Raw genomic sequence first — 57,140 nt, 5'->3', positions numbered from 1 at the left:
CATGATGGCGGGCAGGATCACCGCGATGTAGATGATGCCGAAGATGATCGACGCGATGCTGATGATGACGCCGGCGAGGGCGAGGCCGCGTCCGCGCTCGCCGGTCTTCTTGATCTTGGACAGGGCGATCAGGCTGACGACCAGGCCGGCGATGTTGAAGACGAAGGCGAGGATGAACCCGACGATCGCGAGGACGTTGTAGCCGGCGGCGGTGCCGGCGGACTGGGGCATGGCGGTGTTGTTGGACATGAGACTCCTAGGTGGTGTGACGTCCGGGGACGTGCAAGACGAGATTGACCGCTTCGAGACGAGAATGCCTCAAACAGACCGGTCGTGCACGAAAGTCTGGCAGAAAGTTGTGATCACGTGTGGCCGACATAACGGCCGGCCTTGTGGTTCATCGCGAGCACCAGGTTCAGCACGACGGCGCCGAGTGCCGAGAGCAGCACGATCCACGGCGAGACGACGGTCAGCGAGGTCAGCACGATGACCACGTCGAAGCCCATCTGGACGTAGCCGGCGCGCAGGCCGGCGCGTTCCTGCAGCACGAGGGCGAGGATGTTGATCCCGCCGAGGCTCGCCCCGTGGCGGAAGAGGATCAGCAGGCCGACGCCGACGAGCAGGTTGCCGGCGAGGGTGCCGTAGATCGGGTTGATGCCGTCGATGTCGAACATCAGGGGGTGCAGGTACGAGAACGCGGACAGCATGACGACGGTCAACACCGTGCGCAGGGTGAACGGCCAGCCCTTCTTCCACACCGCGAGTGCGAAGAACGGCACGTTGACCAGGACGAACAGCACGCCGAAGGTCCAGCCCGTGGCGTAGCTGGTCAGCAGGGCGAGGCCCGCCGTGCCGCCTGAGACGGCCCCGCTGGTCTTCAGCAGGAACAGCCCGAACGACGCCAGGAAGACGCCGGTCACGACGCCCATCACGTTCTCGGCGAGGGTGTGTTTGTTCACGTCGACGGTCTCGATCGAGCCGGTCAGGGCCGGGTCGTCGATGCCGTGACGGGCCGGTGCGGCCGCGTCGGGGGTCGCGGCGTCGGGCAGGCCGGCCGGCGAGGACTCGGGGGCGGGCCCGTCGTCGCTGTCGACGGCGTTCCGCTCCGCGCTCGCGGTGCGGGACGTGCTCGCGGTCGGGGTGGCGGAGGAGGTGCGGGTGACGTCGTCGGCGCGGGCGGCGGGGGTGGTGCCGGGGCGCGACTCGTCGAGGGGTTCGTGGGTCACCGGCACATCCTGCCAGCCCCCTGTTTCGCGCACGTGACGCGCCGCGCCCTGCTACTCAGCCTGCCGCACCGTCGAGTGGATGAGACGCCGCCGCATGTCGCGGTGTCTCGTCCACTCGACGGTGTCCTCCCCTCAGCGATCAGACTGCACCGGCCATCACCATGGCGAACGGCACGATGACGGCGATCAGGCCGGCGAGCGCCACGAGGGCGCAGAGCACCGGACGTCGGGTCGTCAGTGGGACGACGCCGGGCACGATGGCGGCGGCGTTCTTGCCCGAGAAGACCTGATCGGCCGGCATGATCGTGAGTCCTGCGTGCTGGGCGATCTCGAGCAGCTGTTCTCCGGGCCAGTTGGCCTCGGTGAGGACGAGTCGGCGGCCTGTTCCGTTCCGGACAGCGAGGTATGCGAGGTTCTGCACCCCCATGTTGAGAGTGCAGAGGATGCCGCGCTGTGAGCCGTCGAACTCGACGATCGTGGTGCGCCCCCACCCACGTCTGGTCACCGCGGTGTCGGACACGGTGATGCTCGTCGTCCGGAGGTAGATCCACAGACCGGCCGCCAGAACGACCAGCAGGACGAGGAGGTACGGGACGACGGTCATGCCCATTCGATTCCAGCCGATCAGGAAGGCGAGGGGTATCAGGACGAGCCGGCCTTTGGCCTTCGCCCAGAAGTGCGACCAGGTCGGTCGGTAGGTGGCTCCGGTGATGAGGGGTGTGGCGGTCATGGTCCTTCTTTCTGCAGGGTGGGTGGCGTCGGTTCCGGGCCGGTGTCGTCGAGCGTCAGGCCGAGGGCCAGCTCGTCGACCAACGGAACGACCGCGTCGGCCGGATGAGGCGACGGGGACTCGCTCGACAGTGCGACGGTCCAGGGGGGCGTGGTGTCGCCGTCTTCGGGGCGTGTGACCGACCAGGTCCAGAGGACGTGTGTCATCACGACGGTTCGGGGGACTCGCGTCGTGTCCGAGGGCATGTCGACGGCTCGTTCGTGGCTCTGCCTCCGGGCCGGCCCGAGCGGTGTGTGCTGGGTCCGTGCCGTCGTCGACGACACTGCGGCCGGGTGGGAGTCGAACGAACTCCTCAGATCGACGGCCGTGACGGCTTCGGGCGCGAGCACGAACACCGAGGCCCAGCCCACGACGAGGGCCGGGTCGTCGTCGGACATCAGCGCCATGCCCGCGGTGACTTCCTGGGCTTCCATCAGGTCGTGGATGTCCTGCAGGGCACCCGGGAGGGGGCCGTCATGGGCCTCGAAGCCGATCAGCGTCCGCCATGCCGTGCGGTGTCTCAGGGTGACCCTCATCGCTCACCCTTGCGGAGTCCTCGGGGAAGGCGCATCCACAGGCGGAGCACCCACCAGGTCGGCAATCCGATCACCAGCCCGGTGGTGAGAGCCCAGAGGACGATCGACGACAGCTGGATCGCGGCCGCGGTCTTTCCGCCATCGGAGAGGGTGATGATGAAGGGCACCAGCAGCACGCCGGACGCGATGCAGGAGCGCAGGGCCGACAAAGGCGAGGGTGTTCTCCACGGGCCGCCGCCGAGGAGCGCCTGCCGTGCACGAGCTCGGGCGAGCTCCACGCCGATGGGTGGAGGCAACGGCGCGTCGCCCAGACGGTTCGCGCTGACGCCGATGCCCTGATCGTGCAGCCACTCCTCCAGCCGCAGTTCGTCCCGAGCGGTCGGCGCCCAGTCGGCCAGGGGCAGGCAAGCGCGAGGCAGGCCCCGCTCATCCATCAGCACGAGATCGCGCCCGCCATCTCTCTCGGTGTACTGGAAACGCATCGTGCCCGGTCGGGAGGTGTCGTCGACGGTGCGGATGACCGCTGACGTACCTGAGGCGTCCGACGTGGTCAACCCGTGGATGCCCGGTGTCAACGAGAGGGGGTCCGCAAGCGGCGCTCTCGAGGACTTCGGTGCCACATAGCTTCGTGGGCCGAACGGAATGCGGACGGGCCTGAGCCACGGCGAGATCGACCACAGGTTGGCGACGGACGTCACGAGGACGACCGCTGCTGCCCCCGTCGGGATGAGCGCCGGCGGGACTTCGCCGGGCGCCAGCAGGAACGACGTCACGGCCAGGGCGAGGATGGCGACGTAGCTCACCGCTGCGCCCAGGGAGAGTGCGAGTTGGGTGGTGGCGAGTCGGCGATGTGCATCGATGTCGACCGAACGGATGATCCGGGCGTCACCGGCACGTTCCGCGAAACGGCCACCGGGTTGGACGTCGAACAGGGGGCGCACGCCACGAGTCTCGAGAAGGTCGAGGAAGCCAGAACTCCGTACGGCCTCGTGAGGTGCGCACTCGACGCCGTCCGCCCACCAGTCGGCCAGAGGGAAGACGAAGAGGTCGTCCTTCGTCAGGAACCATACGATCCCGAGGGGGTGGGGCTCCCCCCACGCGAGCGGTCCCTCGTAGGGGTGGGCCCAACCGCCTGACGTCACATCGGCAAGGGGGAAGAGGTCGCCTGGGGCGGCGTTCCGCCGATGGAGGCGCAGTCGGCCTTCGTGGACGGACAGATGCGACGGGTCGCGGCGCCCTGCCCGGAAGGCGCTCGTGTGCGCTGCGGGCACGACCCACGAGACCGTCACGTCCACGTCAACGTCCTCGCGATGGAATCGCCGTGGTCGATCTGGGCACCGACGAACGGGCCACCCATCGTCGAGAACGACAGCATGAGCTGCGATCCCCGGTGCCCGGGGATGTCGATGGCGTAGCCCACGTCGGCAGTCGAGATGACTCGCCGGACGTCCTCCGAGCTGAGGGAGACGTCGTCGCGACCTGGTTCGAGATCGGCCAGGTGCCCGGCCAGGGTCCTCCACCACGTTCCGACGTCGGTCGACGCGCGAGCGAGAACCCTGAGGCAGGGGCCCCCGGCTGTCTCGAGGATCGTCATCGATCCCGCCGCTCCGACGGCCGGGGGGCTCTCGAGAGATCCGGCGATGCATGCGCCGAGGTGGACGACGCTCGTGACGAGGGACATCGGCCCCAGGCCGGTCCGGCTCGGTCCGACGAAGGCGAAGAGGTCCAGCGCGCCGGCCTGCCGAGCCGTCTCACGAACGTGCCCCATGGCCGTGCCGAATCGCCGCCTCGACAGAACCGCTGCTGCCGCGTCCCGGTCAGTCGCCGTGAGCTGGCGGCCCAGCCGGTGGACCTGCTCGTCGAAGTCGCCCTCGGGAGAGAATCGATGCCAGCCCCGGGGCAGGGTCAACGAGTACGAGACCGTCACAGGCTTCCCACCCGGATCTGCATCTTCTGGGTCCAGTAGGCGTCGGTCAACAGGGCACCGACGTCCAGCGCGGTCTCCACGCCGGACTTGACGTCGACCACCAGCGACGGGATGCCCGTCCCGACTCCCACGATGACGCCGGGCCGCCACGACGCCTGAGCCAGCGGCCCCCCTCCGTTCTCGGCGAGACGCCGCAGGAGCTGCATCTCTCGAGCGCCGCCGCCGACGAGACCGTCGATGATCCGTGTGCCCAGATCGCCTCCGATCGAGGAGGCGCGCTGCGTGAGCGCTGCTTCGGATTCCCTCCTGACCCGGTCGTAGACGGCGTCCACCTTGCGGGTAGGAGCCTGGGCGGCAGCTCGCTGGGCGTTTCGCATGGACTGGCTCGAGATCACCGAGGTCCTCGTGCCGGCGACGAGCCCCGCCATGGCCCGAGCTCCACCGAAGCCGATGCAGGCGAGTCCCACGCCGGCCAGGTCGGCCATCACGTCGGACAACGATGCATCGCCGGCACTCGCTTGCGCCAGGGTGATCGCGAGGGTCAGAGCGGCCATGGCGATGCCGGCGATCAGGAGGCCGAGGGCGGCGGCAGGGAAGATGATGGCGAGGATGGTCAGCAGCGGCGCGAGCGCGGTCAGCAGGTCTTTGATCGCCCCCAGCACCCCGCGGGCGTCGTGCACCACCTGCTTCACATGGTCCCACCAGGTGTCGCGCAGCTCGTCGTCGCCGGCCAGGCGGATGGCCGCGATCGCCTGGTCGTTGAGGGCGCCGTACTCGCCGTCCGTATCGCCCCCGGTGCCGACCAGTCGGGTGATGACCGCCTTCGCGTCCGCGAGGTCGGTGTCGGCGAGGTCGACTGCCCGCGTCCGGGTGGCCTCTTGCCGGTCGATCTCGAACGGGTCGGTCTCGCCGGGGACGACGAACTTGTCGGCCGTACGCCGCGCCTCCTTGGCCTCGTCGGCGTCGAGGCGCGCGGCGTCCGCCTGGCGCTGCAGCTCTTCGAGGCCGTCCGCATAGGTGTCGAGCGCCGTGGCGAGGTCGAGGTAGCGCTGCTTCGCCTCGTCGATCGCGTCGGCGAGCGGTTCTGCCGACGTCGTGAAGGTGCGGCCCGACTCGGAGTCCCACCCCTCGGCCTTCGCCAACCGACGCAGCCGCCTCGACTGTGTCTCGATCGACGTGCCCGTGGCCCGAGCCGCGACCGCCGACGACCGGATGTCGGTCGGGTCACCGGGCACGGGGTCGGACGCCAGGTCGAGCGGACTCCAGTCCCAGGGGCGGCTCATGCCACACCCGCCGTGTCGGTCGGGGCCAGCGCGGCAGCCAGCTCGTCCTCGGCTTGCGTGAAGGTCTTCGCCGCGCCCTCGGCCATGGCGCCGACCGCCGCGATCGACTCGAGCATGCGGCCCCGGGCGATCGCCCAGTCGTCGATGAACGCGGTGACGGCCTGCTGCAGGCGGGGTGAAGCGACGCCGTCACCGGAGGCGCCGGCGCTGCCCGAGGACAGGTCGGTGTGCAGGGTCTGGAGGTCGCGGGCCAACGCGGCCAGCGCCTCCAGATCGATGTCCATGTACGGCGCCACGGCGGTTTTCCCCTCGTCGATATGAGCAATGTCACACACCATACCGACTGTTCGGCCCGCCACGACCTGCCTGTGGACAACGGGTCGCCCCACGGGTCGCGCGACCGGAAGCGCGAGAGGGCACACGCCGACAACCGGCACCGACGACCCGCACCTAACGCCCCGCCGCCCCCGGCCGATAGTCACCCGTAGCCGCTCAGGACGAGCAGCGACACCTGCCCCACGGATGGCGGCAGGAGACACAGACCTAGGACGGGCCGATGATCGTCGTCACGCGACTCAACGACAGCAGATTCGCTGTCAACCCTGACCTCATCGAGCGCATCCACGAGACGCCCGACACGGTCCTGATCATGGTCGACGGCGCCAAGTACGTCGTGACCGAGCCGATGGCCGAGGTCATCGAGATGATCGCCCGCTACCGGGCCCGCATCGTCTCGCTCGCCTACGACGAGCCGTCGGCCACCGCCCCGGCCAGCCAGGCCCTCGGCAACCGCACCTCGACCGGCCCTCAGCTCGGGATCGTCCGCGGCTCGTCCGGTTCAGGAGGCGCGGGTCGCGTCACCGAGTTCCGTCCCGCCGTGCAGGCTCCCGCCGTCCACGCGCCGACCGCGCCGACCGCGCCGGCTGCGCCGGCCGCCTCGGCCGACACCACGCAGGGACGCTGACCGTGGATCCCGCAACGATCATCGGCATCGTCCTCGCCCTGGGCGCCCTCTTCGGCATGATCCAGCTCGAGGGCGTCAGCATCGCCGGGCTGCTGCTGCCCGCCCCGATCATCCTCGTCTTCGGCGCCACGATCGGCGTCGGCATCGCCGGCACGACGATCAAGGACGCGATCCTCAGCTTCAAGAAGATCACCCGCGCCTTCACGGGCAAGGTCGTCCCCCCGCAGTCGGTCATCGACGGTGTCGTCTCGCTCGCCGAGAAGGCCCGCAGCGAGGGCCTGCTCTCGCTCGAGCAGGAGGCCGAGAAGCTCGACGACCCCTTCATGAAGGGCGCGCTGCAGAACATCGCCGACGGCACCGACGGCGAGGAGCTGCGCATCCTGCTCGAGGACGAGATGGAGTCCCGCCTCGCCGCCGACCGCACCGCCAGCAAGTTCTTCATGAGCCTCGGCGGGTACGCCCCGACGGTCGGCATCGTGGGCACGGTCGTCAGCCTCACCCACGTGCTCGAGAACCTCGCCGAACCCGACGAGCTCGGCCACATGATCGCCGCGGCCTTCGTCGCGACCCTGTGGGGCCTGCTGACCGCCAACTTCCTCTGGCTGCCGCTCGGCGCGCGCCTCAAGAAGCTGGCCGACCTCGACGAGCTGCGCATGACGCTGCTGATGGAGGGGGTCCTGGCGGTCCAGGCCGGAAGCCAGCCGCGCCTCCTCGGCGAACGCCTCAAGGCCATGGTGCCGACCCACGCGCTCGAGGGTGGCGACGGCAAGGGCGGCAAGGGCGGCAAGGCCAAGGCCGGCGCGAAGAAGGGCGGCGACGACCAGGGGCTGGCCGCATGAGCGGGGCACGCGGCGGACGCAAGAAGAAGGGGCACGCCGAGGACGAGCACCCCGACGAGCGCTGGATGGCCTCGTACATGGACATGATCACCGTGCTGATGTGCATGTTCATCGTGCTGTTCGCGATGTCGAACGTCGACCAGGACAAGTACATCGCCCTGCGCAACTCGCTCGCGACCGGCTTCGGCCAGACCGACGTCGGCAAGGTCGACACGGCCTCGGGCACCGTTGTGAACGCCGCCGACGTGACGGCCGAGGGCAAGGGCTACTCGTCGGGCGACGAGACCGACATGAGCAAGGCCGCCGCCTCGGGTGACGCCCAGACCGCCGAGCAGGCCGCCGCCGCCACGGTCGCGGCCCAGGGCGAGCTCGACGACCTCACCGCCATCAAGGCCGCGATCGCCGCGAACCTCGAGGGCTCGGGGCTCAGCGCCGACGTCCAGTTCGCCGTCGACGACCGGGGGCTGACGGTCCGCCTGATCGGCTCCGAGACCTTCTTCGGCACGAACAGCGCCGACCTCAGCGGCACGGCCGTCAACGTCATGAACGCCATCGGGCCGGTGCTGAAGACCTCGGGTCACGACGTCTCGGTCGAGGGCCACGCCGACCAGCGAAGCTCGACCGCGCCCTTCGCGACCAACTGGGAGCTCTCGTCCGCCCGCGCCACCCAGGTGCTGCGCGACCTGGTCGAACGCGGCGGCGTGGGCGCCGACCACATCCAGTCGGTCGGCTTCGGCTCGTCGCGTCCCCTCAGCACCGGCACGACGGACGCCGACCTCGCGTCGAACCGTCGGGTCGACATCGTCGTCCTGTCGAACCAGTCCGACGCGGTGAGCGCGCTGCTGCCGCAGCTCGAGCAGGCGGCGGCGGCCGCAGGAGGCGCGGTGACCGACGGTCGCAATCCCACCGTCCAGCAGGCGGCCGACACCTCGACCACGGCCGAGTCGGGTGACACGTCGAAGGCGGGCACCGCGACCGAGACGAAGACCGAGAAGAAGACGGAGAAGAAGGAGGAGTCCTCGGGCCACTGACCTCCGCCGGGCCCCGCCCGGCGCCTCCGGCCCGGTAGCGCGACCCCGGTCCAGAGCTCGCGGACGGCAACCCAGTCCGGGGGGTACACGCCGTCCTGGGCTAACGCTCAGGTGGGGCGGGCCGATAGCTCCGTCCGTGACACTCCTCGACGCCCCGACGGGCAGCAGCGCACCGACCGCGACGGTCGGCTCGTCGACGCGCCCGCAGAAGACCGTCGAGGTCTACGACTTCCGCCGTCCGACGACCCTCGCCCGCGAGCACTCGCGCGTCCTCGAGCTGGCCTTCGACACCTTCGCGCGGCAGTGGGGAACTCAGCTCACCGCCAAGGTCCGGGTGCTCTCGCAGGTCACCTGTGACCAGGTGCAGATGCTCACCTACGACGAGTACGCCTCGTCGCTGCCGGCGACCACCGCGATGGTGCTCTGCACCCTCGAGGGCGTCTCGGCGAAGGCCGTCATCCAGTTCCCGTCGTCGGCCGCGCTCACCTGGGTCAGCCACATGCTGGGGGCCGTCAAGCCGGCGAGCCTGCCCGAGCGCACCTTCACGCCCATCGAGCAGGCCCTCGTGCGCCGCCTGATGGACGACGCCCTCGACGACCTGCGCTACTCGTTCGGCACCATGCTGGCCGACCCGATCAGCGTCGGCGGGTTCCAGTACAACTCGCAGTTCGCCCAGGCCGCGCAGAAGTCCGACCTGATGATCGTGGCCTCGTTCGAGATCCGCGTCGGCGAGCGCGTGGCACCCGGCACGGTCGCGATCCCGGCCGACGTGCTGCTGTCGCAACTCGGCGAGTCCAACCCGACGATCGACGCGGCCGACGCGCGTGAGCTGCTCGGCGCCCAGCTGGCCTCGGTGCCGGTCGGCGTCTCGTTGACCTTCGCCCCCGCCGCGGTGCTGCCGAGCGTCGTGCTCGGGCTGGCCGTCGGCGACCTGCTGCCGCTGCCCCACCCGCAGCACCGCCCGCTCGAGATCAGTGTCGACGGCCAGCCCGTCGGCCGCGCCGCCGTCGGGGCCGCCGGCTCGCGTCTGGCCGGCATCGTCGTCTCCACCTCCCTGACCGGCACCGAAGAAGGAACCTCATGACCGGCACGACCATCACCCTGCACACCGCGGCGGTCGAGGCGCTGGTCGCCCAGCTGCCGACGCCCACGCCCCTGCGTGCCGTGGCCGTCGACCCGGCCTCCGCGCACGGCCTCCGCGTCGCGGGCTCGTCCGTCGTGGTCACGTCGTTCGTCGGGTCGGTCTCGGCCGACACCGCGGTCGTGCTGGCCGACATGGACCAGCTCGCCGCCGCCGCCGGCACCGACAACCCGATGGTCTCGGTCTCGGACGTCCTGCGTCCCGCGCTCGAGTCCGCGACGGGCGTGCTCGGCACGGGCGTGCTCGGCGAGAGCCGCCGCGAGTCGGCGGACGCCCTGCTGGCCGACCCCGAGACCGTCGTCTTCGAGCTGACGGCCGCGGGCCAGCCCGCCGGCTGGTTCGCCCTGCGCCTGCGCGAGACCGGCACGATCGGTGGATCGTCGCCGGTGGTGCCGACCCCGGGCGCGGTCTCGACCGGCAACCTCGGTCGCATCAACAACGTCGAGATGGCGCTGACGGTCGAGATCGGCCGCACCCGCATGTCGGTCCGCGACGTCCTGGGCCTCGAGCCCGGCGCGGTCATCGAGCTCGACCGTTCGGCCGGTGCCCCCGCCGACGTGCTGCTCAACGGCCGCCTGATCGCGCACGGCGAGGTCGTCGTCGTCGACCAGGACTACGCCGTCCGCATCACCAAGATCCTCGACGTCGCCGACGGCATCGCCTGATCGTGGACACCGTCGTCGTCGGCCTGCGGGTCGTCCTCTCGTTGGGCGTCGTCCTCGCCCTGCTCTGGGTGCTGCAGAAGCGCCTGGTGAAGGGCGGCCGCGCGGGCACCCGCGCCACGTCGCAGGTCTCGGTTGTCGCCCGCCAGGGCGTCGGCGCGAAGGCGAGCGTCGTCGTGGTCGACGTCGAGGGCGAGCGCCTCGTGCTCGGCGTGACCGAGTCGTCGGTGACCGTCCTGGCCGCCGCCGACCGTCCCGTCGAGGCCGCCCCTCTCACGCTCGTCCCGTCGGGTGCGCCCGACGACGAGCCGACCCCGGTGCAGGAGGCGCGGGTCACCCCGATCGCGCCCGTCGCGACCCCGCGCCCTCGGCCTCGTTCGCCGCCGTGCTGTCGGCCGAGACCTCGGCGGTCCCGGCCCTCGCCACGACCCCGTCCCTCGCGTCGGCCTCGGCCACCCCCGCCGAGCTGCTCCGCCCCCGCGGTGCCGCCCGCCGTGCCGCGACGGCCGGTCTCCGCGGCCGCGCGCCTCGTGACCCGGCCGACCGCCGCACCGGGCGGGCCGCGAAGTCGCTCGAGGGCTCGATCCTCGCCCCCGACACGTGGCGTCAGGCCGCAGCCGTGCTGCGCAGCGGACGAGCCGGATGACCGGCCGCCGGTCGTCCGCGTCCCCGACCCGCCCCTCCTTCGCGTCCGCCCTGCGCCGGCTCGCCCGTCCGACGCTGCGTGACGGCCTGCACGGAGCCCCCCTGGGCCGCTCGGTGGTGGCCGTGCCCGTGCGCTTCGCCGACACGCGCTTCGCCCGTGCGGTCGTCGTCACGCTGCTCGCCCTCGTCGTGGCGTCCGCCCTCGTCATGCTGATCGGTCAGCAGGCGAACGCGGCCCCCGTCTCGCCGACGGCCCCCACCGCCCCGGCCACGGACGGCACCGGCTCCGAGGGCACCACGGGCACGACCCCGACCGACTTCACCGACACCGATCAGACGACGTCCGACGGTACCGGCTCGGGCGGGCTGAACATCGACATCAACGGCCCCGACGGTGCGCCCAGCCAGGCCGTCGTCACCCTGATCGGCATCACGCTGCTGAGCGTCGCGCCCGCGCTGCTGCTGATGATGACGTCGTTCACGAAGATCTTCGTGGTGCTCGCGATGACGCGCAACGCGCTCGCGCTGCCGTCCATCCCGCCGAACCAGGTGCTCGCGGGGCTGGCCCTGTTCCTGAGCCTGTTCATCATGGCTCCGATCCTGACCCACATCAACACGGACGCCGTGCAGCCCTACCTCGACGGCCGCCTCGACCTGCAGGGGGCGATCGACGCCGGCATCGCGCCGCTGCGCGAGTTCATGCTCGCCCACACCCGCGAAGAGGACCTCGCGCTGATGACCCGCTCGGCGAACCAGCCGAACCCGGCCAGCCAGGCCGACGTGCCCATGCTCACGCTCATCCCGTCGTTCATGATCAGCGAGCTGCGCGCCGCGTTCATCATCGGCTTCGTCATCTTCATCCCCTTCCTCGTCATCGACCTCGTCGTCAGCGCCGCGCTGATGTCGATGGGCATGATGATGCTGCCGCCGGTGATGATCTCGCTGCCGTTCAAGATCCTGTTGTTCGTCCTCGTCGACGGCTGGGGCCTCATCATCAAGAGCCTCATCGAGAGTTACCAGGTGGGTGCCTGATGGATTCCAACGCCGTCCTCGACCTGTCCATGCAGGCCCTCATCATCACGGGCAAGCTCGCCGCGCCCGTGCTGATCACCTCGCTCGTCGTCGGTTTCGCGATCTCGCTGCTGCAGTCGATCACCCAGATCCAGGAGGTCACCCTCTCGTTCGTGCCGAAGGCCGTCGCCGTCGGCATCGCGCTCATCGTCACCGGCCACTGGATGATCAGCGAGATGGTGTCGTTCACGACCATGGTGTTCGACCGCATCCCCCAGCTGCTCAGCGGCGGGTAGGGGCCGACCGTGTCGTTCGACCTGAGCTGGCTCGAGGCCACCCTCCTCGCCGCCGTGCGCATGACCGCGTTCCTCGTGATCGCGCCTCCGTTCTCGTACCGCGCGTTCCCGGCGCGGGTGAAGGCCATGCTCGGCATCGGGCTCGCGCTCGCCGTCGCGCCGCGCGTCACCCCCGGCTACGTGTCGCTCGAGACGGGGCCGTTCGTCATGGCGCTCGTGCTCGAGCTCGTCGTCGGCGCCGTGCTGGGGTTCCTGGTGTTCGTCGCCTTCGCCGCGGTGCAGGCGGCCGGCAGCCTGATCGACCTCTTCGGCGGCTTCACGCTCGCGCAGGCGTTCGACCCGCAGTCGATGGTCAACGGCGCGCAGTTCACCCGGCTGTTCCAGATGACCGCACTCGCGCTGATGTTCGCGACCGGGGGTTACCAGCTGATCATCGGGGGACTCACCCGCTCGTTCGACGCCGTCCCGCTCGGTCTCGGCATGGACCTCTCCCGTCCGGTCGAGCTGCTGACGACCGGCGTCAGCCAGCTCTTCCTCTCGACCATCCAGATCGCCGGGCCGCTCTGCGTCGTGCTCTTCCTCGCCGACGTCGGCCTCGGACTGCTCTCGCGCGTCGCGCCGGCCCTCAACGCCTACGCGATGGGCTTCCCGCTCAAGATCCTCATGACGGTCATGTTGGCCGGCGGCGTCTTCCTCGCGCTGCCCGGCGTCGTGGCCTCGTTGACCGGTGACGCCGCCGACATGCTGCTGGGGGTGGGCTGACATGGCGGACGACTCCGGCGAGCGCTCCGAGGCCGCGACCGACAAGCGGATGAAAGAGGTCCACTCGAAGGGCCAGCTGTCCCGGTCGCAGGACCTCAGCGCCTGGGTGGGCGTCGGCGCCGCCGCCGTGATGATCCCCTCGACCATCGAGCGGGCGTCCTCGGCGGGCGTCGACCAGATGTTCTCGATCCGCCAGGCCATCACGCACCCCGACTCGTCCACCGTCGTCACCGAGCTGATGCAGGGCGCGGGATCGATGGGGGCGACGATCGGGCCGATGCTCGCGGTCGTCGGCGTGGCCGTGCTCGCGACCGCGATCGTGCAGGGCGGCGTGCACATCAAGCGCATGACCGGCAACTACGAGCAGTTCAACCTGCTCAACGGCCTGAAGAACACCTTCGGCACGCAGGCGCTCTGGAACGGCGCGAAGGCGCTGATCAAGACGACCGTCGTCGGCCTGGTGCTCTGGTTCGCCATCCAGGGCCTGATGCCCGTGCTCATGAGCGGCGGCGGCCTCAGCGTCTCGGCCGTGCTCGCGGAGGCGAAGGTCGGCACCGGCATCCTCATCAAGGCCGCGATCGCGGCCGGCCTGCTGCTCGCCTTCGCCGACGTCTTCGTCGTCATGCGTCGCAACCGCAAGAAGACGCGCATGACCAAGAAAGAGGTCAAGGACGAGAACAAGTCGAGCGACGGCGACCCCCTGGTCAAGTCGCAGCGGCGTTCCCGTCAGCTCGCGATGAGCCGCAACCGCATGATCGGGGCCATCGCCGACGCCGACGTCGTCATGGTCAACCCGACCGACTACGCCGTCGCGGTGAAGTACGAACCCGGCAAGTCGGCGCCGCGCGTCGTCGCGAAGGGCGCCGGCACGGTCGCCGCCCGCATCCGCGAGCAGGCCACCGCCGACGGCGTCCCGCTCGTCGTCGACGTCCCCCTGACCCGAGCCCTCCATGCCGCCTGCGGCCTGGGCGAGGAGATCCCCGTCGACCTCTACACGCCGGTCGCCCGCGTGCTCACCTTCGTCATGGCGCTCAAGGCCCGCGGCACGCTGAAGGGCACGCACACGCCGCCCCGCGTCACCACGGCCGACGAGGTGGCCGGCGTCCTCGCGCCCGAGTCGCTCGAGGCCGACGCCGTGCCCCGCCGCCTCCGCATCGCCCGCGAGGCCGCGACCGGCGCGACCGCCGCGACCGGCACCGCGACCGGCGCGGCCTCCGCGGCCACCCGCCCCGCGCCTCCTGCGCTCTCCCGCTCCGTCCGCCCCGCCACCTCTGGAGGCACCCGATGAAGTCCACCCTGCCCAAGCTCGCCGTCCCGGTCGGCATCGTCGGCATCGTGCTGCTGCTCGTCGTGCCGGTGCCCGCGCCGCTGCTCGACGTGCTGATCATCCTCAACATCCTGTTGGCGCTGGTGATCCTGCTGACGACGCTGTTCGTCAAGAAGCCGCTCGACTTCTCGGTGTTCCCGTCGCTGCTGCTCGTGGCGACGCTGTTCCGCCTCGGGCTCAACGTGGCCTCGACGCGCCTCGTGCTCGGCGACGGCTACGCGGGCGACGTCATCGCGGCGTTCGGGCACGTGGCGGTGAGCGGCTCGATCATCATCGGCTCGGTGATCTTCCTGATCCTCGTCGTGATCCAGTTCGTGGTCGTGACCAAGGGTGCCGAGCGCGTCGCCGAGGTGGGCGCGCGCTTCACCCTCGACGCCATGCCGGGCAAGCAGATGGCCATCGACGCCGACCTCAACGCCGGTCTCATCACCGACGAGGTCGCCAAGCAGCGTCGTGCCGACGTCAGCGCCGAGGCCGACTTCTACGGCGCCATGGACGGTGCGTCGAAGTTCGTCAAGGGCGACGCGATCGCCGGCATCATCATCATCATCATCAACCTGGTCGGCGGCATCGCGATCGGCGCCCTGCAGAACGGCATGGCCATCGGCGACGCCCTCTCGCACTACGGGCTGCTCACCATCGGCGACGGCCTGACCACGCAGATCCCCGCGCTGCTGATGGCCGTCTCGACCGGCATGATCGTCACCCGCTCGGGCGCCGACACCGAGATGGGCGCGCAGGCCGCGTCGCAGCTCGGGCAGTCGCGCATCGCGCTCGCCGTGGCCGGGACCGCCGCCATCGGCATGGGCTTCATCCCCGGCATGCCGATCGTCGCCTTCCTGCTGATCGGCGGGGCGCTGCTGGTCGTCGCCTACCGGCTCGGCGTGGCCGCCAAGGCCGAGGAGGCGCGCGCGGCCCTCGCAGAGCAGCAGGCGGCGGTCGTCGCCCCCACCGACACGACCGACGACCTGCTCGAGCAGATGCGGGTGCACGCGCTCGAGATCCTGCTCGCGCCCGATCTCGTCGACATGGTCGGGGGAGCGTCGGACGACCTGCTCGGCCGGGTCAAGGCCCTGCGCCGCAAGATCGCGGTCGACCTCGGCATCGTGGTGCCGCCCGTCCGCACCCGGGACAGCGTCGACCTGCCGCCGGCCACCTACTCGATCCGCATCGCGGGCGTCGAGGCCGGCCGCGGTCAGGCCCCGGCCCGCTCGGTGCTCGCCCTCGGCGACGCGCTCGACGGCCTGCCCGGCACGGCGACGGTCGAGCCGGTCTTCGGCCTCGCCGGCAAGTGGGTGCCCGCCGAGATGCGCCACAGTGCCGAGATGACCGGCGCCACGGTGATCGACCGCGTCTCGGTCCTGGTGACGCACCTGTCGTCGATCATCGCCGACAACGCCGCCCGACTGCTCACCCGCGAGGACGTCCGCGTGCTGACCGAGGGCGTCAAGCAGGTCAACGCCCCGGCCGTCGACGACCTCGTGCCGACCATGCTGTCTCTCGCCGAACTCCAGCGCGTCCTCCAGGGCCTGCTGTCGGAGCGCATCCCGATCAACGACCTCGCGCGGATCTGCGAGGGACTGACGCTGCGGGCGAAGGTGTCGACCGACCCGGAGGGACTCGTCGAGGCGGCCCGCGCCTCCTTGGGGCCCGCGCTCACGGCGCAGTACCTCGACGGCCGCGTGCTGCGGGTCATCATGATCGACCCGACCCTCGAGCAGTCGATGCTCGAGGGGCTGCGGCCGAGCGACCAGGGCACGCAGATCCTGCTCGACGGGCACCGGGTCGAGCAGGTGCTCGGGTCGCTGCGCGAGGCCGTGCAGTCGGTCGAGGCCCAGGGTCTCAGCGCGGTGCTGGTCTGCGCTCCGGCGTTGCGGCCGGCCATCCACCGACTCGTGTCGGCGCAGCAGAACGGCCTGCCGGTGCTGTCGTACCAGGAGGCCACCGCCGCCGGATCGACCATCGAGACCGTCGGCGTCGTCCGCGCGACCGACTCGATCGTGGCCTGAGATGGCGACCACGATCGTCATGACCGGTGAGACGCTCGACGGGCTGCGCCGTGAGGTGCGGGCGACCCACGGTGCCTCGGCCCGCATCGTCGCGGCCCAGAAGGTCACCGTCGGGGGAGTCGCCGGCTTCTTCGCCCGCAAGCACTACGAGGTCACGGTCGAGGTGCCCGACCCGGCCGTCGACCTGCCCGTCGCGCGGGTGCGCATCACGACGCCGGTGCCGGCCGAGCGCGCGGGCATCGCGGCGCTGCTGGCGTCGGCGGACGAGGCCGAGGACGCGTTGCAGGCGGGGGCTCCGGCACCCCGGGCCGCGTGGTCGGCCTCGATTGCCCCCGGCGGCGCCGTCGCGTCGAGCACGCCCGTCCGGGACGGTTTCGACGACGTGCTGACCGGCTCGGCCGTGCCCGTGAGCCCGCGTCGGGCGGCGCGCGCCGCTGCCGCCGCGGCGGGTGCGGGCGGAGCCTCGGTGTCTGCATCCGCGGCGGCCTCGGCCTCGGCCTCGCCGTCGGGCGCAGGAGGCGCGGTGCCGGTAGCGCCCCCGGCCGACGTGTCGACGCGCACCGACGCGTTCGCCTCGATCATGGACGACCTCACCTTCAACGGCATCGCGCCCTCCGCCGGTGCCGGTGTGGGTGCCGGCGTCGGTACCGTGGGTGCGGGTCCCACGGCCTTCGCCGACGGTGACGCAGCCGACCCCGACGCGCCGCACGGGGCCGCCCCCCGCCGCACGGCCGCCTCGCTCGCGGCCGCCGCCGACGCCCTCGCCGCGCAGGCCCGGGCCGTGGCCTCCCCGGGTGTGCCGCCCGCCCCCGACGTGTCGCGCGGGGCGGGCGACCTCGTCGTGGTCGTCGGCCGCCCGGGCGACGCCTTCCGCGTGGCCGCCCAGATGGCGTCGACCTTCGGGCTGCGCTCGGTCGACGTGTCGGATCGACGCAGCGGCATCCTGGCCCGGGCCACCGGCGTGCACGAGAACTCGGCCGTCGTGACGGCCCTCGCCTGGGACGCCGCCGCCCCCGCCACCCTCGAGGCGATCGCCGCCGACCAGGTCTGGGTCGCGGTCGACGTCGGCCGCAAGCACGACGACACGGCCCGCTGGGTCGAGGCCGTCCGGGCGGTCGCGCCCGTGGTCGCGGCCGCGGTGGTCGGTGAGGACGACACGGCGACCCCGGGCACGGTGCACCTGCTCGGCGTGCCGGTGGGCTGGCGCGAAGGAGGCGCGGGCCGCTGAGCCGCGCCTCCCGCGGTGGTCGTCCTCCCGCGGTCGTGCCTCGTGGCCGCCGCCGTCCCGGGGCCGCCGAGCCGCGCCTCCTGCCTGTCGTCGCGACCGGAGCGCCCCGCGCTCAGTAAGCTGGCCCGATGCTGGTGCTGACACGCAAGGTCGGAGAACGCATCGTGATCGGCGACGACATCGTCATCACGGTGCTCGACTCCCGTGGCGACGGCGTGCGCATCGGCATCGACGCACCGCGCGGGGTCAAGATCCAGCGCGAAGAGGTCATCAAGGCCGTGACCGAGGCCAACGTCGAGGCGGCGAAGGCCCCCGACGACGCCGAGGCCCGCCTCCGCGCCGCCCTCGGCGCCCCCGCCCCTCGCGCCGACCAGTAGTCGCGCCGCCCGGCCCCACGGTTCCCGGCCCGGGTCGCTGTGCGTTCGTGCCGTCGCGCGCTCATGCCGTCACGCCGCCGCACCCTCACGCCGCCACGAAATGGACACACCGCCACCTTTTCGCGTGGCGTCGTGTCCACATCGTGGCGGGGTGCCCGAGAGGACGCCGATCTCGGGCCGATCTGACATTGTGGATAAGAATTTTGCTACATTCGTCGCATGCACGACAGTCGCGTCCGATGCCTCTCGCCAGCTGCCTCCGACCGCGTCGTCGGCGAGTCGGCGAGGTCGACGAGGTCGACGATCCTCGATGCCCTGCCCGACCACCTGTTCCTCCGCGGAGGCACCAGATGACGGCCGTGTCGCTGTGGGGGGTCGGCCTCGACGTGGTGGACACGAAGGGGGCGCGGCGCCCCGTCCTCGAGCAGATCTCGTTCACCGTGGCGAGGGGTGAGACCGTGGCGCTCATGGGGCCCTCCGGGTCCGGCAAGTCGTCGATCCTCGGGTGCGTGGCCGGGCTGCAGGACTGTTCGACGGGTCGCGTCGACGTCCTCGGTGGCGACATCCAGGCGCTCGACGCCGCAGGCCGTGCGTGGGTCCGGGCTCATCACATCGCCCTCCTCCTCCTCCAGGGTGACGACCTCCTGCCCGCTCTGACGGTCCGGGAGAACGTCGAACTCCTCCATCGCATCCGCGGCGAGAGGCCCCCGGCTGACGTGATCGACGACGCCCTTCGTCGCGTCGGACTCGCCGACAGGTCCGACGAACTGCCCGAGGGTCTGTCGGGTGGCGAGAAGCGCCGGGTCGCACTGGCCCGGGTCGCCGTCCAGCAGCCTCACGTCACATTGCTCGACGAACCGACCGACGGGCTCGACCCGAGATCGGTCGACGCCGTGGTCGAGATGATCCGCATCCGCGCCCGTGCCGGCGCGGCGGTCCTCGTCGTGACACACGATCCGAGGGTGGCGTCCGCTGCCGATCGCGTCGTCTTCGTCGACCGGGGCCGGGTGCGCCATGACGTGACCGGTCCGACTCCGGAGGGGCTCGAGACCCTCTTCCGTTCGGCTGGCACGGCATGACGGTCTGGCTGGTCTGGAGGTCGATCCGTGCAGACCCCCGGGCGGCCCTCGCCGCCACGATCGTCGCCTTCGTCTCGGCCTCGGCCCTGACGTTCGTGCTGGGACTCGCGGTGTCCTCCGAGATCACGAGGTGGATCGAGCCCGATCCGGTGGACGCCGACGTGAGCCCTGTCGTCGTCGCCACGGCGATGGCGACGGTCGTCGTCCTGATCCGCGTGCACGCACTCGCCGTGCGCGGCGACGAGGTACAGAGCGCCCTCCTGTCGACCGCAGGGCTGGGTCCGAGGCACGTCGTTCGTCTCGCACTCGCCCGGGCAGGTGGCTGTGCCGTCCTCGGGGCGGTGCTCGCCGCGCCACTCGCCCACGTCCTCGTCCTGGCGCTGGTCCGTCCCTCCCTCGACGTCGTCGTCCCCTCGCCCGTGCTGCTGGTCGGCGGCAGCCTGTCGTGGACGTGCAGCGCCGCGTCCGTCGTGGCGCTGTCCCTGCTGTCGGCGCGCTCGGCAGCCTCGAGGGCTTCGGTGCGCCTCCCGGCTCGGGTCCTCCGCGGCGACGGGGCGGACAGCACGGCGGCCGCCGCCCCGTCCGCAGGTCGGATCGTCGTCGTCGCCGCCCTGTGGCTCGTGTTCGTCCTGCCCGTCGTGGCCCTCGTCCTCGTCTGGGACGGATTGACGGCGGCCGTCACGTCCGGCGCGGGGTTCTTCGACCAGGCCGACGTCGCCGCGTTCTCCGAGCTCGCGTTCTTCACGCCGTCACTCCGGTTGCTCGCGCTGCACTCGACGGTCGGCGTCGTGTCGGTCGTCTCCCTCGTCCTCCTGTACCCGTGCTTCACGCCGTGGTTCGTTCGGCGCTGGACACGACTGGTTCCCGACGGCAGAGGAGTCGTCTGGCGGATCACGAGGGCCCGGGCGGTTGTCGGGACCGTAGCCGGCGTGTCCACGACGGTGACCGTCGGCCTCTTCGTCGGTCTCGTCATGGCGACCGGGTCAGCGCTCGACCTGGGTGTGATGCTCGGAGCCGCACCCGCCGGGGCCTCGGCGTCCCAATGGGGTCAGACGGCTCTGGCCCTCGGGCCGGCGTCGGCCGTGGCGCTCGCGGGCGCGGCCGCCTCCACCCTGCTCCGCGGCCCTCGCCGCGACCCCGACCGACTCCACTTGTCCGCCCACGGGGCACGACCGTCCGTCGCGCGACGGACCGCCCTGGCCGAGGGGTTGGTCGTCGTGCTCACGGCCACGCTGCCCGTCGGTCTCGTCGTGGCGACGTCGACGGGCCTCTCGCTCGCGCTCGCCGTGGTCACCAGGGTGCCGGTGACGCCCACCCTGCCGAACGTCGTCCCCGTCGTCGTCGCGACGGTCCTCGCCACGGTCGCCGTCGTGGGCGCCACGGGGGCGGCCCGGTGGTTCGACCGGAGCGTGATCACCGTGCCCCGAACACGCTCCGCGACGGCTCGGGCGACGGCACGGCCGTCGCGTCGGTGACGACGGGCGCCCCGGCGACGAAGTCACGCAGCTCGCGGCCGTGGACGACCTTGGCCGGCAGCGGGTCCGACGAGTAGAGCCGCGGCATGCGGTCGGTCGGCAGCGGCGACGGCGAACCGATCAGCACGACGTTGCCGAAGCGACGCCCCTTGAGTGTCGCGGGGTCGGCGACCGCGACCACGTGCTCGAACACGGTCGCGAGCGTCGACGCCTGGCCCCGGGCGAAGGCCAGCCCCGCGCCGTCGGCCGAGTTGACGATCAGCATGCCGGTCGGCGACAGGAACTCTGCAGCCGCTGTGTAGAACTCGAGCGAGGTCACGTGTGCGGGGATCTGCGAGCCGCCGAACACGTCGACGATCAGCAGGTCGACCGTGCCGCGCAGCCCGGCGGGCAGCTTCACCATGACCTCGCGGGCGTCGCCGTAGCGCACCCGGATCGAGGCCCCGCGGGGCAGCGGCAGCGTCTCGCGCACCAGGGCCACGAGGTCGGCCTCGAGCTCGATCACCTGCTGGCGCGAGCCCGGTCGGGTCGCCTCGACGTAGCGCGGCAGGGTCAGGGCGCCGGCGCCGAGGTGCAGCGCGGTGACCGGCCCCTCGGGCAGCAGGTCGACGGCGTGCCCGATCCGCCGGACGTACTCGAAGGCCAGGTGCGTCGGGTCGTCGAGGTCGACGTGCGACTGGGGCGTGCCGTCGACGACGAGCGTGTACGAACCGGGGCGGTGCCGGTCCTCGTCCACGCGGGCGAGACCCGCCCCGATCGAGATCTCGACGGGCGGTTCGTCGTGCTGTGCGGCCATGCCCCAAGCCTCCCATCCCGGGGACGAGGAGGCGCGCGCGGGCCCCGATCCCGTGGAATGCCTGTGCATGCGCCCGGGTTATACCGAAGCTCGGGCGAAAGGTCAACGACAGGGCTTGCCAGGCGTGTCCGGGGCGACCTAGTATGGACCTTTGCGCTCCCCGTGCGTCCTGTCGTCATATTGCGGTCGACAACGTCTCGAGACACCCACCCCCGAATATGACGGCGGGGTGGATGGTGTCCGCCGGGTAGGGCCGTTCACTCACTCACCACATACTGTCCGACAGTGATGACCCGACGGGGTCCACGGAGGTTACTTCCTTGGCTGCTGCGAACAACGCATCCACCAACTCGCCCAAGAACGGTCGCAACGCATCGCGGCTCTCGTTCGCCAAGATCACCGACACGCTGACGGTCCCCGACCTGCTGGCGCTCCAGACCGAGAGCTTCGACTGGCTCGTCGGCAACGACATCTGGAAGGACCGCCTCGCCGAGGCGACCGAGCAGGGTCGCACCGACCTGGCCCTCCACTCGGGCCTGGAAGAGATCTTCGAAGAGATCTCGCCGATCGAAGACCTCGGCGAGACCATGCAGCTCTCGTTCACGGCCCCCGAGCTCGAAGAGCCCAAGTACACGATCGACGAGTGCAAAGAGCGTGGCAAGACCTACGCCGCGCCGCTCTACGTGAACGCCGAGTTCATGAACCACCTCACCGGTGAGATCAAGACCCAGACGGTCTTCATGGGTGACTTCCCGCTCATGACCGAGCGCGGCACGTTCATCATCAACGGCACCGAGCGTGTCGTCGTCTCGCAGCTCGTCCGCAGCCCGGGCGTCTACTTCGAGCGCGCCTCAGACAAGACCAGCGACAAGGACATCTACTCGGCTCGCGTCATCCCGAGCCGCGGTGCCTGGCTCGAGTTCGAGATCGACAAGCGCGACCAGGTCGGCGTCCGCATCGACCGCAAGCGCAAGCAGAGCGTGACCGTCTTCCTCAAGGCCCTCGGCCTGACGAGCGAAGAGATCATGGAGGAGTTCAAGGGCTTCGCCTCGATCGAGGCCACCCTCGAGAAGGACGCCATCCTCACCAAGGAAGAGGCGCTCAAGGACATCTACCGCAAGCTCCGTCCGGGCGAGCAGGTCGCCGCCGAGGCCGCGCGCGCGCTCCTCGACAACTTCTACTTCAACCACAAGCGCTACGACCTGGCGAAGGTGGGTCGCTACAAGATCAACCGCAAGCTCGGCATCGACGCGCCCCTGGGCGACTCGGTCCTGACCGTCGACGACATCGTCGCGACGATCAAGTACCTCGTGTCGCTGCACGCCGAAGAGAAGACGATGAACGGCACGCGCGACGGCGAGCCCGTCCAGCTGCGCCTCGACGTCGACGACATCGACCACTTCGGCAACCGCCGCATCCGCGCGGTGGGCGAACTGATCCAGAACCAGGTCCGCACCGGTCTGTCGCGCATGGAGCGCGTCGTCCGCGAGCGCATGACCACCCAGGACATCGAGGCGATCACGCCGCAGACCCTGATCAACGTGCGCCCCGTCGTCGCCGCGATCAAGGAGTTCTTCGGCACCTCGCAGCTGTCGCAGTTCATGGACCAGAACAACCCGCTCTCGGGTCTGACGCACAAGCGTCGCCTGAGCGCGCTCGGCCCCGGCGGTCTGTCGCGTGAGCGCGCCGGCGTCGAGGTCCGCGACGTCCACCCCTCGCACTACGGCCGCATGTGCCCGATCGAGACCCCTGAAGGCCCGAACATCGGTCTGATCGGTTCGCTCGCGTCCTTCGCGCGCATCAACTCGTTCGGCTTCATCGAGACGCCGTACCGTCGCGTGGAGAAGGGCAACGTCACCACGACGATCGACTACCTCACCGCTTCGGAAGAAGACGACTACGTCGTCGCCCAGGCGAACGCCCCCCTCGACGACAAGTTCGACTTCGTCGACGACAAGGTGCTCGTCCGCAAGAAGGGCGGCGAGGTCGAGCTCGTCGACAAGGCCGAGGTCGACTACATGGACGTCTCGCCGCGCCAGATGGTGTCGGTGGCCACGTCGCTGATCCCGTTCCTCGAGCACGACGACGCGAACCGCGCCCTCATGGGTGCCAACATGCAGCGTCAGGCCGTCCCGCTCGTCCGCAGCGAGAGCCCCCTCGTCGGCACCGGCATGGAGGGCTACACCGCGATCGACGCCGGTGACGTCGTCACCGCCGACGCCGCGGGCGTGGTCTCCGAGGTGTCGGCCGACGTCGTCACCGTCCAGCTCGACGACGGCGGCACGCAGGACTACTTCCTGCGCAAGTTCGACCGCTCGAACCAGGGCGCCAGCTACAACCACCGTGTGATCGTCGACGCCGGCCAGCGCGTCGAGGTCGGCGAGGTCATCGCCGACGGTCCCGCGACCGAGAACGGCGAGCTCGCACTCGGCAAGAACCTGCTCGTCGCGTTCATGCCGTGGGAGGGCTACAACTACGAGGACGCGATGATCCTGTCGCAGAACCTCATCAAGGACGACACGCTCTCGTCGATCCACATCGAAGAGTACGAAGTCGACGCCCGCGACACGAAGCTCGGCAAGGAAGAGATCACCCGTGATCTCCCCAACGTCAGCCCCGACCTGCTGGCCGACCTCGACGAGCGCGGCATCATCCGCATCGGTGCCGAGGTGCGCCCCGGCGACATCCTCGTCGGCAAGGTCACGCCCAAGGGCGAGACCGAGCTCAGTGCCGAAGAGCGTCTGCTGCGTGCGATCTTCAACGAGAAGAGCCGTGAGGTCCGCGACACGTCCCTGAAGGTGCCCCACGGCGAGCAGGGCACGGTCATCGGCGTCAAGGTGTTCGACTCGCAGGACGGCGACGACGAGCTCGGCTCGGGCGTCAACCAGCGCGTGGTCGTGTTCATCGCCCAGAAGCGCAAGATCACCGCGGGTGACAAGCTCGCCGGTCGTCACGGCAACAAGGGCGTCATCTCGACGATCCTCCCCGTCGAGGACATGCCCTTCCTCGCGGACGGCACCCCGGTCGACATCATCCTCAACCCGCTGGGTGTCCCCGGCCGGATGAACTTCGGCCAGGTGCTCGAGATCCACCTCGGGTGGATCGCGGCGCAGGGCTGGAACGTCGAAGGCGTCCAGGAGTGGGCGAAGAACCTGCCCGAAGAGGCGCTCAGCGCCGCTCCCGGCACGAAGGTCGCCACCCCGGTGTTCGACGGTGCCGCCGAGCGCGAGATCGAGGGTCTGCTCGACTCGACCCTGCCGACCCGCGACGGTGAGCGTCTGATCGGTTCGTCCGGCAAGGCGCGCCTGTTCGACGGTCGCTCCGGTGAGCCGTTCCCGAACCCGATCTCGGTCGGTTACATGTACATCCTGAAGCTGCACCACCTCGTCGACGACAAGATCCACGCGCGCTCGACGGGCCCGTACTCGATGATCACGCAGCAGCCGCTGGGTGGTAAGGCACAGTTCGGTGGCCAGCGCTTCGGCGAGATGGAGGTCTGGGCCCTCGAGGCCTACGGCGCCGCGTACGCGCTGCAAGAGCTCCTGACCATCAAGTCGGACGACATCCTCGGCCGCGTGAAGGTGTACGAAGCCATCGTCAAGGGCGAGAACATCCAGGAGCCCGGCATCCCCGAGAGCTTCAAGGTCCTCATCAAAGAGATGCAGTCGCTGTGCCTGAACGTCGAGGTCCTCTCGGCCGACGGCCAGACGGTCAGCCTGCGCGACACGGACGACGAGGTCTTCCGTGCCGCCGAAGAGCTCGGCATCAACATCTCCTCCCGCTTCGAATCGTCGAACGTCGACGAGATCTAAGCCCCCTTCCCACAACGACACGTCGATACATCTGACAAGGGATTAAATTTTGATCGAAGCAACAACTTTCGATGAGCTGCGGATCGGCCTCGCCACTGCCGAGAACATCCGCGCCTGGTCGCACGGTGAGGTCAAGAAGCCGGAGACCATCAACTACCGCACGCTGAAGCCCGAGAAGGACGGTCTCTTCGGAGAACAGATCTTCGGGCCCTCGCGTGACTGGGAGTGCGCGTGCGGCAAGTACAAGCGCGTCCGCTTCAAGGGCATCGTCTGCGAGCGCTGCGGCGTCGAGGTCACGAAGTCGTCCGTGCGTCGTGAGCGCATGGGCCACATCGAGCTCGCCGCCCCCGTCACGCACATCTGGTACTTCAAGGGCGTCCCCTCGCGCTTGGGCTACCTGCTCGACATGGCCCCGAAGGACCTCGAGAAGGTCATCTACTTCGCGGCCTACATGGTCATCTCGATCGACGAAGAGGGCCGTCACGCCGACATGCCCGGACTCGAGAACGAGCTCCGCCTCGAGATCAAGCAGCTCGAGTCGCAGCGCGACACGCGCATCGCCGACCGCCTGAAGAAGCTCGAGGACGACCTGGCCGTCCTCGAGGAAGAAGGCGCGAAGAGCGACCAGAAGCGTCGTGCGAAGGACGGCGCCGAGAAAGAGATGTCGCAGACGCGCAAGTCGTTCGACGAGGACATCAACCGCCTCGAGCGCGTGTGGGAGGACTTCCGCAACCTCAAGGTCGGCGACCTCAAGCCCGAGGACGCCGTCTTCCACGAGCTGCAGGACCGCTTCGGCATCTACTTCGAGGCCCACATGGGCGCCGAGGCGATCAAGAAGCGCCTCGAGGCCTTCGACCTCACCACCGAGGCCGAGAACCTCCACCTGCAGATCTCCGAGGGCAAGGGTCAGAAGAAGATCCGCGCCATCAAGCGCCTGCGCGTCGTCAGCTCGTTCCTGGCCACCGGCAACTCGCCGGCCGCCATGGTCCTCGACGTCGTCCCGGTCATCCCGCCCGAGCTGCGCCCGATGGTGCAGCTCGACGGTGGCCGCTTCGCGACCAGCGACCTGAACGACCTCTACCGTCGCGTCATCAACCGCAACAACCGCCTCCGCCGCCTGCTCGACCTCGGTGCCCCCGAGATCATCGTGAACAACGAGAAGCGCATGCTGCAAGAGGCCGTCGACGCCCTGTTCGACAACGGTCGTCGCGGTCGTCCCGTCACCGGTACCGGCAACCGCGCCCTGAAGTCCCTGAGCGACATGCTCAAGGGAAAGCAGGGTCGCTTCCGCCAGAACCTGCTCGGCAAGCGCGTCGACTACTCGGGTCGTTCGGTCATCATCGTCGGCCCGACGCTCAAGCTGCACCAGTGCGGTCTGCCCAAGCAGATGGCCCTCGAGCTGTTCAAGCCGTTCGTCATCAAGCGCCTGATCGACCTGAGCCACGCTCAGAACATCAAGTCGGCCAAGCGCATGGTCGAGCGTTCGCGTCCGCAGGTCTGGGACGTCCTCGAAGAGATCATCCGCGAGCGCCCCGTGCTGCTGAACCGTGCGCCCACGCTGCACCGTCTCGGCATCCAGGCGTTCGAGCCCCAGCTGGTCGAGGGCAAGGCCATCCAGCTGCACCCGCTCGTCTGCGCGGCGTTCAACGCCGACTTCGACGGTGACCAGATGGCCGTGCACCTGCCGCTGTCCGTCGAGGCCCAGGCCGAGGCGCGCATCCTGATGCTCGCCTCGAACAACATCCTGAAGCCGTCCGACGGCCGCCCGGTGACCCTGCCCGCACAGGACATGATCATCGGTCTGCACTACCTGACGACGGTCACCGAAGGTGCCGAGGGTGAAGGCCGTGCCTTCTCGTCGGTCGCCGAGGCGATCCTCGCGAAGGACCAGGGCTCGCTCGACCTCAACGCGATGGTCAAGATCCGCATGAACGGCGTGCACTTCGCCGAGGGCGAAGCTCCCGAGGGCTACGAGGTCGGGCAGGACATCCTGCTCGAGACGACCCTCGGTCGTGCGCTCTTCAACGAGAACCTGCCGGCGGACTACCCGTTCGTCCAGCAGGTGACCGACAAGGGCATGCTCTCGACGATCGTCAACGACCTCGCCGAGCGCTACCCGAAGGTCGCCGTCGCGGCAGCCCTCGACAACATCAAGGACGCGGGCTTCTACTGGGCCTCGCGTTCGGGTGTCACCGTCGCGCTGTCCGACGTGCTCACGCCTCCGCGCAAGCCCGAGATCGTCGCGGGCTACGAGAAGCAGGCCGCGGCGGTGCAGTCCGAGTTCGACAAGGGCCTCATCTCCGACGCCGAGCGTCGTGCCGACCTGATCAAGATCTGGACGGAGGCCACGAACGAGGTCGCCGCCGAGATGCGGGCGAACTTCCCGATCGACAACACCATCAACCGCATGGTGACGTCCGGGGCACGTGGTAACTGGCTGCAGGTGCGCAACATCGCCGGCATGCGAGGCCTGGTGAACAACCCGAAGGGTGACATCATCCCCCGCCCGATCATCTCCTCGTACCGCGAGGGTCTGTCGGTGGCCGAGTACTTCATCGCGACGCACGGTGCCCGCAAGGGTCTGGCCGACACGGCCCTCCGTACGGCCGACTCGGGGTACCTGACCCGTCGTCTCGTCGACGTGTCGCAGGACGTCATCATCCGTGAAGACGACTGTGGCACCTCGCGCGGCCTCGAGATGCCGATCGCCGCACCCGACGCCAACGGCGTCATGGTGCGCGACGCGACCGTCGAGAACACCGTGTTCGCACGGTCGCTCGCGGCAGCCGCGGTGGACGCCAAGGGCACGGTGCTGGCCGAGGCCGGCGCCGACGTCGGAGACGTGCTGATCGACGAGCTCGTGGCGGCCGGTGTCGAGACCATCAAGGTCCGCTCCGTCCTCACCTGTGAGGCCGCCGTCGGTGTCTGCGCCCAGTGCTACGGCCGCTCGTTGGCCACCGGCAACCTGGTCGACATCGGTGAGGCCGTCGGCATCATCGCGGCCCAGTCGATCGGTGAGCCCGGCACGCAGCTGACCATGCGTACCTTCCACACCGGTGGTTCGGCCTCGGCCGACGACATCACGCAGGGTCTGCCCCGCGTGACCGAGCTGTTCGAGGCGCGTACCCCCAAGGGTGCGTCCCCGATCGCCGACTCGGCAGGTCGCATCACAATCGAGGACACCGACAAGGCTCGCCGCGTCATCCTGCAGCCCGACAACGGCGACGAAGAAGTGATCTACCCCGTGCTCAAGCGTTCGACCCTCCTCGTCGAGGACGGTCAGCACGTCGAGCTCGGTGAGCAGATCATCGCCGGTGCGGTGGACCCGAAGGAGGTCCTTCGCGTCAAGGGCGTCCGTGCGGTGCAGCAGCACCTCGTGGGTGGCGTCCAGGACGTCTACCGCTCGCAGGGTGTGCCGATCCACGACAAGCACATCGAGGTCATCGTCCGTCAGATGCTCCGCAAGGTCACCGTCGTCGACCACGCCGACACCGACCTGCTGCCCGGTGAGCTCGTCGACCGGTCGAAGTACAACGAGATCAACCGTGCGGCACTGACCGAGGGCAAGCGGACCGCGTCCGCTCGCCAAGAGGTCATGGGCATCACGAAGGCCTCGCTGGCGACCGAGTCGTGGCTGTCGGCCGCGTCCTTCCAAGAGACGACCCGCGTCCTGACGCAGGCGGCCATGGAAGGCAAGAGCGACCCGCTGGTCGGTCTGAAAGAGAACGTCATCATCGGAAAGCTCATCCCCGCGGGCACCGGCCTGTCGCGTTACCGCGACGTGTCGGTCGAGGCGACGGAAGAGGCGAAGGCCGAGCGGTACCCCAACCGCGTCTTCACCGACGATGCGTCGTTCAACGAAGCCGACCTGAGCTTCGTGGACTTCGACTCGTTCTCGTCGGACGACTTCACGCCCGGCACCTACAACTGAGAACCCCGCAAGGAGGCGCGGTGAGGGTCTGACCCACACCGCGCCTCCTGAAGGCCTCGCCTCGAAGGGCCCCGGCCCGCACCTCGTGCGGACCGGGGCCCTTCGTCGTCCCGCGGGCGGTCCCGTCCATGTGTGCAATTCGCGACGAGTCAGGGCTCGGCGGGGCGTTCGACGCCGAGATGGGCGGCGTGTCGGGGACGAGCTGTCGGGAATTGCACGTCTTCCGGCCAGGGTCAGGTCGGGATCGGCTCGTGGGAGTGCGGGGCGAGGGCGCGGCACGGCGGAGGCGCGGGAGGTGCGGGGTGCGGGGAGGAGGCGCGGGGCGGGATGCTGCCGGCCGTTCGTCCGTGCTGGTCGGCCCGAGGATGCGAGGGCGTCGTTCCCCCGCCGGGCTGAGGCGACGGCGGGAGTCGACCCGGCAGGATGGACGAATGCCTGACGACCAGTTCGACGAGACCGCCACCATGACCTCAGCCGCTGTAGGCGCCGCCGTCGGATCGCCGGCCACCTCTTCCCCGGTCGTCGTCGCCCCGGGCGAGGCCGCCGACGGAGTCAGCATCGGCACGGCCGACCGCCCCGTGCACGAGCGGGTGACGGCCACCGCCGACGTGACCCTGCCCGAGTCCGTCGCGGGCGTCACCTGGAGGCCGCTCACCCTCGACGACCTCGTGCCGCTGCACGAGCTCTGCGCCCGCATCGGCGCCGTCGACCACCCCGACCGGGGCCGATCGCTCGAGGTGGTGCGGGACGACCTGACGGCGGTCGACATCGATCTCGCGAAGGACAGCATCGTCGGGGTCGCTCCGGACGGGCGCTTCGTCGCCTGGGGGCTCAGCCACCTCGCCCCGACCCGGGTCAGCATGGTTCGGGTGGGCGTCGACGGCGGGGTCGCTCCCGACCGTCGCGGCGAGGGCATCGGTGGGCGCCTGCTCGACTGGCAGTGCGCCCGGGGCGAGCAGCACCTCGCGACCTGCGACGAGGTGCTCCCGGCGGGGCTCGTGACCGATGTAGAAGAGGACGCCGTCGCCTCGCGGGCGCTGTTCCGACGGGCGGGGTTCGACGAGGCGCGATGGTGGACCGAGCTGCGGCGCGACCTGTCGGAACCGATCGTCGACGTCGCGCTCGACCCGGCCGTCCGCGTGGTCACGATGACCGACGAGTGGGTCGAGGCCACACGTCAGGCCCGCAACGACGCCTTCCGCGACCACTGGGGCAGCCAGCCGACGAGCGAGGACCGTTGGGGTCGGATGGTCGGTGCCAGCACGTTCCGCCAGGACCTCTCGCTGCTCGCCGTCGCCCGTCCGCTCGACGACCCCGAGGCCGCCGAGCAGGTCGTGGCGTTCGTGCTGAGCGACGTCGACCCCGAGGACTGGGCGGCCCTGGGGCGGCGTTGCGCCTACGTCGAGTACGTGGGCGTCCGGCGCTCCTGGCGCGGACGGCACCTCGCGCAGTCCTTGCTCGCGTCGACTCTCGGGGCGCACGTCGCCGAGGGGTTGGAGGTGGCCGTGCTCGACGTCGACTCCGTGAGCCCGACGGGCGCCCTGGGCCTGTACGACCGGGCAGGCTTCGTCGCCGCGAGGCGCTCCGCCACGGTGGTGCGCGCGTACTGAGTCCGACCCGGATCGACCGTCGCACCCCTTCGAGGGGCACCCGCTCTGGGACGTGCCGGCGACGACGTCCCGGCCGTAGCGTGAGGCAAGCTCGGTCCCGACCCCGAGCGTCGAACGGCCTCGTCGTCCTACCCCCGAGGCCCTGTACTTCCGAGGAGGTACGCGTGGCTTCCATGACCGAGATCCTGATCTTGCACGGGCTGTTGCCGATCGAGCAGCTCGACGTGATCCCGCGCGGCCCGGCCGAGGAAGAGGCGTCGATCCGCGACCTCCTCTCGCGAGGCGTCGTCACCGAGATGCAGGTGGCGAGGGCCCGGGCCACCGCCGCCGACCTCGACTTCGTCGAGCTGATCGACTACCCCGTCGACCGCTCGGCCGTGACGATGGTGCCCGCGGCCGTGTGCCGACGGCACAAGGTCCTGCCGATCGGCGTGCGCGACGGTTCGTTGATCCTCGCCATGGAGGACCCGGGCGACGTCTTCGCCATCGACGACGTCCGCGCGGGCCTGCGCATGGGCGTCGACCCCGTCGTCGCCGAGAAGAACGACCTCCGCGCCGCCATCGACCGCTACCTCCGCGCCGACGACGAGCTGAACGACCTGACGTCGACCCTCGAAGAGGAGAGGGCGCACGAGACGGCCGCCGACATCACCGACGGCCCGGACGACGACGTGCCGATCGTCCGGTTCGTCAACCTGCTCGTCAGCCAGGCGATCACCGACCACGCCTCCGACATCCACATCGAGCCGTCCGAGACCGACGTGCGCATCCGCTACCGCATCGACGGTGTGCTGCACGAGATGCAGCCGGCACCGAAGGCGATCCAGAACGGCGTCATCTCGCGTCTCAAGATCATGAGCGAGATCGACATCGCCGAGCGCCGCAAGCCGCAGGACGGCCGCATGTCGGTGCGCCACGGCGGGCGCCAGATCGACCTGCGGGTGGCGACGCTGCCGACCGTGTGGGGCGAGAAGGTCGTCATGCGGATCCTCGACAACTCGAACACCTCGATGAGCCTGCGCGACCTCAACCTGCTCGAGCGCAACTTCGACGTCTACGCCGAGTCGTACTCGAAGCCCTACGGCATGATCCTCGTCACCGGCCCCACGGGCTCGGGCAAGTCGACGACGCTGTACACGACGCTCAACGCCGTCGCCCGTCCCGAGATCAACGTCATCACGGTCGAGGACCCGGTCGAGTACCGCATGAAGGGCATCAACCAGGTGCAGGTCAACCCCAAGGCGGGCCTGACCTTCGCGAGTGCGCTCCGCAGCATCCTGCGGTCCGACCCCGACGTCGTCCTGCTCGGCGAGATCCGCGACCACGAGACGGCGCAGATCGCGATCGAGGCGTCGCTCACCGGCCACCTCGTGCTGAGCACGTTGCACACGAACGACGCCCCGAGCGCGATCACCCGCCTCACCGAGATGGGCATCGAGCCCTTCCTCGTGGGGTCGGCCATCGACTGCGTCGTCGCCCAGCGCCTGGCGCGTCGGCTCTGCGACCGGTGCAAGACGCCCACGGCCTACTCGCCGCTGCAGCTGGCGCACCTGAAGTTCCGCGTCGGGCCCGACGAGAACCCCACGGTGTACCAGCCGGTGGGCTGCCAGCAGTGCTCGAACACGGGCTACCGCGGTCGCATCGCACTGCACGAGGTGATGAGCGTCTCGGAAGAGATCGAACGCCTCGCCGTCGCCCGCGCGTCCAGCGCCGAGATCGGTCGGGTCGCCCGTGAGCAGGGCATGTTGAGCCTGCGTCAGGACGGTTGGGCGAAGGCCAAGCTCGGCCTGACCAGCGTCGAAGAGATCCTGCGGGTCGTCGCGTGACGCCCGCCTCCGGCCGAGCCCGGACCGAGAACGAGGAGGCCCTCTCATGAGCGCTTCGATCTACGACCTCCCCGACGACGCGGCAGCCGACGCCGCTCCCGGAAGCTGGACCCCCGGGCGTCCCGGCGACGAGATCAGGACGGCCGCCGCCACCACGGCGACCGCGCCGTCGCCGGCTCCGGCCGACGTGTCCTCGGCGTCGCCCTTCCCGCCCGCCCCCGCGTCCGCCGGCGGCACCGCCCCGGCGCCCGTCTACAGCCTCGACGGTGGACAGGACCCGGTCATGGGGTGGACGCCGACGCGCGCCCCCTCGAGCCGTCGCGCCGCCCGGCTGGCCGAGGCCCTGGTCGACAAGGCCGCGCTCGCCGACCAGGAGGCCCTGCTCGTCCCCGACACCGGCCCCTCGCCGGTCCTTCCCCGGTCGGCCGCGGCCCCGTCGTCGGTCTCCGCGCCCTCCTCCGTGCTCACGCCGCCCGCGGCCGCAGGGCCCACGGCAGCCTCCCCGGCACCGCTCAGCCCGCCGCCCGCCGGCCACGTGCTGCCTTCGACGCCGCGAGCCGGCTGGGTCGACCCCCGCTTCGAGGAGCCGATCCGCGCCTCCCGGGCTCAGGCGACCCCCACGCAGGAGGCGCGGGCCGGCTCCGCGACGGACCTCGCCGCCACCGCCCCCACCGTCGCGATCCCGGCGACGGCCGGCACGACGGCGACGAGCTCGTCCGCCTCGCCGTTCGCCGCCGAGGGCGTCGTCTTCCCGACCGCCGACGGCGTCCCGGCGGCCCCGTCCGCGGTGGCGCCCTGGGACGCCCCGGCCCCGCAGCACGTCGCCGCCGACGCGCCGACCGCCGTCCTCACGACCCCCGAGGCCGCCGCCGACTTCCACGGCATCGAGCTGCACCGCCACCCTCGCGACCACGCGCACGCCGGGCTCGTCTCGGCGCTGATCCAGGTCGTGCTGCAGAACGCGTCCGACCTGCACGTCACCACCGACGCCATGCCGACGATCCGCGTCGACGGTGACCTGCGACCGGCCCTCGCCGGCGGCACCGTCTGGGACGCGGCCATCGTCCGCACGGCGCTGGAGAGCCTGCTCACGCCCGAGCAGCAGCAGCGGTTCGACGACGAGCTCGAGCTCGACTTCGCCTACTCGCTCTCGGACGAGTCGCGTTTCCGCGTGAACTTCTACCAGCAGCGCGGCTCGTTGGGGGCGGCCTTCCGGTTGATCCCCACCGAGATCAAGCAGCTCGGCGACCTGGGCGTTCCCGAGTCGGTGTCGACCTTCGCCAAGCTCCCGCGCGGTCTCGTGCTCGTCACGGGCCCCACGGGTTCGGGCAAGTCGACGACCCTCGCGGCGCTGATCGACCTCGTCAACCGCACGCGGGCCGACCACATCGTGACGGTCGAGGACCCGATCGAGTTCATGCACCAGCACAAGAAGTCGCTCGTGAACCAGCGAGAGGTCGGGCACGACACCCACAGCTTCGCGGCGGCGCTCAAGCACGTGCTGCGGCAGGACCCCGACGTCATCCTGATCGGCGAGCTCCGCGACCTCGAGACCATCTCGGTCGCGCTGACCGCCGCCGAGACCGGTCACCTCGTCTTCGCGACGCTGCACACGCAGAGCGCGGCGCAGACCATCGACCGCGTCATCGACGTGTTCCCGCCGTACCAGCAGGACCAGGTGCGCACGCAGCTCGCCTCGACGCTGCAGGGCGTCGTCTGTCAGACGCTGCTGCCCAAGGCCAGCGGCCGTGGCCGGGTCGTGGCGACCGAGATCATGATGATGACCCCCGCGATCGGCAACCTCGTGCGCGAGGGCAAGACGTACCAGATCGCCTCGTCGATGCAGGCGGGCCGTGACCTCGGCATGCACACGATGGACCAGAAGCTCGCCGACCTGGTGAACACCGGCGTCGTGACGCACAAGGCCGCGATGGAGAAGGTGCACGACCGTGAAGGGTTCGACCGCCTCGTGACGCGAGTGATCAACAAGTCCGAGAGCCAGGGCCTCGACAGCGGCATCGACTTCGGCGACTCGTTCTCGGGCGGGGCCGCCTGATGGCCGGGGCAGTCGCCTACGCCTACAAGGGGCGTGACGGGGCCGGCAAGGTCGTCAAGGGCAAGGTCGACGCGTCGAGCGAGGGCGCGGTCATCACGCGCCTCCGCACGATGGGCGTGCAGCCGATCTCGATCAGCGAGGCGGGCGCCGGCACCGGCCTGCAGCGCGAGGTGTCGATCCCCGGGCTCGGCGACCGTGCGGTCAAGATGAAGGACATCGCGGTCATGTCGCGCCAGATGGCGACCATGATCGGTTCGGGGCTGTCGCTGCTGCGCACCCTGACGATCCTCGCCGACCAGGTCGACAACAAGCGGCTGGCCAAGATCATGGCCGACGTGCGCGACGACGTCGAGACCGGCGTTTCGTTCTCGGACGCGGTCGGCAAGCACGACAAGGACTTCCCGCCGCTGATGATCAACATGATCAAGGCGGGCGAGACCGGCGGGTTCCTCGACAAGGCGCTCGAGTCGACGGCCGAGAACTTCGAGAAGGAGGTGGCGCTGCGGTCGACGATCAAGTCGGCCATGACCTACCCGGTCGTCGTGCTCGTGATGTCGCTCCTCGCGGTCGTCATCATGCTGCTGTTCATCGTCCCCATCTTCCAGGACATGTTCACGAACCTCGGCGGGCAGCTGCCGTTGCCGACGATGATGCTCGTCTACGCGTCGCGGGCGATGCCGTACGTGGTGCCGGCCGGCATCGTCGTGGGCATCGCGTTCTCGATCTGGTGGCGGACGAACAAGAACTCGGTCAGGGTGCGGGCGTTCCTCGACCCGCTCAAGCTGAGGCTGCCCGTCTTCGGGCCCCTGTTCCGCAAGATCGCGATCGCGCGGTTCAGTCGCAACTTCTCGAACATGATCGGGGCCGGCGTGCCCATCCTCACGGCGCTGCGCATCGTGGGCGAGGTGTCGGGCAACTACGTCCTCGAGGAGGCGCTGGTCAAGGTGGCCGAGTCGGTGCGGCAGGGCGAGTCCATCGCCGGACCGTTGACCGAGTCGGGGGTCTTCCCGTCGATGGTCACGCAGATGATCTCGGTCGGTGAGGACTCGGGCTCGCTGCAGACCATGCTCGAGAAGGTCGCGGACTTCTACGACCAAGAGGTCAAGTCGACGACCGAGTCGCTCACGGCCCTGATCGAGCCCCTGCTGATCGCCTTCCTGGGCGTCGTCGTCGGCGGAATGATCGTGGCGCTCTACCTGCCCATCTTCCAGATCACGTCGCTGATCAAGTAACACATCAGGCACCCCCGCAGGAGGCGCGGGTCGGCTCACGAGGCCGGCTCGCGCCTCCTTCTCGTGCCGGACGTCTCGCGACCGGGCGGTCTACCCCGCAAACGGGTGCTGACCTGCGGTTTTCGGCCTTTCGGGGGATACCCGAACTGGGGCCGTGTCGCGGCCCAAAACCCCCCTTCCAAGGGATTCTGGGGCACTTTCCCAGGTGGCACCATCGATCCCGGCGGGAGCTCGGTGACCGCCTACCCGAACACCGAGACAACCACCCCGCACCCGACCGAACAGGACCAGCGACATGTACTTCACCCTCATGGGCAAGCTCAGCGCCCGCCGCCAGAACCTCGCCGAAGACAAGGACAAGGGCTTCACCCTGATCGAGCTCCTCGTCGTCGTGATCATCATCGGCATCCTCGCCGCGATCGCCATCCCGGTGTACCTCGGCGTGCAGAACAACGCGAAGGACTCGGCCGTGAAGAGCGACGTCACGAACGCGAAGACCGCCGTGATCTCCATCGCCACGTCGGGCGCGCTCCCCGGTACCGCCACCCTCGACTCGGCCGACTACCTCGCCGCCGGTTCCAGCAAGAGCGCCGACACGACGACCCTGGTCTACACGGTCGACAGCGCGACGAAGCCCACCAAGTTCTGCATCCAAGGCACGAGCTCCACCGGCAAGAACTTCAGCGCGACGGACACCTCGGGTGTCGCCGAAGGCACCTGCGCTGCCGGCGTCTTCACCAAGAAGTCCTAGTCCCTCTTCGAAGCGGCCACGGACGGCATCTACGTCCTTGGCCGCTTTGAAGCATCCTCTGCAACACCCTCGACCCGACCGGGAGGTGAACCACCATGTTCCAGCGCCTCAGCGCCCGTCTCCGTCCCCTCGACCCCGAGGCGCGTGACGCCGGCCTCTCGATCGTCGAGGTGGTCGTCGCCCTCCTGGTCTTCGCGATCATCACGGTCGGCTCCATCGTCGCCGTCGGCACCACGCTGACGATGTCGAGCGACAACCGCAGCCGTGAGGTCGCCACCAACCTCGCCGCGCAGGCCGTCGACGTCGCCCGCGCCGTGACCGACGTCGTCGCGGTGGCCTCGGGCACGACGACGACCGTCGTCAACGGCACCACGTTCACCGTGGCCCAGACCGCCGCCTGGATCACCACCACCGGCGTGGACGCGACCTGCACCCCGTCCGCGTCGTCGGGCAATGGTTCGCTGTTCTACAAGCGCCTCCAGGTCGCGGTCACCTGGTCGGGCATGCGGAAGGCGACCTCTCCCGTACGCAGCGACACGATCCTGGCCCCCAACAGCCGTCTGAACGACCAGGACACCGGCACGATCGTCATCGGGGTCAAGGACACCAAGGGCGGCCCGGTCGAGGGCGTCGTGGTCACGGTCGAGCCCGACACCGCCTCGACCACCCCCGGCAAAGCGCTGACCTCCGGCTCCAAGCCCGGCGCGACCAACGCCGACGGCTGCGCGGTCGCCATCAAGGTGCTTCCGGGCTCCTACAAGGTGACCGTCTCGCGGGCCGACGCCGCGCCCTACCGCGACTCCCGGCAGCAGCCGACGCCGTTCAAGACGGGAACCGTCGTCGTCAAGGGAGACACGGCCGGCGTCTCGTTCACCTACGACCTGGGTGACGATTTCGAGCTCGGCTACGCCTCGAACTACACCGGCGGCACGGTCCTGCTGCCGAACGACCTCAAGACCACCGTCCTCGGTGGGCCCGAGCCGTACGTGCTGAACGGCCCGGTGAGCGACGCCTACCTCTTCCCCCTGACGACCGGCTACCAGCTGATCGCCGGCACGTATCTGCCCGTCGGCACGACCGGCGGCAGCTGCCTCTCACCCGACCCGGCCTCCTGGCCTGCCAACGCCGCCGGCAAGACGGCCACGCGCCAGCCGTTCGTCGCCGCCTCGGACAAGACCGCGGCCTACCCGTTGCCGATGGGCGTGACGACCGTGAAGCTCGCCGCGGGCAGCGACACCCTGATCCAGGCCCGGTCGACCACCGCCCTCAACGGCGACCCCGGCTGTGCCGCCACCCAGACCTACACCTTCACGGTCAAGAACAAGACGTCGGCCAACGAGGTGACGATCGCCCTGCCCTACGGCACCTGGGCGATCAGCTCGGGCACGTCGACCTCGAACCTCCGGTCGTTGACCATCAGCGGGTTGATCGGCAGCATCATCGGGGCCATCTTCGGTGGCAGCGGCGGCACCGCCAACGTCGTCACGCTCGACCCGAGGCCCGCCAAGTGACCGCGCTGCGGCGACTGACCGCCCGGGCCCGCCGTGACGAGGGCGTCAGCCTGGCCGAGCTGCTCGTGGCGATCATGGTCTTCGGCATCGTCCTCACGGTCGTCTCGACCACCTTCGTCTCGTTGACGAAGGCCACGGCCCAGGCCCGCTTCATCGACGCCAACACCCGGGTCGCCTCGAACGGGTTGAACGACCTCAGTCGGACCATCCGCGCCGCCCGCACGATCGCCCAACCCGGCGGCACCGAGGCGTCGTCGTTCACGCTCGCGACGACGGAGAGCCTCACCCTGACGACGGCCGTCAACACCGCGGACTCCCTGACCACCGTGCCGCGGCGCGTGACCTACCGCGTCGAGGCCGACCGCACCCTCAGCTCGTCCACCGTCGTGGCCACGCCCCTCCAGACCGACTTCTGGCAGTTCACCTCGCCGGCGACCAAGCGCGCCCTCGGCGGCACCGTCGTCACGGCCGCGAGCAGCGGTGCGCCGCTCTTCACCTACCTCGACTTCACCGGCAAGGTGCTGACCCCCGACGCCTCGGGTGCGCTCACGGCGTCGCAGCTGCCCTCCATCGCCGCGGTGACCATCTCGTTGACCATCGACCGGACGAGCTCGATGTCGAGCCAGGCGGTCACCCTGCAGAACACCGTCTCGCTGTCCAACCTCGCCGGAGGGGCGACGACATGACCTCCTTGCGCACCCGTCTCGGCCTGGCCGGCCCGTCATCCGAGAGCGGCATGGCCATGGCCATCACCCTCATCTTCGGCATGGTGCTGGTCATCATGGCCGCCACCGCCCTCACCGTGGCCACCAGTGGGCTGAAGAAGGCCGACGGCGACCAGGACGTCAACGGTGCCCTCGCCGCGGCCTACGCCGGCGTCGAGGAGTACCAGTCGCGCCTGGCCAACGACAACAGCTATCAGCAGTACGGCGACTCCGACGCCCCGTTCAGCAAGGCGACCGCCAGCAAGCTGACCTTGCCCTCGGGCAGCCAGGCCAACAAGGCCTTCGGCTCGGGCCCCTCGGGCTCGTGGGCCTCGGTGCCGGGCAGCGCCGACCTCGCGCAGTTCCGGTACGAGGTCGACAACTCGAAGTACGTCGGGTCGGGTGCCCTGCGCATCCGTTCGACGGGCAAGGTCGGTTCGGCCACGCGGTCGGTCATCGCCGACCTTCGCCAGAAGGGCTTCATCGACTACCTGTACTTCACCGACATCGAGTCCCAGGACCCCACGCTCACCCGCAGCACGAACGCGGACTGCACGAAGCACGCCTGGGAAGGACGCACCCAGGGGGACGACTGCGGCGAGATCGCGTTCAGCGGTGGAGACACGATCTACGGTCCGGCGCACTCCAACGACACGATGCGCGTCTGCTCGGCGACCTTCAAGGAGGTCGTGACCACGGCCGACCCGACCCTCGGACGCACGTACGCCAAGGTCGACTCGAACAACAGCGCCTGCTCGGGCCAGAGCTTCGACAAGGGCGTCCCCGGCCAGGTGGCGACCGTACAGATGCCCGACACCAACAACGACAAGGTGCGCGAGACCCGCACCGACATCCCCACCGAGGTGCCGCGCCCCGGCTGCCTCTACACCGGGCCGACCGACATCGTCTTCACCGCCGACGGCAAGATGACCGTCAAGTCGCCGTACTCGAAGATGACGCGGCTCGCGAACGCCGAGGCCACCGACGGCAGCACCCCGCCCGAGTGCGGCACGCCGGGTACGGGGAAGGGGCAGCTCGGCTCGGCCGACGGCGCGACCATCACCGTGCCCGCGAACAACCTGATCTACGTCCAGGACATCCCCGTGCCCGCGTCGGGCAAGGGCAAGTCCAACGTCAACGCGTGGGCCTCCACCGGCGACCTCACCGAGACCTCGTGCTCCAACAACCACGTCGGCTACCCCCTGGCCGGCGAGTCCGTCCCGATCGCGAGCACGGCCGGCGGTCCGGGCTCCGGGGCCTGCGCCTACGGTGCCCGCAGCGGGGACGCCTTCGTCAAGGGCACCTTCCAGGGGCAGCTGACCATCGCGGCGAAGAACTACCTCTACGTCACGGGCGACCTGACCTACGCGTCCACGAACGCGAGCACGAACATCCTCGGCCTGGCCTCCGACGGCGTCACCTGGGTGCACAACCCGGTCAACGTCTTCGGCGGTTCGATGCTGGGTGACCGTGACCGTGAGATCGACGCCGCGATCATCTCCGTCCAGCACTCGTTCCTCGTGCAGAACTACGGCCGTGGTGGCGACCGGGGCACGCTGACCATCAAGGGGTCGATCTCGCAGGCCTACCGTGGCGTCGTCCGCAGCGGGTCGAACGGCTACATCAAGGCCTACACGTACGACACGCGCCTGCGGTACCTCGCCCCGCCCAAGTTCCTCAGCCCGGTCACCACCTCGTACGGTGTCACCACGCAGACCGAGGTCAAGGCCGCCTTCACGTCGACCGGAGCCGCGACGTGATCGCGGCCCCGTGGATCACCGCCGTCCTGGTGGCTGGTGGTTTCGGTCTGCTCATCGGCTCGTTCCTCAACGTCGTCGTGTACCGCGTCCCCGCGGGGATCTCGATCGCGCGACCCGCGAGCGCCTGCCCGAGCTGCTCGACGCCGATCCGCCGCCGTGACAACGTGCCCGTGGTCAGCTGGCTCGCCCTCGGCGGGAAGTGCCGCGACTGCCGCACGTCCATCTCGGCCCGGTACCCGATCGTCGAACTGGCCACCGGCCTGTTCTTCGTGCTCGTCGCCGCCCGGCTGTGGCCGCTCGTCGACGTCCCGACCGAGGCGCTGCCGCTCGTGTCGCGCCTCCTGGCGCTCGTCGCGTTCCTCTGGCTGGCCGGCGTCAGCGTCGCGCTCGCCGTGATCGACCTCGAGCACCACCGACTGCCGAACGCGATCGTCCTGCCGTCCTACGCGGTCGGGGGCGCGCTCCTGGCGGCCTCGAGCATCCTCGTGGGGGACTGGCCGGCGCTCGTCCGCGCCGCCATCGGCCTGGCCTCCCTCTTCGCCTTCTACCTGATCGCCGCCCTGTCGTACCCGGGCGGCATGGGCTTCGGTGACGTGAAGTTGGCCGGCCTGCTCGGCCTGTACCTGGCCTGGCTCGGCTGGGGCGAGTTCGCCGTGGGCGCCTTCGCGGCCTTCCTGCTGGGCGGCCTCTTCGCGATCGTCCTCCTCGTCACCCGGCGCGTGCAGCGCACGGGCGGCATCCCCTTCGGCCCCTGGATGCTCGCGGGCACCTGGGTCGGCGTCTTCGCCGGCGGCACCGTCGCCACGGCGTACCTCACCCTCCTCGGCCTGGCATGAGCCGGCGAGCTGACAGAGAGCAGAACTGATGGGCAAGAACATCGTGGGCATCGACATCGGCAGCCGCTTCGTGCGCGCGGTCGAGGTCGCCGACGTCGACAAGGCGAAGCCGACCATCGTCCGGTTCAGCGAGGTCGCCCTGCCCGACGGTGCCGCGAGCCGCGGCGAGGTCATCGAGTCGCAGACCATGGCCGGCACGCTCAAGCAGCTGTGGTCGGCCGGGGGCTTCAAGAGCAAGCGCGTCGTGCTGGGCATGGGCAACCAGCGGGTGCTCGCGCGCGACATGACGGTGCCGAAGGCCTCGCACAAGCGCATCCGCGAGATGCTGCCGTTCCAGGTGCAGGACATGCTCCCCGTCCCGGTCGCCGACGCCCTGCTCGACTTCTACCCCTACGCCGAAGGGCTCGGCGAGAACGGTCCCGTCGTCCACGGGCTGCTCATCGCGGCGGTCAAGGACGCGGTCCTCGGCAACGTGCAGGCCAGCAAGCTCGCCGGCCTGACCACGCTGGGGGTCGACCTGATCCCGTTCTCGAACACGCGCCTCCTCGTCACCCGCCCGCGCATCGCGGGCACGGTCGCGCTCGTCGAGATCGGTCACAGCACGACCTCGGTCATCATGATCGCCGACGGCGTCCCGCAGTTCGTCCGCATCATCCCCTCGGGCGGTGACGACGTCACGCAGGCCGTCGCGACGAAGCTCGAAGTCTCGGCCCAGGTCGCCGAGGGCATCAAGTTCGGCCGCGGCCTCGCCACGACCGTCACGACTCCCGACGAGCAGGCCGCGTCGGCCGCGATCTTCGAGTCCGTCAACGAGTTGCTCGGCAGCCTGCGCAACACGATCCAGTACTACGTCAACACCCGCCCGACCGAGACCGTCGCGGGCATCATGATCGCCGGCGGGGGAGCGGCCCTGCCGGGCCTGCCCGAGGCGCTCAGCGAGGTCACCCGCCTGCCGGTCGCCCTCGCCGACCCGTTCGCGACGGTGGGCTTCGCGAAGAACCTCGACGAGACCGCCCTGCGGTCGCGGTCGACCGACCTGACCGTGGCCCTCGGCCTGGCCCTGGGGAGCGCAGCATGAGAACCCGTGGGAAAGACGTCGGCATCACCGTAGGAGGCGCGCCTCGCGTCGACCTGCTGCCTCCCGAGGTCCGCGCCGAGCGTCGCGCCGCCGCCCTGACCCGTCGGGTCTGGGCCGGCGTCGTCGTGGTCGCCATCGTGGTCGGCATCGGTTCGGGCGCGGCGTTCTTGCAGCGCATGCAGGCCGAGGACGGGCTGATGACCGCCCAGGGCGAGACCCAGTCCCTCCTCGTGTCCCAGACGAAGTACGCGGACCTCAAGACCACGCAGGGGCAGCTCGACCTGGTCGAGGCCGCCCAGAAGGTCGGCGGCTCGACCGACATCGACTGGCCGACCTACCTCGAGAAGGTGCAGGGCACCCTGCCCGTGGGCGTGACGATCATCAGCGTCTCGCTCGACCAGGCCTCGCCCCTCGTGCAGTACACCCAGCCGACCGCGCCGCTCCAGGGGGCCCGGGTCGCGACCCTGACCTTCCAGGCGACCAGCCCGACCCTGCCGTCCGTGCCCGACTGGCTGAACGGCCTCGCGACCCTCCCCGGCTTCGCCGACGCCCAGCCGGGCTCGGTGACCCTCGAGGAAGGCGTCTACAAAGCGGACATCACGATGCACATCACGGCGGACGCCTTCTCGGGCCGCTTCGACCAGAAAGCCGGCGAGTGACCATGGACCGCAATCGGATGATGCTCATCGCCGCCGCCCTGACCGGCGTCGTGGTGTTGGCCCTCGGATTCCTCGTGGGGGTGCAGCCGCAACTCGTCGCCGCCTCGTCCGCCGAGTCGCAACAGCAGAGCGTCGAGGCGCAGAACGAGACCCTGCGCGCGAGCCTCGCGACCCTCGAGGCCGACAACGCCAAGCTCTCCGAGCTGAAGTCCGAGTTGGCGACGCTCGACACGTCCGTGCCGTCCCAGGCCGCCCTGTCGTCCTTCCTGACCGAACTCGACCAGCTGGCCGGGGCCTCGGGCACGACCGTGACGGGATTCACCTCGTCCGACGCGACGGTCTACGAGCCCACGACCACGGACGTCGCCGCACCCGCCGCCACCGACGAGGCGGCATCCGACTCGGGCGGTACCGCCGCGGCCGCCACCGCCCCGGCCGCGCCCACCGCCCCCGACCTCGTGACCGATCCGCTCGTCACCGCGACGAACTTCTCGTCGATCCCGATCACGGTCAGCATCCAGGGCAGCTACGTTCAGGCCCGTGACTTCCTGTCGAAGCTGCAGGGCGGGTCGCGGCTCTTCCTCGTGACGACGTTCGCCAGCACCGGCAGCTCCGAGGCCGGCGACGCGACCGGCGTCCCCGACCAGTGGACCGTCGGCGGCCTCGTCTACGTCCTCCAGGACGCCGCAGCGACCCAGGCCGACCAGGCCGCCGAGACCCCCGCCGCCACCGCGGAGGGCGCCGACGGCACGAGCTCGGACACCGCCGCCGGCCAGTAGCGCGAAGCGCCTCAGGCCGGGTCCAGACCACCGCCCGCCCCAGAACGCCACGATCTGGACACGCCGCCACGAGAAAGCGTGGCGGCGTGTCCACATCGTGGCGGGGTGGCGCAGCCGAGGGCCACCGCGCCTCCTGCGGACGCGTAGCCTCGAAGGATGTCCCGAGCCGTCTACGCCGTCATGGGCACCGTCCTCTTCGGTGCGCTCGTCATCATGGTCGCGGGCTTCGAGGCGCTCCTGCTCGACCGCGACCCGATCGACGAACCCGACGCCGGCACGTTGCTCGGCCCCCTGATGGTCGCCGCCGCCGTGCTCGTCGTGCTGCTGTCGCTGCTGCGCTCGGCGGCGCTCTCCGACGCCCGCGACGACAGGGCTCCGGAGGTGCGGGGCACGTTCCCCGCCCAGCCCGCCGTGTTCGCCCGCCCGGGCGCCTCGGGTGGGACGCGCTCCGGCACCGGTGACGAGGTGGTCGGCCCCCGAGGGCCCGCACCGCACCTCCTCGTCCCGACGATCGTCACCGCGGCCCTCGTGTACGTCCTGATGCTCGCCGTCGGGGGAGTCGTCTACGGCCTCGTGCGAGAGGAGCTCGTCTGGGTGCTGCTCTTCGCCGCCCGGTACGCCGTGTCGCCGTTCGTGATCGGCTCGGCGATCTGCGCCGGACTCGTCGTCGGGGGCACGCTCGCCGTGTCGCGCGTCGACCCGGGGCACGCCGACCCTCGACCATTTGATTAAGGCACTACCGCAAGATAAGCTCTTTCGGGTGTGCGCCTGACCGCGCGCCCGAATAAAAGCCCCCTCGACCTCGCGGCCGAGACGGGCAGACCGTCTCGGTCACCGAGACGAGGATGCCGGCTGATCAGCCGGACAGAGCAGAGCGATGCGAGAGCAGCGCGACTCGGCGTGTTCGAGAGAACAGCGTCGAGATCCGACGAGGAGAACCAGTGCCAACTATTCAGCAGCTGGTCCGCAAGGGACGTACGCCGAAGGTCGTCAAGACCAAGGCCCCCGCCCTGCGGTCCAACCCCCAGCAGCGTGGCGTGTGCACGCGTGTGTACACCACCACCCCCAAGAAGCCGAACTCCGCGCTCCGCAAGGTCGCCCGTGTGAAGCTCTCGAACGGCACCGAGGTCACCGCCTACATCCCCGGCGAGGGCCACAACCTGCAAGAGCACTCGATGGTGCTCGTGCGCGGCGGTCGTGTCAAAGACCTCCCCGGTGTGCGCTACAAGATCGTCCGTGGCGCCCTCGACACCCAGGCCGTGAAGAACCGCAAGCAGGCTCGCAGCCTCTACGGTGCGAAGAAGGACAAGAAGTAATGCCTCGTAAAGGACCCGCGCCCAAGCGCCCTGTCGTCGCCGACCCGGTCTACGGTGCGCCGATCGTCAGCCAGCTCGTCAACAAGATCCTCCTCGACGGCAAGAAGGGCCTCGCCGAGCGCATCGTCTACGGTGCTCTCGCCGGCGTCACCGCCAAGAACGACCAAGATGCAGTGGCCACGCTGAAGAAGGCGCTCGACAACGTGCGCCCGACCCTCGAGGTCCGCTCGCGTCGCGTCGGCGGTTCGACCTACCAGGTCCCCGTCGAGGTCAAGCCCCACCGCGCCAACACCCTGGCCCTCCGCTGGCTCACCAGCTACGCCAAGGCTCGTCGCGAGAAGACGATGACCGAGCGTCTCATGAACGAGATCCTCGACGCGTCGAACGGTCTCGGCGCCGCTGTCAAGCGTCGTGAAGACACGCACAAGATGGCCGAGTCGAACAAGGCCTTCGCGCACTACCGCTGGTAACCGGCACGAGGAGGCGCGGTGTGCGCACGACGCGCACCGCACCTCCTCGTCCCCCCAACTTCCCCACCTATCCCTTCGGAGGAACCCGTGGCACAAGATGTGCTCACCGACCTGAACAAGGTCCGCAACATCGGCATCATGGCTCACATCGATGCTGGCAAGACGACGACCACCGAGCGCATCCTGTACTACACGGGCATCACCCACAAGATCGGTGAGGTCCACGACGGTGCGGCCACGATGGACTGGATGGCGCAAGAGCAAGAGCGCGGCATCACCATCACCTCGGCTGCGACGACCTGTTTCTGGAACAAGAACCAGATCAACATCATCGACACCCCGGGCCACGTCGACTTCACGGTCGAGGTCGAGCGTTCCCTCCGCGTGCTCGACGGTGCCGTCGCCGTCTTCGACGGCAAAGAGGGCGTCGAGCCCCAGTCCGAGACCGTCTGGCGTCAGGCCGACAAGTACGACGTGCCGCGCATCTGCTTCGTCAACAAGATGGACAAGCTCGGAGCCGACTTCTACTTCACGGTCGACACGATCATCAACCGCCTCGGCGCCAAGCCGCTGGTGATGCAGCTCCCGATCGGTGCCGAGAGCTCCTTCGAGGGCGTCGTCGACCTGGTCGAGATGCGTGCCCTCACGTGGCGCGGCGACGCCAAGGGTGACGTCGAGCTGGGCGCGAAGTACGAGATCGAAGAGATCCCCGAAGACCTCAAGGAGAAGGCGGCCGAGTACCGCGCCAAGCTCCTCGAGACGGTCGCCGAGTCCGACGACGTGCTGCTCGAGAAGTACTTCGGTGGCGAAGAGCTCACGATCGCCGAGATCAAGGGCGCCGTCCGCAAGATGACGGTCAACTCCGAGCTCTACCCGATCTTCTGTGGTTCGGCCTTCAAGAACCGCGGCGTGCAGCCGATGCTCGACGCGGTCATCGACTACCTGCCCTCGCCGCTCGACGTGCCTCCGATGGAGGGCCACGACGTCCGCGACGCCGAGAAGATCATCATCCGCAAGCCCGAGTCGACCGAGCCCTTCTCGGCTCTCGCCTTCAAGGTCGCGGTGCACCCCTTCTTCGGTCGTCTCACCTACGTCCGCGTCTACTCGGGTTCGATCGAGTCCGGCGCCCAGGTCATCAACTCGACCAAGGACAAGAAAGAGCGCATCGGCAAGATCTTCCAGATGCACTCCAACAAGGAGAACCCGGTCGACAGCGTGACCGCCGGTCACATCTACGCCGTCATCGGGCTCAAGTTCACCACCACCGGTGACACCCTGTGCGACCCGTCCGACCAGATCGTCCTCGAGTCGATGACGTTCCCCGAGCCCGTCATCGAGGTCGCGATCGAGCCGAAGACGAAGGCCGACCAAGAGAAGCTGTCGCTGGCCATCCAGAAGCTCGCCGAAGAGGACCCGACGTTCCGCGTCGAGCTCAACGCCGAGACGGGCCAGACGGTCATCAAGGGCATGGGCGAGCTCCACCTCGACATCCTGGTCGACCGCATGAAGCGCGAGTTCAACGTCGAGGCCAACGTGGGCAAGCCCCAGGTCGCGTACCGCGAGACCCTCAAGAAGGGCATCGAGCGCTACGACTACACCCACAAGAAGCAGACCGGTGGTTCGGGTCAGTTCGCCAAGGTGCAGATCGCTCTCGAGCCCTTCGAGGTCACGGCCGAGTCGACCTACGAGTTCGTCAACAAGGTCACCGGTGGCCGCATCCCCCGCGAGTACATCCCCTCGGTCGATGCCGGCATCCAGGACGCCATGCAGGTCGGCGTGCTCGCCGGCTACCCGACGGTGGGCGTCCGCGCGCTGCTTCTCGACGGCGCGGCGCACGACGTCGACTCGTCCGAGATGGCGTTCAAGATCGCTGGGTCGATCGCCTACAAAGAGGCGGCTCGCAAGGCCCAGCCCGTTCTCCTCGAGCCGCTCATGGCGGTCGAGGTCCGTACGCCCGAGGAATACATGGGCGACGTCATCGGCGACCTCAGCTCGCGACGCGGGCAGATTTCGTCGATGGAAGACGCCAGTGGTGTGAAGGTCGTTCGGGCCAGCGTGCCGCTGTCGGAGATGTTCGGTTACGTCGGAGACCTGCGGTCGAAGACCTCGGGCCGGGCCGTCTACTCGATGACGTTCGAGTCGTACCAAGAGGTGCCCTCGGCCGTCGCCGAAGAGATCATCCAGAAGAACAAGGGCGAATAGTCCTGAACCGCGTGGTCGTCCGACGACCGCGTAACATGTACACACACCAATCCGCAGGGCGACCGGTAGGCCGGGTCATCGACCCGGCCCCCGGGCCGCACTGCAACCGAGTCCTGAGGAGGACCCACAGTGGCTAAGGCCAAGTTCGAGCGGACCAAGCCGCACGTCAACATCGGAACCATCGGTCACGTCGACCACGGCAAGACCACGCTCACCGCGGCGATCACCAAGGTCCTGCACGACAAGTACCCCACTCTCAACACGGCGTCGGCGTTCGACCAGATCGACAACTCGCCCGAAGAGAAGCAGCGCGGCATCACGATCAACATCTCGCACGTCGAGTACCAGACCGAGAAGCGCCACTACGCTCACGTCGACGCTCCCGGCCACGCCGACTACGTCAAGAACATGATCACCGGTGCTGCTCAGATGGACGGCGCGATCCTCGTCGTCGCCGCCACCGACGGTCCCATGCCCCAGACGCGTGAGCACGTGCTGCTCGCCCGCCAGGTCGGCGTGCCCTACATCGTCGTCGCCCTGAACAAGGCCGACATGGTCGATGACGAAGAGATCATGGAGCTCGTCGAGCTCGAGGTCCGCGAGCTCCTCTCGAGCCAGGAGTTCGACGGCGACAACGCCCCGATCGTCCAGGTCTCCGCTCTCAAGGCCCTCGAGGGCGACGAGAAGTGGGCCGAGACGGTCGCCGAGCTGATGAACGCCGTCGACGAGAACGTGCCCGAGCCCGTTCGCGCCACCGACCAGCCCTTCCTCATGCCCATCGAGGACGTCTTCACGATCACCGGTCGTGGCACCGTCGTCACCGGTCGTGTCGAGCGCGGTCAGCTCAACGTCAACGAAGAGGTCGAGATCGTCGGCATCCGCCCGACCGTCAAGACCACCGTCACCGGCATCGAGATGTTCCGCAAGCTGCTCGACTCGGCCCAGGCCGGCGACAACACCGGTCTGCTCCTCCGAGGCACCAAGCGCGAAGACGTCGAGCGCGGCCAGGTCGTCGTCAAGCCCGGTTCGGTCACGCCGCACACCGAGTTCGAGGCGAACGTCTACATCCTGTCGAAGGACGAGGGCGGCCGTCACAACCCGTTCTACGCGAACTACCGCCCGCAGTTCTACTTCCGCACCACCGACGTCACGGGTGTCATCACGCTGCCCGAGGGCACCGAGATGGTCATGCCCGGCGACACGACCGAGATCAGCGTCCAGCTGATCCAGCCCATCGCCATGGAAGCCGGTCTGCGCTTCGCCATCCGCGAGGGTGGTCGCACCGTCGGTGCCGGTACGGTCACCAAGATCAACAAGTAAGTCCTGTTCACGCAGAACTGCTGATCTGACGAAAGAGGTCAGGCCCTTCGGGGTCTGACCTCTTTCTCGTTCTCGGAGCACGATGGACCTGACGTCGGACGGTCCGGCGCCGACGGGAGGACGTCATGGCAGGCTTCGACGACATCACCAAGAAGGCCCAGGCCTTCCTGAAGGACGGCAAGGTGCAGGACGCGCTCAAGAGCGAGAAGGCCGAGGGAGTCAGCGACAACATCCTCGACGCCGTCGCCTCTGCGGCGGACAAGGCCACCGGTGGCAAGCACACCGACAAGATCCACCAGGCGAAAGAGCAGGCCGACAAGAAGCTCGGCAACCAGTAGGTCGTCCCCGCGAAGCCCCCGTCTCCCCGGCGGGGGCTTCGCTGTACCCCGCCCAGCCCTCTCGGCGACGGGCGGTGTTCACTCGACCGATGCCGCGCCTCCGGAGGACCGATTCGAGTCGACCCGGGTTGACCCGGGTCCGGGCCGGACGGGGATTCTCGTACCGCACCGCCGACGGAACGGCCGTCGCCGACGTCGAACTGCGGGGCCGCATCGAGCACCTCGCCATCCCACCGGCCTGGACCGACGTCTGGATCTCTCCGTACGACAACGGCCACATCCAGGCCACGGGCGTGGACGCCGCGGGTCGGCGTCAGTACATCTACCACCCGACCTGGCGTGAGCAGAAGGATCGCATCAAGTTCGACCGTGCGCTCGCCCTCGCCGAGTCGCTGCCGACCGCGCGCCGGTTCGTGACTCGTGACCTCCGTCTCGACGGCGCCGGGCGAGACCGCGTCCTGGCCGCCGCCTTCCGCATGCTCGACACCGGCTCCCTGCGTGTGGGGTCCGAGCGCTACGCGCAGGAGCACGGCAGCCACGGGCTCTCGACCCTGCTCTGTGCGCACGCGACCGTGTCCGGCGACACGGTGTCGCTGGCCTTCCCCGGCAAGAGCGGTCAGGACTGGGACTCCGAGATCCGCGACGCCGACCTGGCCTCCGTCGTCCGCAGCCTGAAACGGCGTGGCGGGCGGGCCCGGTTGCTCGCCTGGAAGGCCGACGTCGGGGGAGTGGAGGAGGCGCGCGCGGCCTGGCACCCGCTGCGAGCGACCGAGATCAACGAGTACGTCAAGGACAAGGCGGGTGACGAGTTCACCGCGAAGGACTTCCGCACCCTGCACGGGACCGTGGCCGCCGCCGTCAGCCTGGCCCGCTCCGGGCCGCAGGCGGCGGCCTCCCGCCAGGCGAGGTCCCTGGCGCAAGCGATGCGCGACGCCGCCGCCGTACTCGGCAACACCCCGGCCATCGCGAAGTCCTCTTATGTCGATCCCCGTCTGGTCGACGCGTACCGTCACGGGGAGACCATCGACCCGGCCCGCCTGCACGCGGCAGAATCCGAGGTCCGGGCGCTGCTGTTCCGCTGAGCCCGCGGGCTGCAGTCGTCGCCCCCGGTCTGCGGACGGCCCCCGTCGTGACGTAACCTAGAGGGTCGCGTCCCGTTCGGGGCGCCCGAGAGGAACAACTGCAGTGACTGACGAGTGCATCCACGGATTCGAGCGAGAGTTGTGCGACATCTGTGCTCCCCGCAAGCGCGAGGGCGTCGCCGACGGCATGCCCTCGACCGCCGCACGGTCGGTCACCACCCGCCGCCGCCCCTCCAACCGCAAGCCCGAGTCGTTGCGCAGCACGCCCGCGCTCGCCCGTGACTCGGCCGCCGTGGCCGTGGCCGCCCAGTCGGCTGCCACTCCCGTCCCCGAGTTCTCGACCCAGCGCGCCTACCACTGGACCCACGTGTCGAACCTGCCCGCCATCCTCGAGGCCGGTGCCCTGCAGGCGGGTGCGACTCCCGTGCTCGACGTCAGCTCCGAGGCCACGCGGGCCCTCCGCGCCTCCGTCACGACCGCTTCGGGTCAGCCCGTCGCCGCCCACGTGCCGTTTTCGCTGTCGCCTCACGCGACCGCCTGGGACGCCGTCCGTACCGGCGCCGAGGGCTACGAGTGGTCCGATGCCGCACGCGAGGCCCGCGCCATCGACTTCGTCATGCTCGTCGTGCCCGTCGCCTCGCTCGGCGACGACTTCGTCGTGACCGAGGGCGACGCAGCCGTCGAGGGCGTCCGCGCGGCCGCGGGGCTGGACGACGCCTCGTCGATGGTCCGCCGTTTCAGCCTGAAGGACCCCGACCTGCTCGGACCCGAGGTGCTCGTCCCCGGCTCGGTGCCCTTTTCCTCGGTGACCCTCGTAGGCGTCCCGAACGACAAGGTCCGCGACGCCGTGAAGGACACGCTCGCCGACCTGGGTGCCGACGCACCGCGCGTCGCCGTCTACCCGCCGTGGTTCCGGCCGGCCCCGGTCGTCGAAGCGGTCTGAGATCCGCGACACGCCCGGGTTGCAGCAAATGCAGGCGTGTGGCAAAATCGTCTAGTTCAACATTTCGAGCCTGGCCTCTGCGCCCGGTGTCGGATCACTGCCAGGCAGTGCACAGACGCAAGGCGTCTGGGCCGCGGGTAGCAGGACGCATCTCACAACGAAACCATCGCCGTGGCCATCGGTCGCGGTGCGCCGGGGCGAAGCCCTGGGTGCAGGTGGCGGTGGCGAAGATGGCCCTCCCCGGGTCCTTCCTCGCGGGCACCGACCGGTTTCGGCAGATGGATTGACACAAGAACAGCGGTACGCGAGAGACACGTAGTGCCAACAGATGTTCGCCCAGCGAACAGCGTCAGGCGGCCCCCGAGGTGCGCGACGTCCGAACGAGAGAGAGTCACACATGGCGGGACAGAAGATCCGCATCCGACTTAAGTCGTACGACCACGAGGTCATCGACACTTCCGCGCGCAAGATCGTCGACACGGTCACCCGCGCGGGCGCTACGGTCGTCGGCCCCGTGCCGCTCCCGACCGAGAAGAACGTGGTCGTCGTGATCCGTTCGCCCCACAAGTACAAGGACTCGCGCGAGCACTTCGAGAAGCGCACGCACAAGCGCCTCATCGACATCGTCGACCCGACGCCGAAGGCCGTCGACTCGCTCATGCGTCTCGACCTGCCTGCCGACGTCAACATCGAGATCAAGCTGTAGGGGGGCGACCATGACCATCAGCACCACCAAGAACGTCAAGGGCCTGCTCGGCAAGAAGCTCGGCATGACCCAGGTCTGGGACGAGAACAACAAGCTCGTCCCCGTCACCGTCGTCGAGATCGCCCCGAACGTCGTGACCCAGGTCCGCTCGCTCGAGAAGGACGGCTACACCGCCGTCCAGATCGCGGCCGGCCAGATCGACCCCCGCAAGTCGAACAAGCCCGCCACGGGTCACTTCGACGCCGCGGGCGTCACGCCCCGCCGCCACCTCACCGAGGTCCGCACCGCCGACGCCGCCGAGTACGCACTCGGTCAAGAGCTCACGGTCGACACCTTCGAAGCCGGCCAGAAGGTCGACGTCGTCGGAACCTCCAAGGGCAAGGGCTTCGCCGGTGTCATGAAGCGTCACAACTTCAAGGGCGTCAGCGCATCGCACGGTGCGCACCGCAACCACCGCAAGCCCGGTTCGATCGGCGCCTCCTCGACCCCCAGCCGTGTCTTCAAGGGCATGCGCATGGCCGGTCGCATGGGTGGCGAGCGCGTCACCATCCTCAACCTCACGGTGCACGCCGTCGACGCCGAGAAGGGTCTGCTGCTCGTCAAGGGCGCCGTCCCCGGTGCTCGTGGCCGCATCGTTTTCGTCCGCACCGCCGTGAAGGGGAAGTAGCTCATGGCCACCACTACCGCATCGGCCACCTCGGTCGACGTCGTCGACGCCAAGGGCCAGAAGACCAGCACGGTCGAGCTCCCCGTCGAGCTGTTCGACGTCGTCACGAACGTCCCGCTCATCCACCAGGTCGTCGTCGCCCAGCAGGCCGCCGCTCGTCAGGGCACGCACAAGACCAAGCGTCGCGGCGAGGTCTCCGGCGCCGGCCGCAAGCCGTTCAAGCAGAAGGGCACCGGCCGCGCCCGTCAGGGTTCGATCCGCGCTCCTCAGATGACCGGCGGTGGCATCGTCCACGGTCCGCAGCCCCGCGACTACGCCCAGCGCACCCCCAAGAAGATGATCGCCGCAGCCCTGCTCGGTGCGTTGTCCGACCGCGCTCGTGGCGCCCGCGTCCACGTCGTCGAGAGCTTCGTCGCCGACTCGATCTCGACCAAGGTCGCCCTCGACCTGCTCGCGTCGATCGCCTCGAGCAAGCACGTCCTGGTCGTCACCGACCGCGACGACACGCTGACCCTCAAGAGCGTCCGCAACGTGCCCACGGTCCACGTGATCACGTTCGACCAGCTGAACGCCTACGACGTCCTCGTCAGCGACGACATCGTCTTCACGAAGAGCGCCTTCGACGGCTTCGTCGCCTCGAAGACCAAGAAGGAGGCCACCGCATGAGCGGCTACGGAAAAGACCCCCGCGACGTCATCATCGCGCCCGTCGTCTCCGAGAAGAGCTACTCCCTGATCGACCAGGGCAAGTACACCTTCCTCGTGGACCCGCGTTCGAACAAGACCGAGATCAAGCTCGCCATCGAGAAGATCTTCGACGTCAAGGTCGACAGCATCAACACGCTCAACCGAACGGGCAAGACCCGTCGCACCCGCTTCGGCACCGGCAAGCGCAAGGACACCAAGCGCGCCATCGTCACGCTGAAGTCCGGTTCCATCGACATCTTCACGGCTGTCGGCTAGGGAGCAGAGGCATAAATCATGGCAATTCGTAACTACAAGCCCACGACCCCGGGTCGCCGCGGTTCGTCGGTCGCCGACTTCGCGGAGATCACGCGTTCGACGCCCGAGAAGTCGCTGCTGCGCCCGCTCTCGAAGTCCGGTGGCCGCAACAACGCCGGTCGCATCACGACCCGTCACATCGGTGGTGGCCACAAGCGCCAGTACCGCGTGATCGACTTCCGTCGCAACGACAAGGACGGCGTCAACGCCAAGGTCGCTCACATTGAGTACGACCCCAACCGCACGGCTCGCATCGCGCTCCTGCACTTCGTGGACGGCACCAAGCGATACATCATCGCGCCGAACAAGCTGAAGCAGGGCGACGTCGTCGAGTCGGGTGCCGCCGCCGACATCAAGCCCGGCAACAACCTGCCGCTCAAAAACATCCCGGTCGGTACCGTCATCCACGCCATCGAGCTCAAGCCCGGTGGAGGCGCGAAGATGGCCCGCTCGGCCGGTGCGTCGGTGCGTCTCGTCGCCAAGGACGGCCCCTACGCGCAGCTCCGTCTGCCGTCGGGCGAGGTCCGCAACGTCGACGCCCGCTGCCGCGCCACGATCGGCGAGGTCGGCAACGCCGAGCAGTCGAACATCAACTGGGGAAAGGCCGGCCGCATGCGCTGGAAGGGCGTCCGCCCGACCGTGCGTGGTGTCGCCATGAACCCCGTCGACCACCCGCACGGTGGTGGTGAGGGCAAGACCTCCGGTGGACGTCACCCGGTCAGCCCGTGGGGCCAGAAAGAGGGCCGCACGCGTCACCCCAACAAAGAGAGCGACAAGCTCATCGTCCGTCGTCGTAACGCTGGCAAGAAGCGTAAGTAGGAGTTGTAGAAGATGCCACGCAGTCTTAAGAAGGGCCCCTTCGTTGACGACCACCTGCTTCGCAAGGTCGTCTCGCAGAACGAGGCCAGCACCAAGAACGTCATCAAGACCTGGTCGCGCCGTTCGATGATCGTCCCCAACATGCTTGGGCACACCATCGCTGTGCACGACGGACGCAAGCACATCCCCGTGTTCGTGACCGAGAGCATGATCGGCCACAAGCTCGGTGAGTTCGCGCCCACCCGCACCTTCCGTGGTCACGTGAAGGACGACAAGAAGGGTCGTCGCCGCTAACGCGGCGACGTGAAGGAGGAGAGAAATGGTGGAGTCGATCGCACGCGTGCGTCACATCCGCGTCACCCCCATGAAGGCCCGTCGTGTCGTCAACCTGATCCGCGGCAAGCAGGCCGCCGAGGCTCTGGCGATCCTGAAGTTCGCGCCTCAGGGCGCCAGCGAGCCCGTCTACAAGCTCGTCGCGTCGGCCATGGCCAACGCTCGGGTCAAGGCGGACGCCTCGAACAGCTACCTCGACGAGCAGGACCTGTACATCAGTCGTGCATTCGTCGACCAGGGCGCCACCCTCAAGCGGTTCCAGCCGCGTGCACAGGGCCGCGCCTTCAAGATCCTGAAGCGCACCAGCCACATCACGATCGTCCTCTCGACGCCTGATGAGGTCGAGGCTGCCGACGCTACGAAGAAGGCGAGCAAGTAATGGGCCAGAAAGTCAACCCGTACGGCTTCCGTCTGGGCATCACCACCGACCACGTGTCGCGGTGGTTCACCGACAGCACCAAGCCGGGACAGCGTTACAGCGACTACGTCGCCGAGGACGTCAAGATCCGCACCCTGCTCAAGACCTCGCTCGACCGCGCCGGCGTGGCCAAGATCGAGATCGAGCGCACCCGTGACCGTGTCCGCGTCGACATCCACACCGCCCGTCCGGGCATCGTGATCGGTCGTCGTGGCGCCGAGGCCGAGCGCATCCGCGGCGACCTCGAGAAGCTCACGAGCAAGCAGATCCAGCTGAACATCCTCGAGGTCAAGAACCCCGAGGCCGAGGCCCAGCTCGTCGCCCAGGGCATCGCCGAGCAGCTCGCTGCTCGCGTGGCGTTCCGTCGTGCGATGCGCAAGGGGCTCCAGGGCGCTCAGCGTGCCGGCGCCAAGGGTGTCCGCATCCAGGTGTCGGGCCGTCTCGGCGGCGCCGAGATGAGCCGCTCGGAGTTCTACCGCGAGGGTCGCGTCCCCCTGCACACCCTCCGCGCCAACATCGACTACGGCTTCTACGAGGCCAAGACCACCTTCGGTCGCATCGGTGTCAAGGTCTGGATCTACAAGGGCGACATCACCAACAAGGAGCTCGCGCGCGAGCAGGCGAACCAGAAGTCGTCTCGCCCCGAGCGCCGCAACGACCGTGACGGCGCCCGCCGCGGCGGGGGCGACCGCGCTCCCCGCGAGCAGAAGGCACCCGCCACCACAGGAGCTGAGGCGTAACCATGCTTATCCCCCGTCGTGTCAAGCACCGCAAGCAGCACCACCCCGGCCGTAGTGGCCAGGCCACTGGTGGCACCAAGGTCAGCTTCGGTGAGTACGGCATCCAGGCCCTCACGCCCGCTTACGTGACCAACCGTCAGATCGAGTCCGCTCGTATCGCGATGACGCGTCACATCAAGCGTGGCGGAAAGGTGTGGATCAACATCTACCCCGACCGTCCCCTCACGAAGAAGCCCGCCGAAACCCGCATGGGTTCCGGTAAGGGTTCGCCCGAGTGGTGGGTCGCGAACGTCAAGCCGGGTCGCGTGCTCTTCGAGCTCAGCGGCGTGAGCGAGGAGATCGCCAAAGAGGCGCTCACTCGTGCAATCCACAAGCTGCCCCTCAAGGCACGCATCATCAAGCGCGAGGAGGGCGACGCATAATGGCGATCGGTTCCAAGGAGCTCCGTCCTGTCGAGCTCGACACATTCGAAGACGAGCGTCTCGTCGATGAGCTGAAGAAGGCGAAGGAAGAACTCTTCAACCTTCGCTTCCAGTCGGCCACCGGCCAGCTCGAGAGCCACGGCCGCCTTCGTGCCGTGAAGCGCGACATCGCTCGCATCTACACGGTCCTGCGTGAGCGCGAGCTCGGCATCCGTGCCACCCCCGCCCCGGTCGAGGCGGCCCCCAAGGCCGCCAAGAAGTCGACCAAGAAGGCTGACAAGCCGGCCGAGACGGCTGACGAGACCGCCGAGGAGAGCAAGTAATGGCCACCGAGAACAAGACCGAGGTCGACTCGGCTGCCGTCGAGGTCCGCGGCTACCGCAAGACGCGTCGCGGCTACGTCACCAGCGACAAGATGGACAAGACCATCGTCGT

General features: G+C 69.3%; 57 protein-coding genes and 1 pseudogene (2 of these 58 running past the window's edge). 49 read left to right on the top strand and 9 right to left on the bottom strand.

Going from position 1 to position 57,140, the window contains the following annotated elements; translation table 11 throughout:
- From ASG28_RS11315 to ASG28_RS11280, 8 genes are all read right to left on the bottom strand, one after another.
- A protein-coding gene (locus ASG28_RS11315; RefSeq protein WP_055975123.1) for a DUF4190 domain-containing protein crosses the window boundary here: on the bottom strand, positions 1-249 show its 5' portion. 24 nt of this gene lie to the left of the window's left edge; the window shows 249 of its 273 coding nt (coding positions 1-249); it begins with the start codon at positions 247-249; its stop codon lies beyond the left edge, outside the window.
- A gap of 113 nt (positions 250-362) precedes the next feature.
- Complete coding sequence (locus tag ASG28_RS11310; protein ID WP_235477912.1) at positions 363-1,001, bottom strand: YitT family protein; 639 nt, start codon at positions 999-1,001, stop codon at positions 363-365.
- Between the two features lie 364 nt (positions 1,002-1,365).
- Positions 1,366-1,956 (bottom strand): hypothetical protein, encoded by a 591-nt coding sequence (locus ASG28_RS11305; RefSeq protein WP_055975120.1) that lies wholly within the window; start codon positions 1,954-1,956, stop codon positions 1,366-1,368.
- Positions 1,953-2,531 carry a hypothetical protein gene (locus ASG28_RS11300; RefSeq protein WP_055975116.1) on the bottom strand — a complete coding sequence of 193 codons (579 nt, stop codon included), beginning with the start codon at positions 2,529-2,531 and terminating at the stop codon, positions 1,953-1,955. The genes ASG28_RS11305 and ASG28_RS11300 overlap by 4 nt, the downstream gene beginning before the upstream one ends.
- A complete protein-coding gene (locus ASG28_RS11295; protein ID WP_055975113.1) occupies positions 2,528-3,826 on the bottom strand; it encodes a hypothetical protein in 1,299 nt (432 codons plus the stop codon). The genes ASG28_RS11300 and ASG28_RS11295 overlap by 4 nt, the downstream gene beginning before the upstream one ends.
- Positions 3,817-4,458 (bottom strand): hypothetical protein, encoded by a 642-nt coding sequence (locus ASG28_RS11290; RefSeq protein WP_055975110.1) that lies wholly within the window; start codon positions 4,456-4,458, stop codon positions 3,817-3,819. Before ASG28_RS11290 ends, ASG28_RS11295 begins: the two co-directional genes overlap by 10 nt.
- Entirely contained in the window at positions 4,455-5,741 is a 1,287-nt protein-coding gene (locus tag ASG28_RS11285; RefSeq protein WP_055975108.1) for a hypothetical protein, read from the bottom strand. The genes ASG28_RS11290 and ASG28_RS11285 overlap by 4 nt, the downstream gene beginning before the upstream one ends.
- Positions 5,738-6,025, bottom strand: a complete 288-nt coding sequence (locus ASG28_RS11280; protein WP_055975105.1) for a hypothetical protein — start codon at positions 6,023-6,025, stop codon at positions 5,738-5,740. The genes ASG28_RS11285 and ASG28_RS11280 overlap by 4 nt, the downstream gene beginning before the upstream one ends.
- A 272-nt stretch (positions 6,026-6,297) precedes the next feature.
- Here ASG28_RS11280 and ASG28_RS17060 point away from each other — a divergent pair, with 272 nt between their 5' ends.
- The 16 genes and pseudogenes from ASG28_RS17060 (at position 6,298) to ASG28_RS11205 (ending at position 20,587) form a co-directional block, all read left to right on the top strand.
- Positions 6,298-6,705 (top strand): flagellar FlbD family protein, encoded by a 408-nt coding sequence (locus ASG28_RS17060; protein WP_082454589.1) that lies wholly within the window; start codon positions 6,298-6,300, stop codon positions 6,703-6,705.
- A gap of 2 nt (positions 6,706-6,707) precedes the next feature.
- Positions 6,708-7,544, top strand: coding sequence for a motility protein A (locus ASG28_RS11270; protein WP_055975102.1), 837 nt, complete (start codon positions 6,708-6,710; stop codon positions 7,542-7,544).
- A complete protein-coding gene (locus tag ASG28_RS11265) occupies positions 7,541-8,575 on the top strand; it encodes an OmpA/MotB family protein (RefSeq protein WP_157485703.1) in 1,035 nt (344 codons plus the stop codon). The genes ASG28_RS11270 and ASG28_RS11265 overlap by 4 nt, the downstream gene beginning before the upstream one ends.
- Before the next feature lie 136 nt (positions 8,576-8,711).
- On the top strand, positions 8,712-9,659 hold the full coding sequence (locus tag ASG28_RS11260; RefSeq protein ID WP_055975098.1) for a flagellar motor switch protein FliM: 948 nt from the start codon (positions 8,712-8,714) through the stop codon (positions 9,657-9,659).
- On the top strand, positions 9,656-10,381 hold the full coding sequence (gene fliN, locus ASG28_RS11255; RefSeq protein ID WP_055975095.1) for a flagellar motor switch protein FliN: 726 nt from the start codon (positions 9,656-9,658) through the stop codon (positions 10,379-10,381). Before ASG28_RS11260 ends, fliN begins: the two co-directional genes overlap by 4 nt.
- Before the next feature lie 2 nt (positions 10,382-10,383).
- Positions 10,384-10,614: pseudogene (locus ASG28_RS17105) on the top strand (FliO/MopB family protein); the annotation flags it as partial.
- A gap of 149 nt (positions 10,615-10,763) precedes the next feature.
- Entirely contained in the window at positions 10,764-11,024 is a 261-nt protein-coding gene (locus ASG28_RS16935; protein ID WP_157510470.1) for a hypothetical protein, read from the top strand.
- Complete coding sequence (fliP, locus tag ASG28_RS11245; protein WP_369814164.1) at positions 11,021-12,055, top strand: flagellar type III secretion system pore protein FliP; 1,035 nt, start codon at positions 11,021-11,023, stop codon at positions 12,053-12,055. Before ASG28_RS16935 ends, fliP begins: the two co-directional genes overlap by 4 nt.
- Positions 12,055-12,330, top strand: a complete 276-nt coding sequence (fliQ, locus tag ASG28_RS11240; protein WP_043596053.1) for a flagellar biosynthesis protein FliQ — start codon at positions 12,055-12,057, stop codon at positions 12,328-12,330. Before fliP ends, fliQ begins: the two co-directional genes overlap by 1 nt.
- Before the next feature lie 9 nt (positions 12,331-12,339).
- Complete coding sequence (locus tag ASG28_RS11235) at positions 12,340-13,092, top strand: flagellar biosynthetic protein FliR (RefSeq protein WP_255349758.1); 753 nt, start codon at positions 12,340-12,342, stop codon at positions 13,090-13,092.
- Position 13,093: 1 nt separating this feature from the next.
- Complete coding sequence (locus ASG28_RS11230; protein WP_082454587.1) at positions 13,094-14,380, top strand: EscU/YscU/HrcU family type III secretion system export apparatus switch protein; 1,287 nt, start codon at positions 13,094-13,096, stop codon at positions 14,378-14,380.
- Positions 14,377-16,428, top strand: a complete 2,052-nt coding sequence (locus tag ASG28_RS11225; RefSeq protein WP_055975091.1) for a flagellar biosynthesis protein FlhA — start codon at positions 14,377-14,379, stop codon at positions 16,426-16,428. Before ASG28_RS11230 ends, ASG28_RS11225 begins: the two co-directional genes overlap by 4 nt.
- 1 nt (position 16,429) lies before the next feature.
- The gene (locus ASG28_RS11220) at positions 16,430-17,656 is read left to right on the top strand and encodes a hypothetical protein (protein ID WP_055975088.1); all 1,227 of its coding nucleotides are present in this window, start codon (positions 16,430-16,432) and stop codon (positions 17,654-17,656) included.
- A gap of 128 nt (positions 17,657-17,784) precedes the next feature.
- Positions 17,785-18,033 (top strand): carbon storage regulator CsrA, encoded by a 249-nt coding sequence (csrA, locus tag ASG28_RS11215; protein WP_043596512.1) that lies wholly within the window; start codon positions 17,785-17,787, stop codon positions 18,031-18,033.
- A gap of 350 nt (positions 18,034-18,383) precedes the next feature.
- Positions 18,384-19,112: an ABC transporter ATP-binding protein gene (locus ASG28_RS11210; RefSeq protein ID WP_055975085.1), complete on the top strand. Its 729-nt coding sequence runs from the start codon at positions 18,384-18,386 to the stop codon at positions 19,110-19,112.
- Positions 19,109-20,587 carry a hypothetical protein gene (locus tag ASG28_RS11205; protein ID WP_055975082.1) on the top strand — a complete coding sequence of 493 codons (1,479 nt, stop codon included), beginning with the start codon at positions 19,109-19,111 and terminating at the stop codon, positions 20,585-20,587. The genes ASG28_RS11210 and ASG28_RS11205 overlap by 4 nt, the downstream gene beginning before the upstream one ends.
- On the opposite strand, the gene ASG28_RS11200 is transcribed toward ASG28_RS11205, so the two are convergent.
- Positions 20,526-21,383 carry a spermidine synthase gene (locus tag ASG28_RS11200; RefSeq protein WP_055975079.1) on the bottom strand — a complete coding sequence of 286 codons (858 nt, stop codon included), beginning with the start codon at positions 21,381-21,383 and terminating at the stop codon, positions 20,526-20,528. The two genes, ASG28_RS11205 and ASG28_RS11200, sit on opposite strands and share 62 nt — an antisense overlap.
- A gap of 320 nt (positions 21,384-21,703) precedes the next feature.
- On the opposite strand from ASG28_RS11200, the gene rpoB reads away from it, so the two are divergent.
- The 33 genes from rpoB to rpsQ form a co-directional block, all read left to right on the top strand.
- Positions 21,704-25,195, top strand: coding sequence for a DNA-directed RNA polymerase subunit beta (rpoB, locus tag ASG28_RS11195; protein ID WP_054145403.1), 3,492 nt, complete (start codon positions 21,704-21,706; stop codon positions 25,193-25,195).
- 49 nt (positions 25,196-25,244) lie between these two features.
- Positions 25,245-29,126 (top strand): DNA-directed RNA polymerase subunit beta', encoded by a 3,882-nt coding sequence (locus ASG28_RS11190; protein ID WP_055975076.1) that lies wholly within the window; start codon positions 25,245-25,247, stop codon positions 29,124-29,126.
- Positions 29,127-29,557: 431 nt separating this feature from the next.
- Complete coding sequence (locus ASG28_RS11185; protein ID WP_055975073.1) at positions 29,558-30,736, top strand: GNAT family N-acetyltransferase; 1,179 nt, start codon at positions 29,558-29,560, stop codon at positions 30,734-30,736.
- Between the two features lie 164 nt (positions 30,737-30,900).
- A complete protein-coding gene (locus tag ASG28_RS11180; RefSeq protein WP_055975071.1) occupies positions 30,901-32,562 on the top strand; it encodes a GspE/PulE family protein in 1,662 nt (553 codons plus the stop codon).
- Between the two features lie 46 nt (positions 32,563-32,608).
- Positions 32,609-34,618, top strand: coding sequence for a PilT/PilU family type 4a pilus ATPase (locus ASG28_RS17055; protein ID WP_304437827.1), 2,010 nt, complete (start codon positions 32,609-32,611; stop codon positions 34,616-34,618).
- Complete coding sequence (locus ASG28_RS11170) at positions 34,618-35,850, top strand: type II secretion system F family protein (protein ID WP_055975067.1); 1,233 nt, start codon at positions 34,618-34,620, stop codon at positions 35,848-35,850. Before ASG28_RS17055 ends, ASG28_RS11170 begins: the two co-directional genes overlap by 1 nt.
- A 295-nt stretch (positions 35,851-36,145) precedes the next feature.
- Complete coding sequence (locus ASG28_RS17020; RefSeq protein ID WP_055975065.1) at positions 36,146-36,601, top strand: type II secretion system protein; 456 nt, start codon at positions 36,146-36,148, stop codon at positions 36,599-36,601.
- Between the two features lie 95 nt (positions 36,602-36,696).
- Positions 36,697-38,112, top strand: a complete 1,416-nt coding sequence (locus ASG28_RS11160) for a type IV pilus modification PilV family protein (protein WP_055975062.1) — start codon at positions 36,697-36,699, stop codon at positions 38,110-38,112.
- Positions 38,109-38,798 carry a PulJ/GspJ family protein gene (locus tag ASG28_RS11155; protein ID WP_055975060.1) on the top strand — a complete coding sequence of 230 codons (690 nt, stop codon included), beginning with the start codon at positions 38,109-38,111 and terminating at the stop codon, positions 38,796-38,798. Before ASG28_RS11160 ends, ASG28_RS11155 begins: the two co-directional genes overlap by 4 nt.
- Positions 38,795-40,576, top strand: coding sequence for a hypothetical protein (locus ASG28_RS11150; protein ID WP_055975057.1), 1,782 nt, complete (start codon positions 38,795-38,797; stop codon positions 40,574-40,576). Before ASG28_RS11155 ends, ASG28_RS11150 begins: the two co-directional genes overlap by 4 nt.
- A complete protein-coding gene (locus tag ASG28_RS11145) occupies positions 40,573-41,412 on the top strand; it encodes a prepilin peptidase (protein WP_235477764.1) in 840 nt (279 codons plus the stop codon). Before ASG28_RS11150 ends, ASG28_RS11145 begins: the two co-directional genes overlap by 4 nt.
- 28 nt (positions 41,413-41,440) lie before the next feature.
- Entirely contained in the window at positions 41,441-42,490 is a 1,050-nt protein-coding gene (pilM, locus tag ASG28_RS11140) for a type IV pilus assembly protein PilM (RefSeq protein ID WP_055975052.1), read from the top strand.
- Positions 42,487-43,149: a hypothetical protein gene (locus tag ASG28_RS11135; protein ID WP_055975049.1), complete on the top strand. Its 663-nt coding sequence runs from the start codon at positions 42,487-42,489 to the stop codon at positions 43,147-43,149. Before pilM ends, ASG28_RS11135 begins: the two co-directional genes overlap by 4 nt.
- A gap of 2 nt (positions 43,150-43,151) precedes the next feature.
- Positions 43,152-43,928 (top strand): hypothetical protein, encoded by a 777-nt coding sequence (locus ASG28_RS11130; protein ID WP_055975046.1) that lies wholly within the window; start codon positions 43,152-43,154, stop codon positions 43,926-43,928.
- Between the two features lie 156 nt (positions 43,929-44,084).
- Positions 44,085-44,660 (top strand): DUF6121 family protein, encoded by a 576-nt coding sequence (locus ASG28_RS11125; RefSeq protein WP_055975043.1) that lies wholly within the window; start codon positions 44,085-44,087, stop codon positions 44,658-44,660.
- Between the two features lie 209 nt (positions 44,661-44,869).
- The gene (rpsL, locus tag ASG28_RS11120) at positions 44,870-45,244 is read left to right on the top strand and encodes a 30S ribosomal protein S12 (RefSeq protein ID WP_043593380.1); all 375 of its coding nucleotides are present in this window, start codon (positions 44,870-44,872) and stop codon (positions 45,242-45,244) included.
- Positions 45,244-45,714: a 30S ribosomal protein S7 gene (rpsG, locus tag ASG28_RS11115; RefSeq protein WP_043593378.1), complete on the top strand. Its 471-nt coding sequence runs from the start codon at positions 45,244-45,246 to the stop codon at positions 45,712-45,714. The genes rpsL and rpsG overlap by 1 nt, the downstream gene beginning before the upstream one ends.
- Before the next feature lie 87 nt (positions 45,715-45,801).
- Positions 45,802-47,916 (top strand): elongation factor G, encoded by a 2,115-nt coding sequence (gene fusA / locus ASG28_RS11110; RefSeq protein WP_043593376.1) that lies wholly within the window; start codon positions 45,802-45,804, stop codon positions 47,914-47,916.
- Between the two features lie 129 nt (positions 47,917-48,045).
- Entirely contained in the window at positions 48,046-49,236 is a 1,191-nt protein-coding gene (gene tuf, locus ASG28_RS11105) for an elongation factor Tu (RefSeq protein WP_043593375.1), read from the top strand.
- Positions 49,237-49,361: 125 nt separating this feature from the next.
- A complete protein-coding gene (locus tag ASG28_RS11100) occupies positions 49,362-49,574 on the top strand; it encodes an Rv0909 family putative TA system antitoxin (protein ID WP_054145419.1) in 213 nt (70 codons plus the stop codon).
- 89 nt (positions 49,575-49,663) lie between these two features.
- Complete coding sequence (locus ASG28_RS11095; RefSeq protein WP_055975041.1) at positions 49,664-50,656, top strand: DNA topoisomerase IB; 993 nt, start codon at positions 49,664-49,666, stop codon at positions 50,654-50,656.
- A 103-nt stretch (positions 50,657-50,759) separates the two neighbouring features.
- Entirely contained in the window at positions 50,760-51,599 is an 840-nt protein-coding gene (locus ASG28_RS11090; RefSeq protein ID WP_055975038.1) for a DarT ssDNA thymidine ADP-ribosyltransferase family protein, read from the top strand.
- Between the two features lie 397 nt (positions 51,600-51,996).
- Positions 51,997-52,305, top strand: coding sequence for a 30S ribosomal protein S10 (rpsJ, locus tag ASG28_RS11085; protein ID WP_043593369.1), 309 nt, complete (start codon positions 51,997-51,999; stop codon positions 52,303-52,305).
- 16 nt (positions 52,306-52,321) lie between these two features.
- On the top strand, positions 52,322-52,972 hold the full coding sequence (gene rplC / locus ASG28_RS11080; RefSeq protein ID WP_167599061.1) for a 50S ribosomal protein L3: 651 nt from the start codon (positions 52,322-52,324) through the stop codon (positions 52,970-52,972).
- A gap of 3 nt (positions 52,973-52,975) precedes the next feature.
- Positions 52,976-53,638: a 50S ribosomal protein L4 gene (gene rplD, locus ASG28_RS11075; protein WP_054145422.1), complete on the top strand. Its 663-nt coding sequence runs from the start codon at positions 52,976-52,978 to the stop codon at positions 53,636-53,638.
- Entirely contained in the window at positions 53,635-53,934 is a 300-nt protein-coding gene (gene rplW / locus ASG28_RS11070) for a 50S ribosomal protein L23 (protein WP_043593363.1), read from the top strand. Before rplD ends, rplW begins: the two co-directional genes overlap by 4 nt.
- 18 nt (positions 53,935-53,952) lie before the next feature.
- The gene (gene rplB / locus ASG28_RS11065) at positions 53,953-54,792 is read left to right on the top strand and encodes a 50S ribosomal protein L2 (RefSeq protein WP_054145423.1); all 840 of its coding nucleotides are present in this window, start codon (positions 53,953-53,955) and stop codon (positions 54,790-54,792) included.
- Between the two features lie 12 nt (positions 54,793-54,804).
- Positions 54,805-55,086 (top strand): 30S ribosomal protein S19, encoded by a 282-nt coding sequence (gene rpsS, locus ASG28_RS11060; protein ID WP_043593360.1) that lies wholly within the window; start codon positions 54,805-54,807, stop codon positions 55,084-55,086.
- A gap of 25 nt (positions 55,087-55,111) precedes the next feature.
- The gene (gene rplV, locus ASG28_RS11055) at positions 55,112-55,504 is read left to right on the top strand and encodes a 50S ribosomal protein L22 (RefSeq protein ID WP_043593358.1); all 393 of its coding nucleotides are present in this window, start codon (positions 55,112-55,114) and stop codon (positions 55,502-55,504) included.
- Positions 55,504-56,283, top strand: a complete 780-nt coding sequence (gene rpsC / locus ASG28_RS11050; RefSeq protein ID WP_043593357.1) for a 30S ribosomal protein S3 — start codon at positions 55,504-55,506, stop codon at positions 56,281-56,283. The genes rplV and rpsC overlap by 1 nt, the downstream gene beginning before the upstream one ends.
- A gap of 2 nt (positions 56,284-56,285) precedes the next feature.
- On the top strand, positions 56,286-56,705 hold the full coding sequence (rplP, locus tag ASG28_RS11045) for a 50S ribosomal protein L16 (protein WP_043593355.1): 420 nt from the start codon (positions 56,286-56,288) through the stop codon (positions 56,703-56,705).
- Positions 56,705-57,028 carry a 50S ribosomal protein L29 gene (gene rpmC / locus ASG28_RS11040; protein WP_054145424.1) on the top strand — a complete coding sequence of 108 codons (324 nt, stop codon included), beginning with the start codon at positions 56,705-56,707 and terminating at the stop codon, positions 57,026-57,028. Before rplP ends, rpmC begins: the two co-directional genes overlap by 1 nt.
- Positions 57,028-57,140 carry the start of a 30S ribosomal protein S17 gene (gene rpsQ / locus ASG28_RS11035; RefSeq protein ID WP_043593352.1) on the top strand. 184 nt of this gene lie beyond the right edge of the window, so the window shows 113 of its 297 coding nt (coding positions 1-113); the start codon lies at positions 57,028-57,030; its stop codon lies beyond the right edge, outside the window. The genes rpmC and rpsQ overlap by 1 nt, the downstream gene beginning before the upstream one ends.

It is taken from the genome of Frigoribacterium sp. Leaf415 (genome assembly GCF_001424645.1).
Taxonomy (GTDB): domain Bacteria; phylum Actinomycetota; class Actinomycetes; order Actinomycetales; family Microbacteriaceae; genus Frigoribacterium.
Note: the sequence above shows the minus strand (reverse complement) of the source record. Positions and strands in the feature narration are given on the sequence as shown.

Bases quoted from the DNA above. Each gene is read 5' to 3' on its own strand.
- ASG28_RS11305 (WP_055975120.1), bottom strand. From the start codon at position 1,956: ATGACCGCCACACCCCTCATCACCGGAGCCACCTACCGACCGACCTGG.
- ASG28_RS11300 (WP_055975116.1), bottom strand. From the start codon at position 2,531: ATGAGGGTCACCCTGAGACACCGCACGGCATGGCGGACGCTGATCGGC.
- ASG28_RS11285 (WP_055975108.1), bottom strand. From the start codon at position 5,741: ATGAGCCGCCCCTGGGACTGGAGTCCGCTCGACCTGGCGTCCGACCCC.
- ASG28_RS11280 (WP_055975105.1), bottom strand. From the start codon at position 6,025: ATGGACATCGATCTGGAGGCGCTGGCCGCGTTGGCCCGCGACCTCCAG.
- ASG28_RS17060 (WP_082454589.1), top strand. From the start codon at position 6,298: ATGATCGTCGTCACGCGACTCAACGACAGCAGATTCGCTGTCAACCCT.
- ASG28_RS11265 (WP_157485703.1), top strand. From the start codon at position 7,541: ATGAGCGGGGCACGCGGCGGACGCAAGAAGAAGGGGCACGCCGAGGAC.
- fliN (WP_055975095.1), top strand. From the start codon at position 9,656: ATGACCGGCACGACCATCACCCTGCACACCGCGGCGGTCGAGGCGCTG.
- fliP (WP_369814164.1), top strand. From the start codon at position 11,021: ATGACCGGCCGCCGGTCGTCCGCGTCCCCGACCCGCCCCTCCTTCGCG.
- fliQ (WP_043596053.1), top strand. From the start codon at position 12,055: ATGGATTCCAACGCCGTCCTCGACCTGTCCATGCAGGCCCTCATCATC.
- ASG28_RS11230 (WP_082454587.1), top strand. From the start codon at position 13,094: ATGGCGGACGACTCCGGCGAGCGCTCCGAGGCCGCGACCGACAAGCGG.
- ASG28_RS11225 (WP_055975091.1), top strand. From the start codon at position 14,377: ATGAAGTCCACCCTGCCCAAGCTCGCCGTCCCGGTCGGCATCGTCGGC.
- ASG28_RS11220 (WP_055975088.1), top strand. From the start codon at position 16,430: ATGGCGACCACGATCGTCATGACCGGTGAGACGCTCGACGGGCTGCGC.
- csrA (WP_043596512.1), top strand. From the start codon at position 17,785: ATGCTGGTGCTGACACGCAAGGTCGGAGAACGCATCGTGATCGGCGAC.
- ASG28_RS11210 (WP_055975085.1), top strand. From the start codon at position 18,384: ATGACGGCCGTGTCGCTGTGGGGGGTCGGCCTCGACGTGGTGGACACG.
- ASG28_RS11205 (WP_055975082.1), top strand. From the start codon at position 19,109: ATGACGGTCTGGCTGGTCTGGAGGTCGATCCGTGCAGACCCCCGGGCG.
- ASG28_RS11200 (WP_055975079.1), bottom strand. From the start codon at position 21,383: ATGGCCGCACAGCACGACGAACCGCCCGTCGAGATCTCGATCGGGGCG.
- ASG28_RS11185 (WP_055975073.1), top strand. From the start codon at position 29,558: ATGCCTGACGACCAGTTCGACGAGACCGCCACCATGACCTCAGCCGCT.
- ASG28_RS17055 (WP_304437827.1), top strand. From the start codon at position 32,609: ATGAGCGCTTCGATCTACGACCTCCCCGACGACGCGGCAGCCGACGCC.
- ASG28_RS11170 (WP_055975067.1), top strand. From the start codon at position 34,618: ATGGCCGGGGCAGTCGCCTACGCCTACAAGGGGCGTGACGGGGCCGGC.
- ASG28_RS17020 (WP_055975065.1), top strand. From the start codon at position 36,146: ATGTACTTCACCCTCATGGGCAAGCTCAGCGCCCGCCGCCAGAACCTC.
- ASG28_RS11160 (WP_055975062.1), top strand. From the start codon at position 36,697: ATGTTCCAGCGCCTCAGCGCCCGTCTCCGTCCCCTCGACCCCGAGGCG.
- ASG28_RS11150 (WP_055975057.1), top strand. From the start codon at position 38,795: ATGACCTCCTTGCGCACCCGTCTCGGCCTGGCCGGCCCGTCATCCGAG.
- pilM (WP_055975052.1), top strand. From the start codon at position 41,441: ATGGGCAAGAACATCGTGGGCATCGACATCGGCAGCCGCTTCGTGCGC.
- ASG28_RS11135 (WP_055975049.1), top strand. From the start codon at position 42,487: ATGAGAACCCGTGGGAAAGACGTCGGCATCACCGTAGGAGGCGCGCCT.
- ASG28_RS11130 (WP_055975046.1), top strand. From the start codon at position 43,152: ATGGACCGCAATCGGATGATGCTCATCGCCGCCGCCCTGACCGGCGTC.
- ASG28_RS11125 (WP_055975043.1), top strand. From the start codon at position 44,085: ATGTCCCGAGCCGTCTACGCCGTCATGGGCACCGTCCTCTTCGGTGCG.
- rpsG (WP_043593378.1), top strand. From the start codon at position 45,244: ATGCCTCGTAAAGGACCCGCGCCCAAGCGCCCTGTCGTCGCCGACCCG.
- ASG28_RS11100 (WP_054145419.1), top strand. From the start codon at position 49,362: ATGGCAGGCTTCGACGACATCACCAAGAAGGCCCAGGCCTTCCTGAAG.
- ASG28_RS11095 (WP_055975041.1), top strand. From the start codon at position 49,664: ATGCCGCGCCTCCGGAGGACCGATTCGAGTCGACCCGGGTTGACCCGG.
- rpsJ (WP_043593369.1), top strand. From the start codon at position 51,997: ATGGCGGGACAGAAGATCCGCATCCGACTTAAGTCGTACGACCACGAG.
- rplD (WP_054145422.1), top strand. From the start codon at position 52,976: ATGGCCACCACTACCGCATCGGCCACCTCGGTCGACGTCGTCGACGCC.
- rplW (WP_043593363.1), top strand. From the start codon at position 53,635: ATGAGCGGCTACGGAAAAGACCCCCGCGACGTCATCATCGCGCCCGTC.
- rplB (WP_054145423.1), top strand. From the start codon at position 53,953: ATGGCAATTCGTAACTACAAGCCCACGACCCCGGGTCGCCGCGGTTCG.
- rpsS (WP_043593360.1), top strand. From the start codon at position 54,805: ATGCCACGCAGTCTTAAGAAGGGCCCCTTCGTTGACGACCACCTGCTT.
- rplV (WP_043593358.1), top strand. From the start codon at position 55,112: ATGGTGGAGTCGATCGCACGCGTGCGTCACATCCGCGTCACCCCCATG.
- rpsC (WP_043593357.1), top strand. From the start codon at position 55,504: ATGGGCCAGAAAGTCAACCCGTACGGCTTCCGTCTGGGCATCACCACC.
- rplP (WP_043593355.1), top strand. From the start codon at position 56,286: ATGCTTATCCCCCGTCGTGTCAAGCACCGCAAGCAGCACCACCCCGGC.
- rpmC (WP_054145424.1), top strand. From the start codon at position 56,705: ATGGCGATCGGTTCCAAGGAGCTCCGTCCTGTCGAGCTCGACACATTC.